The organism is Methylophaga muralis (assembly GCF_001720165.1).
Lineage (GTDB): Bacteria > Pseudomonadota > Gammaproteobacteria > Nitrosococcales > Methylophagaceae > Methylophaga > Methylophaga muralis.
In genome coordinates, this window is the sequence record NZ_MCRI01000006.1 from 1 (window position 1) to 57,671 (window position 57,671).

General features: G+C 46.0%; 55 protein-coding genes and 1 pseudogene (1 of these 56 running past the window's edge). 38 read left to right on the forward strand and 18 right to left on the reverse strand.

The genetic code is table 11. The features are described 5' to 3' along the window. The coding region (locus tag A9E74_RS04285; protein WP_069295419.1) for an SRPBCC family protein at positions 1–445 on the forward strand (445 nt) is incomplete at its 5' end. Between the two features lie 3 nt (positions 446–448). Beyond that, the gene (locus A9E74_RS04290) at positions 449–1,387 is read left to right on the forward strand and encodes a YncE family protein (RefSeq protein WP_245652048.1); all 939 of its coding nucleotides are present in this window, start codon (positions 449–451) and stop codon (positions 1,385–1,387) included. 25 nt (positions 1,388–1,412) lie between these two features. Here A9E74_RS04290 and trmL read toward each other — a convergent pair whose 3' ends face one another. Both trmL and A9E74_RS04300 read right to left on the reverse strand, forming a co-directional pair. After that, complete coding sequence (gene trmL, locus A9E74_RS04295; RefSeq protein ID WP_069295421.1) at positions 1,413–1,877, reverse strand: tRNA (uridine(34)/cytosine(34)/5-carboxymethylaminomethyluridine(34)-2'-O)-methyltransferase TrmL; 465 nt, start codon at positions 1,875–1,877, stop codon at positions 1,413–1,415. A gap of 2 nt (positions 1,878–1,879) precedes the next feature. Next, positions 1,880–3,490 (reverse strand): lytic transglycosylase, encoded by a 1,611-nt coding sequence (locus A9E74_RS04300; RefSeq protein ID WP_069295422.1) that lies wholly within the window; start codon positions 3,488–3,490, stop codon positions 1,880–1,882. 394 nt (positions 3,491–3,884) lie between these two features. Between A9E74_RS04300 and A9E74_RS04305 the strand changes: the two genes are divergently transcribed. Genes A9E74_RS04305 through A9E74_RS04315 form a run of 3 tightly spaced genes read left to right on the forward strand, consistent with a single transcriptional unit; the run spans position 3,885 to position 6,557 of the window. Then, on the forward strand, positions 3,885–4,688 hold the full coding sequence (locus tag A9E74_RS04305; protein ID WP_069295491.1) for a DUF2797 domain-containing protein: 804 nt from the start codon (positions 3,885–3,887) through the stop codon (positions 4,686–4,688). A 5-nt stretch (positions 4,689–4,693) separates the two neighbouring features. Next, positions 4,694–5,713, forward strand: a complete 1,020-nt coding sequence (locus tag A9E74_RS04310; RefSeq protein WP_069295423.1) for a quinone-dependent dihydroorotate dehydrogenase — start codon at positions 4,694–4,696, stop codon at positions 5,711–5,713. Position 5,714: 1 nt separating this feature from the next. Next, positions 5,715–6,557, forward strand: a complete 843-nt coding sequence (locus tag A9E74_RS04315; RefSeq protein WP_069295424.1) for a mechanosensitive ion channel family protein — start codon at positions 5,715–5,717, stop codon at positions 6,555–6,557. Here the strand turns inward: A9E74_RS04315 and gloB are convergent. Continuing rightward, complete coding sequence (gene gloB, locus A9E74_RS04320) at positions 6,554–7,324, reverse strand: hydroxyacylglutathione hydrolase (protein WP_069295425.1); 771 nt, start codon at positions 7,322–7,324, stop codon at positions 6,554–6,556. The genes A9E74_RS04315 and gloB overlap by 4 nt on opposite strands. Before the next feature lie 24 nt (positions 7,325–7,348). On the opposite strand from gloB, the gene A9E74_RS04325 reads away from it, so the two are divergent. The 11 genes from A9E74_RS04325 to A9E74_RS04375 all read left to right on the forward strand — a co-directional run bounded on the left by A9E74_RS04325 (position 7,349) and on the right by A9E74_RS04375 (position 20,528). Further along, a complete protein-coding gene (locus tag A9E74_RS04325) occupies positions 7,349–8,074 on the forward strand; it encodes a class I SAM-dependent methyltransferase (RefSeq protein ID WP_069295426.1) in 726 nt (241 codons plus the stop codon). Continuing rightward, positions 8,074–8,517, forward strand: a complete 444-nt coding sequence (rnhA, locus tag A9E74_RS04330; RefSeq protein ID WP_069295427.1) for a ribonuclease HI — start codon at positions 8,074–8,076, stop codon at positions 8,515–8,517. Before A9E74_RS04325 ends, rnhA begins: the two co-directional genes overlap by 1 nt. A 3-nt stretch (positions 8,518–8,520) precedes the next feature. Then, a complete protein-coding gene (dnaQ, locus tag A9E74_RS04335; protein WP_069295428.1) occupies positions 8,521–9,252 on the forward strand; it encodes a DNA polymerase III subunit epsilon in 732 nt (243 codons plus the stop codon). Positions 9,253–9,348: 96 nt separating this feature from the next. Then, the gene (gene grpE, locus A9E74_RS04340; RefSeq protein WP_069295429.1) at positions 9,349–9,906 is read left to right on the forward strand and encodes a nucleotide exchange factor GrpE; all 558 of its coding nucleotides are present in this window, start codon (positions 9,349–9,351) and stop codon (positions 9,904–9,906) included. A 100-nt stretch (positions 9,907–10,006) separates the two neighbouring features. Then, the gene (gene dnaK, locus A9E74_RS04345) at positions 10,007–11,929 is read left to right on the forward strand and encodes a molecular chaperone DnaK (RefSeq protein ID WP_069295430.1); all 1,923 of its coding nucleotides are present in this window, start codon (positions 10,007–10,009) and stop codon (positions 11,927–11,929) included. 81 nt (positions 11,930–12,010) lie between these two features. Then, positions 12,011–13,123, forward strand: coding sequence for a molecular chaperone DnaJ (dnaJ, locus tag A9E74_RS04350; RefSeq protein ID WP_069295431.1), 1,113 nt, complete (start codon positions 12,011–12,013; stop codon positions 13,121–13,123). Between the two features lie 86 nt (positions 13,124–13,209). Beyond that, entirely contained in the window at positions 13,210–14,019 is an 810-nt protein-coding gene (gene dapB / locus A9E74_RS04355) for a 4-hydroxy-tetrahydrodipicolinate reductase (RefSeq protein WP_084002912.1), read from the forward strand. Positions 14,020–14,093: 74 nt separating this feature from the next. Further along, positions 14,094–14,882, forward strand: a complete 789-nt coding sequence (locus A9E74_RS04360) for an alpha/beta hydrolase (protein WP_245652049.1) — start codon at positions 14,094–14,096, stop codon at positions 14,880–14,882. A gap of 44 nt (positions 14,883–14,926) precedes the next feature. Beyond that, on the forward strand, positions 14,927–16,291 hold the full coding sequence (locus A9E74_RS04365; RefSeq protein WP_069295432.1) for a sensor histidine kinase: 1,365 nt from the start codon (positions 14,927–14,929) through the stop codon (positions 16,289–16,291). After that, positions 16,292–16,978 carry a response regulator transcription factor gene (locus A9E74_RS04370; protein WP_069295433.1) on the forward strand — a complete coding sequence of 229 codons (687 nt, stop codon included), beginning with the start codon at positions 16,292–16,294 and terminating at the stop codon, positions 16,976–16,978. It abuts the gene before it with no gap. A 466-nt stretch (positions 16,979–17,444) separates the two neighbouring features. Next, entirely contained in the window at positions 17,445–20,528 is a 3,084-nt protein-coding gene (locus tag A9E74_RS04375; RefSeq protein ID WP_069295434.1) for an autotransporter domain-containing protein, read from the forward strand. Positions 20,529–20,792: 264 nt separating this feature from the next. Here A9E74_RS04375 and A9E74_RS04380 read toward each other — a convergent pair whose 3' ends face one another. Continuing rightward, positions 20,793–21,365, reverse strand: a complete 573-nt coding sequence (locus A9E74_RS04380; protein ID WP_069295435.1) for a tetratricopeptide repeat protein — start codon at positions 21,363–21,365, stop codon at positions 20,793–20,795. Between the two features lie 8 nt (positions 21,366–21,373). Continuing rightward, positions 21,374–23,710, reverse strand: coding sequence for a penicillin-binding protein 1B (gene mrcB, locus A9E74_RS04385; protein ID WP_069295436.1), 2,337 nt, complete (start codon positions 23,708–23,710; stop codon positions 21,374–21,376). A 333-nt stretch (positions 23,711–24,043) separates the two neighbouring features. Here mrcB and A9E74_RS04390 point away from each other — a divergent pair, with 333 nt between their 5' ends. The 12 genes from A9E74_RS04390 to rluB all read left to right on the forward strand — a co-directional run bounded on the left by A9E74_RS04390 (position 24,044) and on the right by rluB (position 36,585). Next, complete coding sequence (locus tag A9E74_RS04390) at positions 24,044–24,601, forward strand: thioredoxin family protein (protein WP_069295437.1); 558 nt, start codon at positions 24,044–24,046, stop codon at positions 24,599–24,601. A 26-nt stretch (positions 24,602–24,627) separates the two neighbouring features. Beyond that, entirely contained in the window at positions 24,628–26,616 is a 1,989-nt protein-coding gene (gene tkt / locus A9E74_RS04395) for a transketolase (RefSeq protein WP_069295438.1), read from the forward strand. Positions 26,617–26,772: 156 nt separating this feature from the next. Next, entirely contained in the window at positions 26,773–27,771 is a 999-nt protein-coding gene (gene gap, locus A9E74_RS04400; RefSeq protein WP_069295439.1) for a type I glyceraldehyde-3-phosphate dehydrogenase, read from the forward strand. A gap of 123 nt (positions 27,772–27,894) precedes the next feature. After that, entirely contained in the window at positions 27,895–29,079 is a 1,185-nt protein-coding gene (locus A9E74_RS04405) for a phosphoglycerate kinase (RefSeq protein ID WP_069295440.1), read from the forward strand. Positions 29,080–29,095: 16 nt separating this feature from the next. Continuing rightward, positions 29,096–30,562, forward strand: a complete 1,467-nt coding sequence (gene pyk, locus A9E74_RS04410; protein ID WP_069295441.1) for a pyruvate kinase — start codon at positions 29,096–29,098, stop codon at positions 30,560–30,562. A gap of 24 nt (positions 30,563–30,586) precedes the next feature. Next, a complete protein-coding gene (fba, locus tag A9E74_RS04415) occupies positions 30,587–31,657 on the forward strand; it encodes a class II fructose-bisphosphate aldolase (RefSeq protein ID WP_069295442.1) in 1,071 nt (356 codons plus the stop codon). Positions 31,658–31,743: 86 nt separating this feature from the next. After that, positions 31,744–32,118, forward strand: a complete 375-nt coding sequence (crcB, locus tag A9E74_RS04420; RefSeq protein ID WP_084002914.1) for a fluoride efflux transporter CrcB — start codon at positions 31,744–31,746, stop codon at positions 32,116–32,118. Beyond that, the gene (locus tag A9E74_RS04425) at positions 32,115–32,405 is read left to right on the forward strand and encodes a DUF190 domain-containing protein (protein ID WP_069295443.1); all 291 of its coding nucleotides are present in this window, start codon (positions 32,115–32,117) and stop codon (positions 32,403–32,405) included. Before crcB ends, A9E74_RS04425 begins: the two co-directional genes overlap by 4 nt. 1 nt (position 32,406) lies before the next feature. Continuing rightward, entirely contained in the window at positions 32,407–33,681 is a 1,275-nt protein-coding gene (gene serS / locus A9E74_RS04430) for a serine--tRNA ligase (protein WP_069295444.1), read from the forward strand. Beyond that, the gene (locus tag A9E74_RS04435) at positions 33,674–34,354 is read left to right on the forward strand and encodes a site-2 protease family protein (protein WP_069295445.1); all 681 of its coding nucleotides are present in this window, start codon (positions 33,674–33,676) and stop codon (positions 34,352–34,354) included. The genes serS and A9E74_RS04435 overlap by 8 nt, the downstream gene beginning before the upstream one ends. Positions 34,355–34,389: 35 nt before the next feature. Further along, positions 34,390–35,607 (forward strand): tryptophan--tRNA ligase, encoded by a 1,218-nt coding sequence (locus tag A9E74_RS04440; protein ID WP_176718903.1) that lies wholly within the window; start codon positions 34,390–34,392, stop codon positions 35,605–35,607. Positions 35,608–35,637: 30 nt separating this feature from the next. Next, complete coding sequence (rluB, locus tag A9E74_RS04445; RefSeq protein ID WP_069295446.1) at positions 35,638–36,585, forward strand: 23S rRNA pseudouridine(2605) synthase RluB; 948 nt, start codon at positions 35,638–35,640, stop codon at positions 36,583–36,585. Here rluB and A9E74_RS04450 read toward each other — a convergent pair. From A9E74_RS04450 to ispB, 7 genes are all read right to left on the reverse strand, one after another. Beyond that, positions 36,582–37,508: a GGDEF domain-containing protein gene (locus A9E74_RS04450; RefSeq protein WP_069295447.1), complete on the reverse strand. Its 927-nt coding sequence runs from the start codon at positions 37,506–37,508 to the stop codon at positions 36,582–36,584. The two genes, rluB and A9E74_RS04450, sit on opposite strands and share 4 nt — an antisense overlap. A 90-nt stretch (positions 37,509–37,598) precedes the next feature. Beyond that, the gene (locus tag A9E74_RS04455) at positions 37,599–38,360 is read right to left on the reverse strand and encodes an SDR family NAD(P)-dependent oxidoreductase (RefSeq protein ID WP_069295448.1); all 762 of its coding nucleotides are present in this window, start codon (positions 38,358–38,360) and stop codon (positions 37,599–37,601) included. An 8-nt stretch (positions 38,361–38,368) separates the two neighbouring features. Then, the gene (locus A9E74_RS04460) at positions 38,369–38,734 is read right to left on the reverse strand and encodes a hypothetical protein (protein ID WP_069295449.1); all 366 of its coding nucleotides are present in this window, start codon (positions 38,732–38,734) and stop codon (positions 38,369–38,371) included. Positions 38,735–38,807: 73 nt separating this feature from the next. Beyond that, the gene (gene hpnE, locus A9E74_RS04465; RefSeq protein WP_084002916.1) at positions 38,808–40,124 is read right to left on the reverse strand and encodes a hydroxysqualene dehydroxylase HpnE; all 1,317 of its coding nucleotides are present in this window, start codon (positions 40,122–40,124) and stop codon (positions 38,808–38,810) included. Then, a complete protein-coding gene (gene hpnD, locus A9E74_RS04470) occupies positions 40,093–40,950 on the reverse strand; it encodes a presqualene diphosphate synthase HpnD (protein ID WP_069295450.1) in 858 nt (285 codons plus the stop codon). Before hpnD ends, hpnE begins: the two co-directional genes overlap by 32 nt. Then, positions 40,947–41,249 carry a (2Fe-2S) ferredoxin domain-containing protein gene (locus A9E74_RS04475; protein WP_069295451.1) on the reverse strand — a complete coding sequence of 101 codons (303 nt, stop codon included), beginning with the start codon at positions 41,247–41,249 and terminating at the stop codon, positions 40,947–40,949. The genes hpnD and A9E74_RS04475 overlap by 4 nt, the downstream gene beginning before the upstream one ends. A 63-nt stretch (positions 41,250–41,312) precedes the next feature. Next, positions 41,313–42,281, reverse strand: coding sequence for an octaprenyl diphosphate synthase (ispB, locus tag A9E74_RS04480; RefSeq protein ID WP_069295452.1), 969 nt, complete (start codon positions 42,279–42,281; stop codon positions 41,313–41,315). 166 nt (positions 42,282–42,447) lie between these two features. Between ispB and rplU the strand changes: the two genes are divergently transcribed. From rplU to proB, 4 genes are all read left to right on the forward strand, one after another. Further along, positions 42,448–42,759: a 50S ribosomal protein L21 gene (rplU, locus tag A9E74_RS04485; RefSeq protein ID WP_069295453.1), complete on the forward strand. Its 312-nt coding sequence runs from the start codon at positions 42,448–42,450 to the stop codon at positions 42,757–42,759. 28 nt (positions 42,760–42,787) lie between these two features. Next, positions 42,788–43,045: a 50S ribosomal protein L27 gene (gene rpmA / locus A9E74_RS04490; protein WP_014705802.1), complete on the forward strand. Its 258-nt coding sequence runs from the start codon at positions 42,788–42,790 to the stop codon at positions 43,043–43,045. 96 nt (positions 43,046–43,141) lie between these two features. Continuing rightward, positions 43,142–44,191 (forward strand): Obg family GTPase CgtA, encoded by a 1,050-nt coding sequence (gene cgtA / locus A9E74_RS04495; protein WP_069295497.1) that lies wholly within the window; start codon positions 43,142–43,144, stop codon positions 44,189–44,191. A 2-nt stretch (positions 44,192–44,193) separates the two neighbouring features. Continuing rightward, positions 44,194–45,324, forward strand: a complete 1,131-nt coding sequence (gene proB / locus A9E74_RS04500; RefSeq protein WP_069295454.1) for a glutamate 5-kinase — start codon at positions 44,194–44,196, stop codon at positions 45,322–45,324. Between the two features lie 63 nt (positions 45,325–45,387). Here the strand turns inward: proB and rpsT are convergent. Then, positions 45,388–45,649 (reverse strand): annotated as a pseudogene (rpsT, locus tag A9E74_RS04505) (30S ribosomal protein S20). 108 nt (positions 45,650–45,757) lie between these two features. Here rpsT and A9E74_RS04510 point away from each other — a divergent pair. Beyond that, complete coding sequence (locus A9E74_RS04510; RefSeq protein ID WP_069295456.1) at positions 45,758–46,537, forward strand: exodeoxyribonuclease III; 780 nt, start codon at positions 45,758–45,760, stop codon at positions 46,535–46,537. 60 nt (positions 46,538–46,597) lie between these two features. Continuing rightward, complete coding sequence (locus A9E74_RS14205) at positions 46,598–46,765, forward strand: DUF6435 family protein (RefSeq protein WP_136554864.1); 168 nt, start codon at positions 46,598–46,600, stop codon at positions 46,763–46,765. A 605-nt stretch (positions 46,766–47,370) separates the two neighbouring features. On the opposite strand, the gene recQ is transcribed toward A9E74_RS14205, so the two are convergent. Then, a complete protein-coding gene (recQ, locus tag A9E74_RS04515; RefSeq protein ID WP_069295457.1) occupies positions 47,371–49,497 on the reverse strand; it encodes a DNA helicase RecQ in 2,127 nt (708 codons plus the stop codon). A gap of 178 nt (positions 49,498–49,675) precedes the next feature. Between recQ and A9E74_RS04520 the strand changes: the two genes are divergently transcribed. Beyond that, a complete protein-coding gene (locus A9E74_RS04520; protein ID WP_069295458.1) occupies positions 49,676–50,023 on the forward strand; it encodes a cupin domain-containing protein in 348 nt (115 codons plus the stop codon). Between the two features lie 727 nt (positions 50,024–50,750). Here the strand turns inward: A9E74_RS04520 and A9E74_RS04525 are convergent. Beyond that, positions 50,751–51,287 (reverse strand): hypothetical protein, encoded by a 537-nt coding sequence (locus tag A9E74_RS04525; RefSeq protein ID WP_218104286.1) that lies wholly within the window; start codon positions 51,285–51,287, stop codon positions 50,751–50,753. A 22-nt stretch (positions 51,288–51,309) separates the two neighbouring features. Next, entirely contained in the window at positions 51,310–52,413 is a 1,104-nt protein-coding gene (gene dinB / locus A9E74_RS04530; RefSeq protein WP_069295459.1) for a DNA polymerase IV, read from the reverse strand. A 157-nt stretch (positions 52,414–52,570) separates the two neighbouring features. Here dinB and A9E74_RS04535 point away from each other — a divergent pair, with 157 nt between their 5' ends. From A9E74_RS04535 to A9E74_RS04545, 3 genes are all read left to right on the forward strand, one after another. Next, positions 52,571–54,109, forward strand: a complete 1,539-nt coding sequence (locus A9E74_RS04535) for an AmpG family muropeptide MFS transporter (RefSeq protein WP_069295499.1) — start codon at positions 52,571–52,573, stop codon at positions 54,107–54,109. Positions 54,110–54,121: 12 nt separating this feature from the next. Next, positions 54,122–54,712 carry a hypothetical protein gene (locus A9E74_RS04540; protein ID WP_069295460.1) on the forward strand — a complete coding sequence of 197 codons (591 nt, stop codon included), beginning with the start codon at positions 54,122–54,124 and terminating at the stop codon, positions 54,710–54,712. Positions 54,713–54,800: 88 nt separating this feature from the next. Further along, positions 54,801–55,181, forward strand: coding sequence for a nuclear transport factor 2 family protein (locus A9E74_RS04545; RefSeq protein ID WP_069295461.1), 381 nt, complete (start codon positions 54,801–54,803; stop codon positions 55,179–55,181). A gap of 20 nt (positions 55,182–55,201) precedes the next feature. Here the strand turns inward: A9E74_RS04545 and ppnN are convergent, their stop codons facing one another. Both ppnN and atzF read right to left on the reverse strand, forming a co-directional pair. Beyond that, entirely contained in the window at positions 55,202–56,563 is a 1,362-nt protein-coding gene (ppnN, locus tag A9E74_RS04550) for a nucleotide 5'-monophosphate nucleosidase PpnN (RefSeq protein WP_069295462.1), read from the reverse strand. A gap of 160 nt (positions 56,564–56,723) precedes the next feature. Continuing rightward, positions 56,724–57,671 carry the 3' portion of an allophanate hydrolase gene (gene atzF, locus A9E74_RS04555; RefSeq protein ID WP_069295463.1) on the reverse strand. Its footprint extends 846 nt past the window's final position, so 948 of the gene's 1,794 nt are visible here — the last part of the coding sequence; its start codon lies off the right edge, out of view; the stop codon is at positions 56,724–56,726.

Genomic DNA, 57,671 nt, shown 5'->3' on the forward strand with positions numbered 1-57,671 from the left:
TACACCGCAACGCGTTGATGAACAAATAATTATTGATGCGGATGTTGCAACGGTATGGCAGCAAGTTAAAGCCTTTGACCAACTGGATAAATGGCATCCTGCAGTTGAATCAATCGCTATGCAGGATGATACAACTAGAATCGTTACCTTGAAATCTGGTGGTGAGATCACAGAGAGTCTGGATGAGTCAGATGCTGAACGCCATTACATTGGTTACCGATTATTAACTGAAAATATTGAAGCTATGCCAGTCAGTTTCTATACCATCGGAATTGAGATCGAAGCGGCGGATAAAGGTAGTAAAGTCAGCTGGAGTGGTCGTTTCTACCGTGCAGATACTGGTAATTTCCCGCCAGAAAATCTAAACGATGAGGCAGCTGTTAAGGCAATGACGGAGTTTGCAACTTCTGGACTGGAAGGTTTGAAAGCCTCTTTGGAAAAATAAACCGTGAAGTCATTTAAGCCGATTATTTTGTGCCTCACATTGTTGCCAAGCATGGTGATGGCGAGTGATTTTTATATAACCAGCCAAGCAGCTAATCAATTATCGTTATTTGATTCTGATGCCAAAGAAATCAAGAAGACTTTTGAGATATCTGCAGCTCCGGTGATGATTGCCATTGATAAACTGGGCAATGCAATCTATTTGTCTCATCCTGAGCAAGGCAAAATATCCGTCTTCGATCTGACAAGCCATCAGTTAATCAGTGAAATTAGAACTGGCGGACAACCTTTTGCCATGGTTTTAGATAGTCAAAAACCGCAAATGTTTGTTTCAGACTGGTCACGTAATACCGTGCTTGTTATTAATACGACCAGTAAACAATTAGTGGATTTGCTGGCCGTTGGAGAAAGCCCGGCAGGGATTGCGATTGATTCGGTCGGTAGGAAAGTGTTTGTGGCAAACCGTGAAAGTAATTCTTTGATGGTATTAAACGCCGATACACCTGATTTACACGCAACGATTGAAACGGGTGAGCGTCCCTATGCGGTAGCCTTTAATCCACATAATGGTCATGTGTATGTAGCTTGCGTGCATGATGATTCACTGACAGTGATTGATTCAAAAACCTATCAAAAAATTGCGGATCTGAAACCAGGTCGTGCGCCGTATGGGATCACGGTCAGCGACAATGGCGAACAGTTTTACGTAGTAAACCAGAATGACAATACCCTGGTTGAGTTTGATGCTGAAAGTTTAGAAATCACTAAGACGATTCGAACCGATAAAATGCCAGAAAGTGTGGTGCTTTCAAGCAACCAGCAACAGGCTTATGTAACCAACTGGTTTAGCAATTCATTGTCGGTCATTGATTTGCAACAAGCGAAACAAATTCAATCCATACCGCTTAAAGATGGGCCTCGTAGTATCAGTTCAGCCCAGTAAAGTCTGATGCTAGTGGAGCGGTGGTTCACACCGCTCCGTTATATCCCAGTTGTCGCCAGGCCTCATACAAAATAATGGCCGTAGCATTAGAGAGATTCAAGCTTCGACTATTCGCATGCATCGGGATACGAATTTTCTGATTGTCCGGTAATATTTCTAGAACCTGTGCCGGTAACCCCCGAGACTCAGGCCCAAACAATAAAATACTCTCATCTTGAAAACTTGCCTGATGGTGATACTGTTTTGCTTTGGTAGTACAGGCGAACAAAGGGCGATTTTCTTGCCATAGTTTGAATGCTGCAAAATCGCTATGCACTTTGACATCCGCAAATTCGTGATAATCCAAGCCGGCTCTTCTGAGACGTTTGTCATCCAAGACAAAGGCCAGTGGTTCAATCAGATGCAATTGCGCCCCTGTATTAGCACACAGACGGATGATATTACCGGTATTGGGCGGAATTTCCGGCTCATAGAGCGCAATGTGCAACACAACTAGCTTTGACTGATTTTAAGCGTTGGATCAACGTAGAGTGTCAATTTCTGTCCTGGTTGCAATAAGGTGCGATCACTTAAACCATTCCATTCCTTAACCTTATCTACGGTCACATTAAACTTGCGAGAAATGGTCCACAGTGAGTCGCCATTGCGGATGGTGTAATTAATGGCTTTCAGTTTTGAAGCAGTCTGGATCGGCTGCCAGATAACCAGTTGTTGTCCAGAATGCAGAACATCTGAAGGTGTTTTGTTATTCCATTGGGTCAGCTCAAACACATCAACCGTATAGGCTTTGGCTATATTCCACCAGGTATCACCAGCTTTAACCGAATAATTCAGTTGCTTGCCCTGCTGTAAGCGACGATTGTTGATAGCATTAGCTTCGGCTTCATCAGCTTGAGCTGTAGAAATCGGAATTAACAAGTGCGCACCAGCACGGATAAAGTTAGTGGTGATTTTGTTGGCTTTCTTGAGCTCTGGAACAGTAGTTTGATGCTGAGAGGCAATACTGCTTAGGGATTCGCCAGGTTTTACTTCATGACGTTTCCAACGCAGTCGATCTTCTGTTGACAGTCCTGACAATGCGGTTTTAAAAGCACTTGCCTTTTCAGAAGGTAAAACCAGTTTATGTGGCCCTTGCGGTGCAGTTGCCCAGCGATTAAAGCCGGGGTTTAACAAATACAATTCATCAAGCGTGATATCAGCCAAATCAGCAGCTAAAGATAAGTCAATCTGACTGCCTACATTGATTACACTCAGATAGGGCTCATTGGCAATTGGACTCAGTTTCAAATCATATTGAGCTGGTTGCTTAACCAAATGCGCTACAGCTAGTAATTTAGGCACATAGGCAGTGGTTTCAGCAGGTAGCTCTAAAGACCAGAAGTCTGTAGGCAGTCCTGCTTCTGCATTACGTTTAATTGCACGACTGACAGTACCTTCACCGGCATTATATGCTGCTAATGCCAGCTCCCAATCATTAAAATCATTATGCAGTTTTTGCAGATAGTCTAAAGCGGCTTGAGTCGATTTAATAACATCACGACGGCCGTCATACCACCAATTTTGTTCCAGTCCGAAAACACGACCTGTTGCCGGAATAAATTGCCAGATACCGGCTGCTTGCCCGGATGAAAGTGCAAAAGGTTGATAGCCGCTTTCCACAATCGGTAATAAGGCAATTTCCAGCGGCATTTCACGACGTTCTAATTCATCAACGATATGGAACAGATATGGGCGGGCACGCTCGACCACTTTATCGACATATTCCGGGTTATTCACAAACCAAGTCAGTCGGTTTTGTGTTTCCGGGTGCAGACTACGGTATTCAGATAAGCCATAACCATCACGAATCCGTTGCCAGACATCATCAGTTTGCGGACCTACGGTAGAATCATCATCGAGAACAGATAGATTTAAATCCAGTGGACTCAGCTGAGTAAGCTGGTTTTTTTTCCAGTTGGTGTGTTTGGTGAGCGGGCCATAAGATGTGTTTTGAGGTGGATCTGCGCTAACTGTTTCAGTATGTTTTGTGGTGGTGCTACAGCCGGTAAAGAGTACCGAAAGCACTGCAAACAGGGGCCAAAGCCGATTTTTAAATTTTAACATAACGGTTTATCATAATGTCGTAAGCTTATAATTGTGCTCAATATATACCGCAATAGATCGTTTATGACCAGCCTTTAACCCACCTTTACATAAAACCACATCTTCCAACGGAATAAACGGACTTGAGCTGTGGGCAGCATAATTATTTTTATGAAAAAAGCTAAATTGATATTTCATAAGTTTCTTCTGAAATTCTTTTGAGATTAATTCTCCTAACGACAACGCAGCTCTTTCCTGACTGTTTCCAGATTAACGATTATGTCGAGCCAGACATCACCCTCAACAATTAATCCAATACTTTTATAGGTCAGTTTGTCAGGCTACGTTAAACTACCCGTCGTCTTAAACAATTAAGGTTAGCTGCGTGACAGAATTTGCAGGACAGTTTAATAAGATGCAGGCAACCCTGCCGGATCGTGATGCCCCCGTAGATTACAAAATGATTGTGGGTGAGCATCAAGTCCCAATGAATCCGCTTATTGGCGAAAACATACAACTTATATATGCGGGCGAGATTCGATGTCAAAACTGTCAGCGCAAAACCAAAAAAAGTTATAGCGGTGGTTTTTGTTTTCCCTGTTCACAAAAATTGGCGCAATGCGATTTATGTTTCATGAAGCCGGAATTATGTCATTTTGCCCAAGGCACCTGTCGTGAACCCGAGTGGGGCGAACAGGTTTGTATGCAAGACCATATTGTTTATCTCGCCAACAGTTCAGGAATCAAAGTAGGGATCACCCGAATTTCGCAAATACCGACCCGCTGGCTGGATCAGGGTGCTACTCAGGCGTTACCCATTTTTCGCGTCAGCAGCCGTTATCATTCTGGTTTGGTTGAGGTGATGTTTAAAAATCATGTTTCGGATCGTACCGATTGGCGAAAAATGCTGCGAGGTCCAGCCGAGTTCATTGATCTTTTTGAGCAACGTGATCGATTGCAGGCTGAGTGTGCTGACGAAGTGAAGCTGTTACAACAGCAGTTGGGCGAGGGGGCCATCACGCCATTGTCGGACGAAAACGTACTGGAAATAACTTATCCTGTGACACAATACCCCCAAAAAATTAGTTCATTGAATTTTGATAAAACCCCGGAAATTGCTGGAAAATTGCTGGGGATAAAAGGCCAGTATTTGATTCTGGATATTGGCGTTCTAAATATCCGCAAGTTCAATGGCTATCAAATCACCATGAAGGTTTAATCGTTATGTATCCCCTGCTACGAAATCTGATGTTCAAACTGGATGCTGAGACATCCCATCATTTAGGTATGACTAGTTTAAAGTGGTTGGAGATGACAGGACTGCTGGGCTTATTGATGCCCAAAATGCCAACCGTTCCGGTACATGTCATGGGGCTGCGATTTCCCAATCCGGTCGGACTTGCTGCGGGTCTCGATAAAAACGCCGATTATCTTGAAGCGCTGACAGCCTTAGGTTTTGGTTTTATTGAAGTGGGCACGGTGACGCCAAGACCACAGCCCGGTAATGCTAAGCCGCGTCTGTTTCGGATTCCTGAAGCGCAAGCCATCATTAATAGAATGGGCTTTAATAATCTCGGGGTGGATCATTTGCTTGAACAGGTTCAGGCAGCCCAAACAAATGCCATTATCGGTATTAATATCGGCAAAAATGTTGATACACCGGTCGAAAAAGCGCTTGATGATTATCTGATTGGTTTAGAAAAATCCTATCCTCATGCGGATTACATCACTATTAATATCTCATCACCCAATACACCTGGATTGCGTAATCTGCAATTTGGTGAAGCGCTGGATAACTTATTAGATGCATTGAAAAGTCGTCAGACTGAACTTGCTGAACAATGGCAACGTTATGTGCCGATGGCCGTTAAAGTAGCGCCAGATTTATCATTGGAAGAAGTGCAGCAACTGGCAGAATGTTTTAGCCGGTTTAAGATTGATGCCGTCATTGCTACTAATACCACGCTCTCCCGTGATGCTGTTACAGGACTAATGCATGCTGATGAAGCCGGTGGCTTAAGTGGTCAGCCGGTATTTGCCAAATCAACAGAAGTTGTTCGACAATTCCGGCAGGCTTTACCGGCGGAAATGCCGATTATCGCTGCGGGCGGCATTATGAGCGCAGAGGATGCAATGCAAAAGCTTGAGGCTGGGGCGCAGCTGGTACAGATTTATAGTGGCTTGATTTATCAGGGGCCAAAATTAATTCAAGATATTGTCAAAACGATACAAAAGAGGAGATAACATGGAAACCGGAACTGGCAGCGTCATAGGTGACATTCTGCTGAATATTTTCTTTGCCGCCGTGATCGTTATCGTTGGTCGCACGTTGGTTAGCTGGTTGGTCAAACTGTCTCGTAAAGTCATGGTTCGGGCCAATATGGACCCCATCCTGATTAATTTCTGCAGCTCGATCATCAGTGTCTTGCTGCTACTGTTTGTGTTGATCGCAGCGCTGGATCGACTGGGTGTAAATACAACATCGATGATTGCAGTGCTGGGTGCTGCAGGTTTAGCAGTAGGTTTAGCACTGAAGGATTCATTACAGAATTTTGCTGCCGGGGTGATGTTGATTCTGTATCGTCCATTTAAAATTGGTAACTTCGTGGAAGTGTCCGGTGTATTGGGTATTGTTGAGCAAATCACTATATTCAACACCGTGATGCGCACCCCGGATAACCGCGAAATTATTGTGCCAAATGGCAAGATTTACTCCAACACCATCACCAATTTCTCGGCTCGCGATACCCGACGCATCGATATGGTGTTTGGTATCGGTTACGACGATGATTTATTGAAAGCTAAACAAATCATGACCGATATCGTCACCGGACATAAATTGGTATTGAAGGATCCTGCACCGATTATTCGTATCGCTGATCTTGGCGATAGCAGCATTACTTTCAATGTCTGGCCATGGGTAAATTCATCTGATTTGGCGACTGTTAGGGCCGATCTAATTGAAACCATCAAGCTGGCGTTTGATGCAAATGGCATCAGTATTCCATATCCACAAATGGACATACATTTTAATAATGTGGATGCCGCCAATGAATCATCTCGTGACGAAAAAAACCAAGCAGGTTAAAACTCGTCTTTCCAGGCGCGTAATACTTTAAACACATCAAGTGGCGTTTCAAGCGGCTGACCAGCATATGTTTCAGCCGCTTGTTTAATTTCAGCAGCATCACATCGCAAAAAAGGGTTGGTCTGCTTTTCTTCTAGTAATACAGAAGGCACTGTCGCAATATCCTGCTCCCTTAATGCCTCAGTTTTAACAAAGCGTTCCTGCAGAACAGGGTTGTTTGAATCAACTGCCAGAGCATATTTCAGGTTGTTTAAGGTGTATTCATGTGCACAATACAATTTGGTAGCGTCGTCTAATCGTTTGATTTTTTCCAGTGAATCGAATAATTGTTCCGCTGTACCACCAAGCAAGCGGCCACAGCCACCGGCAAATATAGTATCGCCGCAGAACAGGTTATCTTCTATTAAATAGCTGATATGTCCAGGAGTATGACCAGGCGTATCCATTATTTTGAAGTGAGGAAATGAAGCGTGCAGTAATTGATCTGCCTGAGCATACAAAGGCGTATCAACGGTTTTGATATGCTCGCGTTGTGGACCGAAAACCGGTAAATCATATAAATCATCCAACCGACGGATACCGCCGACATGATCTGCATGATGATGTGTGACTAAAATAGCGGCCGGTTGCAGATCATTTTTTTCCACAAATTTGATCACCGGTCCCGCATCACCTGGATCGACGATTAATACATCATGATTCTGGGCTGATTGGATCAACCAGATATAATTATCGCTGAATGCCTTTACGGCATGAATTTGTAACATTATTAACTCCGCCGGAATGGCCTTATGTGTGATTATAAAGAGCATGACCAAGAGATGACACAATGGTGGCAATCTTCTCTTGCCTGCTATTTGCAAAGTCAGGAGCAGCAATGGTTACAGCATCAACAGACCAAGCTGCATGGTTTTTTTCAATTGCAGCTTGGCGGACAAAAAGTCATCTTGCCACCCTCTTTACGTCCTAGTTATCAGGCGTTAATGGGCAGTCACGGGCAGTTTCATGCACAGGTTGAACACTTACCGTTTAAATCAGATAGTGTCGATGTGATGTTACTGCAGCATGTGGTCGAGTTTTCCAGACAGCCACATCAGTTATTACGTGAAGCAGATCGGGTGTTAAATGAAGATGGCACCTTGATATTGCTGTGTTTTAATCCATTTAGTTTTTGGGGCTTACGCCGATTATTCTCCTGGCAGGATCAACTGCCCTGGCGAGGGCAGTTCTTTTCACGACAACGTTTAAAAGATTGGCTGGCCTTACTGGATTTTGATGTTGTTGAAGCTAAATCCATCATCTATTGTCCGCCATTGCAAAAAGAGCGCTGGATCAAACGCAGTGGTTTTTTGGAAAGATGGGGCCGGCGTTTGTGGCCATATTTTGGTGGTGTAACAGCGATTGTTGCCAAAAAACGTACCTTGCTGGTGACCCCGATACGCAGCCGGTGGCAAAATAGAAATTTATTTCCCAGACCTCAGCTGGTGAATTCATCAGCAACAAGAAAAGAGCATTAATGGAACACGTTGAAATTTTTACTGATGGTGCATGTAGTGGTAACCCGGGACCGGGCGGTTGGGGAACCATACTACGTGCCAAGACCAGCGAAAAAGAATTATCTGGCGGCGAAAAAATGACCACCAATAACCGCATGGAAATGATGGCGGTTATCGCTGGTCTGGAAGCTTTGAAAAGACCCTGCCATGTTACGATCACCACCGATTCGCAGTATGTAATGAAGGGTATGACCGAATGGTTAAAAGGTTGGAAAGCCAAAAATTGGAAGACCGCTGCCAGACAACCGGTCAAAAATGCTGATCTCTGGCAGCGTATGGATGCTGCAGCTCAACCACATAAATTAGAGTGGCAATGGGTTCGCGGTCATGATGGGCACCCGGAAAATGAGCGTGCTGATCAATTAGCAGTTGATGCTCGCACTTTAATTGCAAAACAGGATTAACCGATGGCAGAGCAAAGCAGTTCGCGGCAAATTGTTTTAGATACTGAAACCACCGGTTTGAGCACCGCCGATGATCATCGGATTATCGAAATCGGTTGTGTGGAACTGGTTAACCGTCGACTCACTGGTGAAACCTTTCACCAATATATAAATCCTCAACGTGCAATTGATGCCGGAGCGATGGAAGTCCATGGCATCACCAATGAATCACTGGCTGATAAACCGGTTTTTGCGGATATTGCCACAGATTTTCTGCGTTTTATCGAAGGCGCTGAGCTGATTATTCATAATGCTGCGTTTGACGTGGGATTCTTGAATCACGAATTAGCTAAGTTAGGCCAAACTCCGAAGATTGAAGATGTCTGCAGTGTTTTAGACACACTGAAAATGGCCCGCGACAAACATCCAGGACAGAAAAACAATCTGGACGCTTTATGTAAACGCTATGGGGTGGATAATTCCAACCGTGAATTGCACGGCGCTTTATTAGACGCCGAGATCCTGGCCGATGTTTATTTGATGATGACCGGCGGTCAGGTCAGCATGTCGTTGGCACCTGAGCAATTTGAACCGGAAAATGATGCAGACCAAAATGAAATCACCACAGTCGAGCGTCCTCGCACGGCATTAAAAGTGATTGAAGCCAATGCTGCAGAATTAACTGAGCATCAGGCAATGCTTGAAAAACTCCAGGCTAGCAGTGATGGAAACTGCGTCTGGTTAAAACAAAGTTGAATTTGTTTTAACAAAAAGTTCTGTTTCTGGCTTGAAATCAGATTTTTGACCCCCAAATAACCGCTTTGAGTTGAGCAACGCGGAATCTGATTAATCATGAGCAATGAAGAAATCGAAAAATCAACGACTGAAGCTGAATCAGTCGAAGCCTCCCCTGAAATGGCAGATCAACAGTCCGAGTCGACATCTGACACTGATGTCGTAAAACAGCTGGAAGATGCACGCAATAAAGCCGATGAGCATTGGAATGAATTATTGCGAGCCAGAGCTGATTTGGAAAATATGCGCCGCAGACACAGTCGTGATCTGGAAAACGCCCACAAACATGCTTTAGATAAATTCATCGCCGAGCTGCTACCAATCGGTGACAGTCTGGAATTCGGGCTGAATGCAGCAAAAAATGATGATGCCAACCTCGTTACCGTGCGTGAAGGCATGGAGATGACGCTGAAAATGTTTATGAGTTCGATCGGTAAGTTCGGTCTTGAACAATTAGACCCAGAGGGTGAAGCATTTGATCCAGACTTGCACCAAGCTATGGCAATGCAGCCGGCCGAAGGTGTTGAAGCCAATCAGGTATTGAAAGTCATGCAGAAAGGTTATCGCTTTAACGGACGCCTATTGCGTCCAGCCATGGTTGTGGTCTCTCAATAACCGGACGAAATTTAAGGGCTTGAAATCAAAATTTCCTGCCCCATCTATATCACAACGGCTGGAAAAGCCAGACGAACTAAGTACGATGGAGTAAAAAATTATGGGTAGAATTATTGGTATTGATTTGGGTACGACCAATTCATGTGTAGCGGTGATGGAAGACGGCAAAGCCCGTGTCATCGAAAACAGCGAAGGCGATCGCACAACCCCGTCAATTGTTGCATTCAACAAAGACAACGAAGTAATGGTTGGTCAGTCTGCTAAACGTCAGGCGGTGACTAATCCTAAAAACACACTGTATGCGATCAAACGCTTGATCGGTCGTAAATTTAAAGATGATGTTGTACAGCGCGATATCGATATGGTGCCGTATAAAATCGTTGAAGCGGATAACGGCGATGCTTGGGTTGAAGCCAATGGTAAAAAAATGGCGCCACCTGAAATTTCAGCACGTGTTTTGATGAAAATGAAAAAAACCGCTGAAGAATTCCTGGGTGAAGAAGTCACTCAAGCGGTTGTTACTGTTCCTGCTTACTTTAATGACTCACAACGTCAGGCAACGAAAGATGCCGGTAAGATTGCCGGTCTGGAAGTTAAACGTATTATCAACGAACCGACTGCTGCGGCTCTGGCTTACGGCATGGACAAAAAACGTGGTGATTCAACCGTCGTTGTTTACGATTTGGGTGGTGGTACATTTGACGTATCAATCATTGAAATTGCCGACATCGAAGGCGAGCATCAGTTTGAAGTATTGGCTACCAACGGTGACACATTCCTCGGTGGTGAAGACTTTGATCAACGCATCATTGATTTCCTGGTCGCTGAATTCAAAAAAGACCAAAGTGTTGATTTGAGCAAAGATGCCTTGGCGTTACAACGTCTGAAAGATGCTGCGGAAAAAGCAAAAATCGAGCTGTCTTCAAGCTCACAAACAGACATCAATCTGCCGTACATCACGGCTGACGCTTCTGGTCCAAAACATCTGGAAATCCGTCTGACCCGTGCCAAGCTGGAATCATTGGTTGATGACCTGATTACCCGCAGCATGGAACCATGCAAAATGGCGCTTAAAGATGCTGGGCTGAAAATCTCTGACATCAACGATGTTATTTTGGTCGGTGGTCAAACCCGCATGCCGAAAGTGCAAGAAGCGGTTAAAGAAATGTTTGGTAAAGAACCACGCCGTGACGTGAACCCGGATGAAGCGGTTGCTGTTGGTGCTGCGATTCAGGCTGCTGTTCTGGCTGGTGATGTGAAAGACGTATTGTTGTTGGACGTAACACCATTAAGTCTGGGTATCGAAACCATGGGCGGTGTGATGACCAAACTGGTTGAGAAAAACACCACTATCCCAACTAAAGCAAATCAGGTGTTCTCAACAGCAGACGATAATCAACCTGCTGTAACGATCCATGTTTTGCAAGGTGAGCGTGAAATTGCCTCAGCCAATAAATCACTGGGACGTTTTGATTTGGCAGATATTCCGCCAGCTCCACGCGGTACGCCACAAATCGAAGTTACCTTTGACATTGATGCCAACGGTATTCTGAACGTATCAGCCAAAGACAAAGCGACTGGTAAAGAGCAGTCAATTGTGATTAAAGCTTCAAGCGGTCTGTCTGACGAAGAAGTGGAACAAATGGTTAAAGATGCTGAAGCACATGCTGAAGAAGACCGTAAATTCCATGAGTTGGTCACAGCACGCAACCAGGCGGATGGTTTGATTCACGCCACCAACAAATCACTGACCGACTTAGGTGATAAGGTTGAAGCGGATGAAAAAGCCAAAATCGAATCTGCTATTGAAGAGTTGCAACAAGCTCTGAAAGGTGAAGATAAGGCTGACATCGAAGCTAAAACTGCTGCATTGTCAGAAGCGGCTGGTAAATTAGCTGAACGCGCTTATGCAGAAAATGCAGAAGCTGGTGACAGTGCTGCATCAGAAGGTGCTTCAGCGCAAAACGATGATGTGGTTGATGCTGAGTTTGAAGAAGTCGATGACGACAAGAAAAACTCATAATCTTTCACACAATTAACTAAATACAGGCGTAGGCATTGAGCTTACGCCTGTCTTGTTTAAGAGATACAAGAAAAATAAAACATGGCCAAACAAGACTATTACGACCTACTTGGTGTATCGCGCACTGCGACTGAAGCTGAAATTAAAAAAGCCTATCGTCGTATGGCGATGAAATATCATCCTGATCGTAATCCGGATGATGCAACCGCAGAAGCCAAGTTTAAAGAAGCTAAAGAAGCTTACGAAATTCTCTCTGATTCCCGAAAACGTGCTGCATACGATCAATTCGGCCATGCCGGAGTAGATAACAGTGCTGGCGGTGGCGGATTTAGAAGTTCAGGCGGATTTAGCGATATTTTTGGCGATGTATTCAATGACATCTTTGGCGCTGGTGGTGCTGGCGGTCAAAGTTTCCGCGGTGCCGATTTACGCTATCGACTCGATTTGACGCTGGAAGAAGCCGTTGCTGGTACCACAGCTAAAATTCGTATTCCGGTTAATGTCGAATGTAAAACCTGTGATGGTTCCGGAGCCAAGCCCGGCACCCAACCAGTCACCTGTACAACCTGTGGTGGCCATGGTCAGGTTCGTATTCAACAAGGCTTTTTTACCGTTCAACAAGCCTGTCCACATTGTCATGGCACCGGTAAGATGATTCAGGATCCTTGTCATGATTGCCATGGTCAAGGTGTCGTGCAAGAACATAAAACGCTTTCCGTTAAAGTCCCTGCTGGGGTGAACACTGGAGATCGTATTCGACTGGCTGGTGAAGGTGAAGCCGGTTCACGTGGCGCACCTGCCGGTGATTTATATGTTGAAGTGGCGGTGAAACGTCATGATGTATTTACCCGTGATGGCAATAATTTGTTTGCCGATGTACCAATCAGTTTCACTACCGCCTGCCTAGGCGGTGAACTTGAAGTACCGACTTTACAAGGCAAAGCCGTGTTGAAAGTCCCCGAAGGCACGCAGACAGGACAGCAATTCAAACTGCGTGGCAAAGGTGTCAAATCTGTACGAACAGGTGAGGTCGGCGATTTGATGTGCCGGGTCATTATTGAAACACCGGTGAAGTTATCGAAAAAACAAAAAGAGTTATTGCAGGAATTTGCTGAGACGATGGAAGGTTCTGGTGCCACCCATAGTCCAAAACATGAATCCTGGCTGGATGCTGTAAAACGTTTTTTTGAATAACATATTTGCCAACAGGAAGCTGACTGGGCTATTTTTGCCAGCCAGCTTTTTTATTTTCTAAAAAACCGCCATTAAGGATATTCGTCATGGCCATTAATATTGCAATTAACGGTGCCGCGGGCCGCATGGGCCGTTGTCTGATTCAAGCCGTCGCGGAAACCGAAGGCTTGCAGCTATCCGCTGCTATTGATCGGCCAGAGTCTTCTTTGATCGGCGTGGATGCTGGCGAATTGGCGGGAGTCGGTAAACTGGGTGTTATGTTGTCAGCTGATCTGGAGCTGGCGACTCAGCAATCTGATGTGATCATCGACTTCACTATCCCTGAGGCCACCATGGCATTGTTGCCATTATGTGCCAAGAATCAATGCCGTCCGGTGATTGGTACAACGGGTTTTGATGAAACTCAGAAACAAGCAATTCAACAAACCGCCGATCAGATCGCCAGCTTATTAGCCCCGAATATGAGTGTTGGCGTCAACCTTTCCCTGAAACTGCTCGATATGGCCGCCCGTGTTTTAGGCGATAGCGTCGATATCGAGATCATTGAGGCACATCATCGCCATAAAGTAGATGCACCTTCCGGCACCGCTTTACGAATGGGTGAAGTAGTTGCTGAAGCTTTGGGCCGCGATCTGAAAGATTGTGCTATTTATGGTCGTGAAGGCCGTACCGGCGAACGTGATCGCAATACCATTGGTTTTGCGACCGTAAGAGCAGGCGACATTGTCGGTGATCACACCGTATTATTTGCTGCCGAAGGTGAACGGGTGGAAATTACTCATAAAGCCTCCAGCCGCATGACCTTTGCTTATGGTGCGATGCGAGCATCCAAATGGCTGATGGATCAACAAACAGGTTTGTTTGATATGCAGGATGTTTTAGATCTACGCGACTAATCATCCGACCTGCTGAAGTTGGTCTAAGCCCCGTGCAAGTGCATAAACCTTTTTTATCTACCATGATATTTATCATGGTAGTGGTTATGACGGGTTGTGCCGATATTTCGCTGACCAAACGAAATGACATCGCAGATAACCTTGCCTTCCAGCACGGCTGGCAGAAAAGCACACTACAAACGACTTTTTTCTCTCACCGAGCGTATCTTCCAAACTCGACTCAAAGTGATCAGTTAACGGTCTACATCGAAGGCGATGGTCTGGCCTGGATAAGCAGAAATAAACCCTCGTCCGATCCCACTCCATTAAACCCGCTGGCACTGAAACTGGCATTAGCCGACGGCATAAACAACGTGGCCTATCTTGCGAGACCCTGCCAGTACGTAAACTCCAATCAATGCGAGCAGCGTTACTGGACTTCGGCCCGTTTTGCAGAAGAGGTGATTGCCTCAACTGACCAAGCTCTCTCTCAACTGAAAAAACAGACTGGTGCACAGGAATTAACGCTTATCGGTTATTCGGGCGGTGGCGCAGTTGCTGCTTTGGTTGCAGCCAGACGTAATGATGTGGTTAAGCTCATCACCGTGGCAGGCAATCTGGATCACAAAGCCTGGAGTGATATACGCCATATTTCGGCGTTAACGGGCTCACTTAATGCCGCAGATGAATGGCAAAATTTGGCAGATATTTCTCAAATTCACTTTGTTGGTGCTCAAGATAATATCGTGCCGTTGGCCGTAGCTCAGTCTTATCAGCGACGGTTTACCACAGGATATAAACCTGAGGTAAAGGTGATCGAAGCCACCGATCATCACTGTTGCTGGCTTGAGCTGTGGCCAGACTTGCTTGAAAGTAAATACTGATTCCCCTATCTTGATCAATCGATAATGTAAGGTAGGAAAGTTCAGTGGTGTTAGCCGATTTACGCACGCTGGTTTTGCTGTTGGCAGTTACATCATTTGTGTCAGCCATAGCGCTTTATTTGTTTTACCGTTTGTTGCCGGAAGTACCTGGTTTAAAGCAGGCTGCTATCGCAGGTGCCTGCCAATCCATTGCATCAATCTTCCTGGTGAGCCGGGACTTCATCGATCCGATGCTTTCCATCTTGGTATCAAATGCCGCTTATTTCCTTGCCAGCGCATTCTATTATCAGGCTGTACGGCTTTTTTGCGATCTCGCTATGGCGTGGCGTTGGCCAGTGATTATTCTCGGTACACTGTACCCCTTGTTCATATTGTTTCCGGGTAATGAAAATCTGGGTGAACGAATTATTATCAGTTCAATTGGCTTGGCTTGTCTTAGCCTGATGACCAGTTGGGTGTTATGGCAAGACAAAGCGCGTTTGCCAGGAAGGCGTGGTCTGGCGATCACTTTTGGGGTGATCGCATTGATTTGTGGAACCCGAATCTTATCCATACTCATCGAACCCATTGGCAGCATGAGTTTTCTGGACTTTAACAGGAGCTCCATGATCTTCATCTGGGGTATTGTTACCAGCATAGCCGTGACAGTAGGGGTAATCGTGATGACTTCCGAGCGGCTGCGCGAACAGCTGAAAATTCAACTGCGAGAAGTCACGGTCGCTCATGACGTTGCGAACAATGCTTTACGTGAGCAAAAAAACTTTCTGGCCATGCTGTCGCATGAGTTCAAAACACCCCTGAGCATTATCAAAGCCAATGCCGATGCGGTAACGACTATAGACAATCCACCCGCGTCGTTCATAAAAGAAAGCTTGGAGCGAATACAGCAAACATCCATGAGATTGAATGGCTTGGTTGATGGTTGCCTCAATGATCAATGGATTTCTCATACTATCGAAAATAATGAACTGTCCATGAGGAAACTGAACTTGGCTGAAATGCTGAGAGAGCTATGCCATGAGTATGACATCCGCTTTATCAACCATAGCTCAGCTGACACTGCACAGGTAAAAGGCGACCGTAACCTTATCCCCATTCTGTTTTCCAGTTTGTTCGACAATGCCCGCAAATATGCTCATCACCACGACACCATTGAAGTTCGGCTATTGCAAACCGCAGACACGATAACAGTACAAATCTACGACGATGGCCCCGGCATTGCTGAGCAAGAGCACGAACGGATCTTTGATAAATATTACCGGGTACCAGGCGAAACTCGGCAACATGGCTCAGGATTAGGGCTTTTCTTTGTCAAACGGATTGTTGAGCAGCATGGCGGCATGATCAATGTGGAATGTCGACAGGGCACTACTTTTACAGTGATGCTTCCAGCTTTGGGGGACTATTAAATGCCCAAGCTCCGAGTGTTAATCGTTGACGATGAAGAGCAGTTTCGCGCTCCGATTAGGGCCGTATTAGCCAGTCGTGGCCTGGAGGTCATGGAAGCTGGAACCGCAACGCAGATGGATGCCTTACTGAGCCGTTTCGAGATCGACATTTTATTACTGGATGTTAACCTGCCCGGTGAAAGCGGTTTGCAGATCGCTAACCGACTTAAACAAACCAGAAATATCGAGATCATCATGCTGTCCGCTTTTGGCGAGGTCGAACATCGGGTGAACGGCCTGATCTCCGGTGCCGACTACTATCTGCCGAAGCCGGTTGATATCAGGGAACTGCTTGCGGTCATAGAATGCTGCAAACGACAAACCTATGATGACATTGCCGCACCAGCGTCATGGCAGTTTGATGCTGCAAAATGGCTGCTGATTACCCCGGACGGTGTGGAACATTCACTTTCCAAATCCGAACTGAATATAGTGAATGCCTTAATCTCTATGGCTGGTAAAACGGTCACACGCGAACAACTCTATGCCGCCATGGGCATCCCAGATTACCCTCCCGAAAGCAGAAGTCTGGATGTCCATATCACTCGGATCCGCCGCCGCTTTACCACAGACAGCTACGCCATCCCGATTATAACGGTGCGCAACGTGGGCTATCTTTTCAACGACGCGGTAAAAATCCACCGTTAGGGGGCATTGCCTCAATCATAGGTTCACGCGAGATCGAGTAGCCATGAGCAGGGAAAGGTGACTGCTCGGCAGCTTTAATGAGCGATCACATCACTTTCATAAAAATCCGCTGATGCAACTTTCTGTTCAACATACCAACGGTGATGCCTTCCAGTTGAATCCAATTACCTTGATTCTCCCCATACTGGCTTTGTCACTTCAAACCACGACGGGCTAGAGCTAGCCCTCGTATCAAGATATATAGACCTTATTCAGGTTACCTCGGGAAAAGCCAAGGAAAATCGATCTAAAACCCGTCATCGAACACCTCTGTTGGTTGCTAACAAACTGAATAAAATGATGTTTACCAGTCATGTTACATACTGAAACATTGTTTTTTTGTGCGCTGTGCTACCTTGAAAAATTGTAAAAAACCCATCAAAAGAACGGGTCAATTCGCACCACACATAAGGAATAGTTCGCCGCCATGAATCAAATCTACAAAGTAATCTGGAATGTCAGTCGCCAAGTTTGGATGGCGGTTGGAGAACTCACCAACTCACGCGGCAAAAGTAAAAGTGCAGCATCGCTACCCCCTTTTACAGGCTCGAGTAGTCTGTCTTTGATTCGCAGTATGGTATCTACATTACTTTTGCTGGCCTTAAGCGCAGGCCCTGTATGGGCAGAGGTGGCAACAACTGGGAATGTAAATCCAATACAGGACCCTAATCCAAGTGCATCATGGAACCTTGGCGGAAATAATCTATTCGTTGGTGATACAGGAGTCGGCTCACTATTTATTGATGGTGGCAGTACGGTGAGTAATAATTTTGGCTACATTGGCAGATACGATGGTGACAACGGCAGCGTCACCGTCGATGGCAGCGGCTCTTCCTGGACGAATACTTCAATGTTATTTGTGGGCTTAGCTGGTGATGGCAGTCTCGCCATCAACAATGGTGGTACCGTTAGTAATACTCTCGGCTACATTGGCAGTAGTGCTAGTAGCTCCGGCTGGGTAACCGTAGATGGTGCGAATTCCAGTTGGATCAATAGTGAAGAATTAACTGTGGGTCGTTCTGGCACCGGTAGTCTTACCATTAGCAATGGTGGTGCGGTCAGTAATACATTGGGCAGCATTGGTGGGAATTCTGCTGGCAATGGTAGCGTCACGGTAGATGGAGCGAACTCCAGTTGGACCAATAGTTCAAGTATATATGTGGGCGAATACGGTACTGGTAGCCTTGATATCAGCAATGGTGGGGCAGTTAGTAATACTATTGGCGTCATTGGCCGTTGGTCTGGCAGTAACGGCAGTGTGACCGTGGACGGTACAGATTCCAGCTGGATAAATAGTACAGACTTAACTGTGGGCCGTGCCGGCACTGGTAGCCTTAGCATCAGCAATGGCGCAGTGGTCGAGACGAATTCTGGCGCTGGCACCCTAACGATAGCGAATCAGGCTAGTGCCACCGGCACCGTCAATATCGGTGCAGCAGCGGGTGAAACGGCTGTTGCGGCCGGCACCTTGAGTGCGGCGAATGTGGCCTTCGGCGCAGGTACGGGTAAGTTAGTGTTTAACCACACCGAGGCAGCGTATGAGTTTGCTCCAACTATATCTGGAGCGGGAAGCGTCGAACTACACTCTGGAAAAACCATTTTTACTGGAGCGAATACCTACAGCGGTGGTACCAGTATCAACGCAGGTACACTGCAAGTCGGCAATGGCGGTACCAGCGGCAGTGTCATTGGAGATATCAGTAATAATGGCTCGTTGGTGTTTAATCGCTCCGATTCCGTTACGTATGCAGATGTGATCAGCGGCACTGGCAGTTTGACCCAGAGTGGCGCTGGGTCTTTAACCTTAACTGGCAATAATACCTACAGCGGGGTTACCAGCATTAACGCGGGTACGCTGCAGATCGGCAATGGTGGTACTAGCGGCAGCATCAGTGGAGATATCAGTAATAACGGCTCGTTGGTGTTTAATCGTACGGATAGCCAAACTTTTGCTGGTGATATATCAGGAGCGGGCTCGATTAATCTTGCATCTGGTAGTACTCGATTTACTGGCAACTTAAGTTCTTATACTGGTACTTTTAGCAACGATGCGACCTTATCGGTGGCTGATGGCGAGACCTTAACGTTAGGCGGCAACTACAACCAAACGGTTGACGGTCTCTTCAACATGGGTGCCTCTTCTAGCAGCAGTTTCGGTAAATTGTCCATCGACGGCACCGGCACCTTTGCCGCGGACTCCAAGATTAATGTGGATGTGACTAGCGAAAAAAACCTTGCCAATGGTGCCACATTATCCGGGGTGATTAGTGCTGGCACACTGACTGCCAGCACCTTCAACGTGACCGACAACTCTGCCCTGTTTAATTTTAGTGCGGCAATCAACGGCAATCAGGTGGATTTAAAGGTATCGGCAGCATCGAGCAGCGGCGTCACCAAAAGCGTGACAGCCACCGGCTTTAATCCCGGTCTTGGTGCGGCTCGCGTGTTGGATGGCTTTGTTTCTGGCGGCACCACCGGAACCGATATGGATAACGTCGTTACTGCATTCGGAAATCTTTCTACCGACCAACAAATCAGTGATGCGGTTGCCGAAACACTGCCGCTTTTAGTCAGCGGCACCACACAAGTTGCGACCGGCACATTACGCAGCACCAACCGCGTGATTCAAGCCAGACAATCGGGCTTTAGCGGCCTGTCTTCTGGTGACGGTTTTTTCACCGACAAAAATGTATGGGTCAAACCGGTGGGCAGCTGGACCACCCAGGATGAACGAAACGGCGTCTCCGGTTACCGTGCAGAAAGTTACGGTCTGGTCGGCGGTATGGATGGAGAGCTCAATGCACAAACCCGTTTAGGTTTTGCCCTCTCTTACATGAGTAGCGATGTCAAAGGTCGCGACAGCGCCTCCGGCAACAAAGTTGATATTGACGCCTATCAAGCGATTTTCTATGGCAGTCGTAGCTTACAAAACCATCCTGATATCGAACTCAACTGGCAAGCCAGCCTTGGCATGAACAAAAATGAAGGTAAACGTACGATGCGTTTTATCGGCCGCACCGCCAAAGCCGACTATGACAGCTACACTGCCCAGATTGGCGTAGGTGCCGGCAAACGGTTTGAGCTAAATGACACAACGACAGTCATACCCGGTATCCGGTTAGATTATGCCTACATCAAAGATGAAAGCTATACCGAGAAAGGTGCTGATGCCTTAAACATGAAGGTAAACAGCCTCCATGTAGACGAGCTGATTGTCATGGCGCAAAGCCACTTAAGTCACCAACTGAACGACACCACCAGCCTCACCGCCAATGCGGGACTCGGTTATGACTTTATCAACGACACCACCAGCCTCACGGCCAGTTACAGCGGCGGCGGTGCCGCGTTTACCACCAAAGGCATTGACCCAAGCCCTTGGCTGGGCAGAGCCGGTGTTGGCATGAACTTCATCACCAGTGATACCAGTGAAGTCACCGCCAGTTATGAGCTTGAAGGCAGAGAAGATTTCCTCAATCAGACCGCATCGGTCAAGTTTCGCTGGATGTTTTGATCGTAGTTCCCCACGTGATTCGTGGGGATAAGCAGAGCTTTACCTATTATCCCGATACCTGTTGCAGGGTATCGGGATTTTAGTTATCTACACCCGATAAGGGATCGAAGAGGGTGGGTTTTAATTGTAAAGCGCCGACGAAGGATCTCTAAACCCCGCTCGCGCGCGCTCATGCGTGGAAACAGTTATGCGTCAGAAATGAGATTAAGTAAGATCCCCACGCAGGGCCATGGGAATCAGCAGATCATAGCTGCGAAGTTAATCTTAGTAGCGCGAGGCCTGTTCTCGCGCTGCTGTTGCACCCGCTCCATCTCCCGCTTTGAGGCGAATATCGACTAACAATAACCAAAAGCGTTTCTGCTCGGCATAATTACCTTGGGCGTAGGAAACGCCTTTTAAAGCGACTTGTTCCGCGAGTCGATAATCTTCCAATTCATAATGTGTTTGGGCTAACTGGTAATACACTTTTGGGTCTCGCGGCGCAATGCGTTGTGCGCGTTGTAAACGGGACTGGGCTGCTGCCATATTGCCTTGTTGCTGATATTTTTCAGCGTCACTCAATAATGCCAATACTGCTGGGTTACTTGGTGTGGGAGCAGGTTGAGTTGCAGGCAGATCGGTCGATGTAGATCCGGGAGGTGGTACTGGCAATGCCTGCGGTGTGGCTGCTTGTGCTGGTTCAGGTCTGGTTTGCGCTGTCTCAGGTGTTTGTGAGCGAGAAGGTATCTCTCTACTTTCCACCGGTGGTTTGTAACTGACGGGCGCGGTCGAACAGGCGGATAAAAACATGACCATCAGGGTCATGATAAAAAAGGGTTTTGTTACGTTTTTTAACATTTTGAAGCCTATCTGAATATGTCTTTAACCCAATCTATCGAGCGTTTAATCGGGTTTTCGGTAAATGTTTCTTCCGGCATGGCGCAGGCGGCTGTTTCGGTTGGTTGGGTGCCCGCGATAAAGGGTATTTGAGTTGCATTCTCGCACAAACCATCGGCAAGTTTTCCGCTTAACGGGTCAATCCAAAACATCACAACACCTTCAGGAGTTGCCGGTTCAAACGATTGTAATGGTTCTTGGGCAATATATTTTGTCCAGGCACGTAATGCACCCGATGAGCCGGTAATCGGCATTGGGCTGTTATCATCCAACCCCAGCCAGACAACGGCAAGACGATTGCCGGTAAACCCAGCAAACCAGCTATCACGCTGTTGATCCGAGGTTCCGGTTTTACCCGCAGAGTTAATATTCATCGGTAATTGTTGATAAATGCTACGTGCGGTTCCACTACGAGTGACTTGCTGCAAATTGTATTGCAGCAAATACATTGGTTTTTCATCAATACTTTGCTGCAACTGAAACGGATAACTGGAAAGTGCTTCGCCAGCACTGTCTGTTACTGTTCGAATGGTGCGCGGTGGAATTTGAAATCCAGACGCAGCAATAGTCTGATACATTGCTGCGACTTCTAGTGTCGACAGGCTTTGAGCACCTAACAACAAGGACGGATAAGCATCCATTTGGCGTTCAACACCAAGTCTTTTTAAGGTATGAATGACTTTATCTACCCCCAGCTCCATGCCTAACTGTGCTGTCGATAAATTATAGGAATGGGTTAACGCAGCATGCAACGGCACCCGGCCATAGGATTTACCATCAAAGTTTTTGGGCGTCCAGGGTTGTTGGTTTGGCAGAGTCAGGCTAAAAGGGGAGTCATCCAATTCACTGATTAAGGTATATCCCTGTTCCAATGCAGTGAGATACACAGCGGGTTTCACCAAAGAACCAATCGGACGACTGGCATCTAATGCGCGATTAAAACCTTGAAAACGGGTGTTTCGATCACCGATTAATGCCAGCACTTCACCGGTTTGTGGATCGGTAACCACCATACTGCCCTGCAGTTTGGACAGTCTTTCACCATGGGTTTTACTCAGATCATCAATGGTACTGATAAGCGACGTTTCGGCTTTGTGCTGACTAATAGGGTCCAGGCTGGTAAATATCTGCAAACCTTCTGAACCCAGATCTTCATCTTTATATTCACGGCGTAACTGACGTTTAACCAAATCAATATAGGCTGGATAAGCCTCTTTCATGGAGCTTCCAGCTGCTACAACTTCCAACTCGGCTGTCGAAGCCAACATATACTCTTCATCGGAAATAGAGCCTTGCTGATGTAAAACACTCAGTACCAGATTGCGGCGTTGCTTGGCGCGCTCCGGATTACGACGCGGATCATAGTAGGAGGGGCCCCTGACCAGACCGGCCAGTAATGCCAATTGATGTAATTTGAGTTCTTGTATCGGCTGAGCAAAATAATGTGCCGCGCCCAAGCCAAAACCGTGGATGGCACGGTTACCGGATTGGCCGAGGTACACTTCATTTAAATAGGCTTCGAGAATTTCCTCTTTGCTGTAATGCCACTCCAGGATCATCGCCATCGGCACTTCAAGCATCTTGCGCATTAACTTGCGATCCGCGGTGAGATAAAAATTCTTTATTAATTGTTGAGTTAAAGTGCTGCCACCTTGTACGAATGCGCCCGCTCGAATATTGGCTAATGTGGCACGAGCAATACCTTTGGGTGAGATGCCAAAATGATCGTAAAAATCACGATCTTCAATCGCGATCAGTGCATCAATAAAAGCTTGTGGCGCATCTTGCAGCTGGATCAAGTCCCGATCTTCGTTATTCAACGGATAAATTCCGCCAATCAGTGCGGGCTCTAAACGAATTAATGTCAGGGCTTGCTGATCGGCTGAACGGATCTGACTTAAGCTTTCGCCGCTGAATTCTAAAACAAGCTGTCGAGCCTGTTCATGCTCATCGGGAAAAAGAAAACCTCGTGTTGACAGCGTTGCGCTGGAGGCAGAAAAAGCGACTTGTCCCGGTAGGTTAACCTTATCGACAAATTGATAACCCAAGGCTCTTAATTCAATCTTCAGATCGTTGATAGATAAAGGCGCGCCAATATAAAGTTCGAGTGGTCTGGCATATACTTTAGCGGGTAATGCCCAGCGTTTCCCCTCAAATTCACTGCGTACTCGAAAGTCTAATGTGGCGATGGAGACAGCCGCCGCGACAGTAATCAGCAACAACAAAGTAATAATGACTTTTGCGCTTATCAAGCGGCGAAAAACAGATTTTGATTTTTTGGTTTTGGACGATTTATGTTTGGTCACAATGGGTTCTTAAAGTATTAAGTTTATATAAATAGTATGTAGCTTAGGTCTGCAAAGCTTAATGTAAGTTCGTCACGGTTTTGGTTAATGTGTTCTTGCCATTCTATTTTTGGTTTAAGGCAAATAAGACTTGCTGACAAACTTTGCTGGCAACATATTGTAAACTGATTCGACATTGTCGCCATCTGCTACTAAGTTCTGGTTTCTGCTGAGATTCCTAATTTAGCGTTGTTAAATTTTTTCTGGTACGATCCCGAGTCGCAATTTATTTCCATAACGGTCATTTTCGGCTGAATGTGCGTCGAAAATCTTAAAAAAATCTAACGGAAGCCTATGGTTAGTACAGAAACACCAATATGTGAATTTGGCCAGCCAGCCATCGACTTTTCTTTGCCAGGCACTGATGGCAAGATTTGGACGTTAGACAACTGTCGTGGCGAAAATGGCCTATTGGTTATGTTTATCTGTAATCACTGCCCGTATGTTAAAGCCATCATGGACAGACTGGTTCGTGATACCAACGAACTCAAACAACTTGGCATCAATTCTGTGGCGATTTCTGCCAATGATGTCGCTGATTATCCTGAAGACTCATTCGACAATATGAAACTGGTTGCCGAACAAAACGGGTTTTCTTTCCCTTATCTGTATGACGAAACCCAAGAGGTTGCTCAAGCCTATGGCGCGGTATGCACACCGGATTTTTTTGGATATAACCAAGATCTGACGTTGCAGTATCGTGGCCGCCTTGATGCCAGCCGCAAAGAAGCCGCTCCAGCGGACGTACGCCGTGATCTATTTGAAGCGATGCAGCATGTTGCTAAAACAGGTCATGGTCCAGAACAACAGATACCAAGTATGGGCTGTTCCATCAAATGGCGGGCAGCTTAATTTTTTTTAATAGGAGAACGTAGATAATGGCTACACGTAGACATTTAGCAAATGCAATCCGTGCATTAAGTATGGATGCAGTGCAAAAAGCGAATTCCGGCCATCCAGGTGCCCCAATGGGTATGGCGGATATCGCTGAAGTATTGTGGAATGACCACATGAAACATAACCCGAACAACCCGAAATGGGCTGATCGTGATCGTTTCATCTTGTCTAACGGCCACGGCTCTATGCTGATTTACTCATTGTTGCATTTGAGTGGCTATGATTTGCCGATGGAATCCATCAGCACATTCCGTCAGTTGCATTCACAATGTGCGGGTCACCCTGAATACGGTTATGCACCAGGCGTAGAAACCACTACTGGTCCATTAGGTCAAGGTATCACCAACGGTGTTGGTTTTGCGATGGCTGAAAAATTAATGGCTGACCAGTTCAACAAACCAGGCCATGACATCGTTAACCATCACACCTATGTATTCATGGGCGATGGCTGCTTGATGGAAGGTGTTTCTCATGAAGCATGTGCTTTGGCTGGTACTTGGGGCCTGGGCAACCTGATCGCATTCTGGGATGACAACAATATCTCTATCGATGGTCACATTGATGGCTGGTACACCGATGACACCGTAAAACGTTTTGAAGCTTACGGCTGGCACGTTCAATCTGTTGATGGTCACGATGCTGATGCAATCAACAAAGCCATTGCAGAAGCTAAAAAAGTCACTGACAAACCATCTTTAATTTGCTGTAAAACCATTATCGGTTACGGTTCACCTAACAAATGTGCAAGCCATGATTGCCACGGCGCTGCATTAGGTGAAGAAGAAGTTGCACTGACTCGTAAACAATTGGGTTGGGAATACGAGCCATTTGTTATTCCAGAAGATGTTTATGCTGGTTGGAATGCAAAAGATAAAGGCGATGCTGCAGAAGCTGCATGGAATGAAAAATTTGCAGCGTATGAAAAAGAGTATCCAGAATTAGCTGCAGAATTCAAACGCCGTATGGCGGGTGAATTACCTGCTAACTGGAAGCAAGCCACTGATGCATTCATTGCTGAAACCAATGAAAAAGCGGAAAACCTGGCTTCACGTCAAGCTTCTCAAAAAGCAATTGCTGCTTTGGCGCCGATTTTGCCTGAATTCCTGGGTGGTTCAGCTGACTTGACAGGTTCTAACCTGACAAGCTGCTCAAGCTTCAAACATGTTTCTGGTAAAGAGCCAGGCAACTACATTTCATACGGTGTTCGTGAATTTGGTATGTACGCGATCATGAACGGTATGGCGTTGCACGGTGGTTTGCTGCCATTCGGTGGTACTTTCCACATGTTCTCTGACTATGCGAAATCAGCTCTGCGTATGGCTGCGTTGATGAAACAACGTACTATCGCTGTGTTAACACATGACTCAATCGGTCAGGGTGAAGACGGTCCTACTCACCAACCAATCGAAAACACTGCTGGTCTGCGTTACATTCCGAATATGGATGTATGGCGTCCTGCGGATTCTGTTGAAGTTGCGGTTGCGTGGACATGTGCCGTTGAGCGAATGGATGGCCCGACTAGCTTGGTACTGAGCCGTCAAGGCATTCCAGGTCGTAAACATGAAGCGTCTGACTTTGATGCTATCCGCAAGGGTGCATACGTTCTGTCTGAAGCGAAAGGCGGTAAAGCTGATGTGATCCTGATTGCAACTGGTTCAGAAGTGGATCTGGCTGCTAAAGCTCAGGAAGCATTAGCAGAAGAAGGCATCAACGCTCGCGTTGTATCTATGCCTTCAACCAACGTCTTTGATCGTCAAGATCAAGCATACAAAGACAGCGTTCTGACACCAGGTGTAAAACGTGTTTCTGTTGAAGCCGGTGTAACTGACTTCTGGCGTAAATACGTTGGTCTGGAAGGCGGCACTGTTGGTATCGATACCTTCGGTGAATCTGCTCCAGGCGGTGTTTTGATGAAACATTTCGGCTTTACTGTCGAAAACGTTGTAAAAACAGTTAAATCAGTTCTGTAATAAAGAGCTGTTCTTAGCGAAGTAAAAGGAAATGGCCAGTAGATTCATATCTACTGGCCATTTTTATATACAGACCCTAGTCTGTCTGATAACTGTGGTTTTTATTAAGATTGTAGTTATGAGACAGAATAATAAAACTGATTCAGAGGAAATAAGATGACTATCAAAGTGGGTATTAATGGTTTTGGTCGTATTGGCCGTATGGCATTTCGAGCTGCAGCAAAAGATTTTCCTGAGATAGAGATTGTGGCAATCAACGATTTGCTGGATCCGGAATATCTGGCTTATATGCTCAAATATGATTCCGTTCATGGCCGCTTTGATGGCGATGTCGACGTTAAGGATGGCCATCTGGTTGTTAACGGCAAGACCATTCGTGTTACGGCTGAACGTAATCCTGCTGATTTGAAATGGGATGAAGTCGGCGCCGATTTGATTATTGAATGTACCGGCTTTTTCCTGACTGAAGAATCCTGCCAGGCGCATATCGATGCTGGCGCTAAGAAAGTGGTGCAATCAGCGCCTTCTAAAGATCACACACCGATGTTTGTCTATGGTGTGAACCATGAGTCTTATGCGGGCGAAGCCATTGTTTCAGCCGCTTCCTGTACCACCAACGCATTGGCACCCGTTGCCAAAGTGTTGCATGACAGTTTTGGTATCAAACGTGGCTTAATGACTACCGTACACGCTGCAACAGCGACCCAAAAAACCGTTGATGGGCCGTCAATGAAAGATTGGCGCGGTGGTCGCGGTATTCTGGAAAATATCATTCCTTCCTCTACTGGCGCTGCTAAAGCAGTTGGTAAGGTGCTGCCGGAATTAAATGGCAAATTAACGGGTATGGCGTTTCGTGTTCCCACATCGGATGTTTCAGTGGTCGACTTAACTGTTGAGTTAAACAGTGACGCCAGCTATGAAGCGATTTGCGCGGCAATGAAAACCGCTGCCGAAGGCGAACTGAAAGGCGTATTAGGTTATACCGACGAAAATGTTGTATCAACCGATTTCCGTGGGCATACCGCTCCATCAAACTTTGATGCAGGCGCTGGTATTGCGTTGGATAGCACGTTTGTCAAAGTAGTTGCATGGTATGACAACGAATATGGCTATACCTGCAATATGATGCGTTTGGTTGAACATGTAGCTGGATAAAACAACGAGCGTCTTTTCGACCACTATTTCAAGGCTTCCTGTAAAGGAAGCCTTTTTTTATGTAACGTGAAGGCTATAATCAGAACTAGTTCACAAAAATTACCTACTAGAGGGCAACACTTTATGTCAGTAATCAAGATGGCCGATTTGGATTTGGCAGGAAAACGCGTGCTAATACGCCAGGATTTGAATGTACCGCTCAAGTCTGGCGTTGTGGCAGATGGCACTCGCATCCTTGCCTCCTTGCCGACCATTAAACTGGCATTGGAGAAAGGTGCAAAAGTGATGATCATGTCGCACCTTGGGCGGCCGATCGAAGGTGAATATGAGCATAAATATTCTTTGGCGCCTGTTGCCAATTTTCTTTCAGCCCTACTGGAAATGCCAGTTCGCCTGGAACAAAACTGGCTAGAACCCGAATTTATTCCGGTTGAAGCGGGTGAAGTCGTGCTTTGTGAAAACGTGCGTTTTAATATTGGTGAAAAAGCCAATGATGATGCGCTGGCAAAACGTATGGCCAAAATGTGTGACGTATTTGTAATGGATGCCTTTGGTACCGCGCATCGTGCCCATGCTTCTACCCATGGTATTGCCAAATATGCTGGTATTGCCTGTGCAGGCCCGTTATTGTCGGCTGAATTGGAGGCGCTATCAAAAGCACTGGATAATCCTGCCAGACCGATGGTTGCTATTGTCGGTGGTTCCAAAGTTTCCACCAAACTTACCGTTCTCGAAACCTTATCGAAAAAAGTGGATCAATTGATTGTGGGTGGTGGTATTGCCAATACCTTTATTGCCGCGGCCGGTCATAATGTGGGTAAGTCACTCTACGAACCTGATTTAATTGATACCTGTAAAAGATTATCTGCAGACGCTATCAGTCGAGGCGGTAATATTCCGGTGCCGAAAGACGTGGTCTGCGGCAAATTTTTTGCTGAAAATGCCGAAGCAGAACTAAAACCTGTTGATCAGGTGACTGATGAGGATATGATTTTTGATATCGGTCCTAAATCCGCAGCTGAACTGGTTGAAATTATTAAAAACGCTGGTACGGTAGTATGGAATGGCCCGCTGGGTGTGTTCGAATTTAGTCAGTTCAGCGAAGGCACCAAAGAAATTGCGATGGCGATCGCTGAATCCAAGGCTTTTTCTATCGCTGGCGGTGGAGACACTTTAGCCGCAGTGTCGAAATACAAAGTTTGTGATGATGTTTCTTATATTTCAACTGGTGGTGGCGCCTTCCTGGAATTCCTTGAGGGTAACAAATTGCCGGCAGTGGAAATTCTGGAGCAACGTGCCCGCGAGTAATCAATGAGTATTTAATATGTCTGCCCGTCGAAGAACGAAAATTGTTGCAACCTTAGGCCCCGCGACAAAAGATCCTGCTGTTCTTGACGCGATGATATCGGCGGGTATGGATGTGGTTCGCCTAAATTTTTCTCATGGCTCTGCTCAATCACATATTGAGATGGCTGAACGGGTACGTAATCGTGCCAGAGCCTTCGGTCGACAAGTGGGTGTTTTGGTTGATTTACAAGGTCCAAAGATTCGCATTGCTCGCTTTAAGCATGCTGGGGTAAAACTGATTGAGAATGAGATGTTTATCCTCAATGCGGCGCTGGCGGATGATGTAGGTGACAACACTCAGGTCGGGGTTGACTATAAAGCGCTACCCCAAGATGTAAAACGTGGTGATACGCTACTGCTTGATGATGGTCGCATTGTGTTATGGGTGGACTCGGTCATTGACCAGCAGATCCATTGCCGTGTAACAGTTGGCGGTATGCTGACGGATAACAAAGGTATCAACCGTTTAGGTGGAGGTTTGTCTGCCGCAGCTCTGACTCCGAAAGATATGACTGATATGCAAACTGCTGCCGATATGCAGGCAGATTACGTGGCGATATCTTTTCCTCGTTGTGCCGATGATATTCATTTAGCGCGTCGTTTATTGCGTGAGGCCGGTGGTTATGGTGGCATTATTGCCAAAATTGAACGGGCCGAAGCACTTGATGATATTGATGCCATTATTGAAGCATCAGAAGGCATTATGGTTGCTCGCGGTGATTTGGGTGTTGAAATGGGTGATGCGGCATTACCACCTATTCAAAAACAAATAATTGCCAAAGCAAGGCGAATGAATAAGCTGACCATTACGGCGACCCAGATGATGGAGTCGATGATACTCAGTCCAATTCCCACCCGCGCAGAAGTGTTTGATGTTGCCAATGCAGTACTGGACGGTACCGATGCGGTTATGTTGTCGGGAGAAACAGCAGTGGGTCATTTCCCGGTCAAAGTCATCGAAGCCATGGATCGCATTTGCCTGCAGGCCGAACAGCAGCGTGAAATACGTGTTTCACGCCACCGGATGGATTCACAATTTGAACGCATAGATGAAGCCATCGCTATGGCAGCCATGTACACCGCTAATCATCTGGACGTTAAAGCGATTGCCGCATTAACAGAATCCGGCTCTTCAACGTTATGGATGTCACGAGTCAGCTCGGGCATTCCTATTTTTGCATTAACGCCGCACGTCGCAACAAGGCGTAGAGTGACCTTATATCGTGGCGTCTATCCGGTAAGCTTTGTTGTTGAACATACCGATCATGCGACATTAAACAAAGAAGTCATTGAAGAATTGCAACGTCGTGGCGTAGTGAACGATGGTGATATAGTCATCATCACCAAAGGTGATCTTGAAGTGCAAGGCAGTACCAATGCCATAAAAATTGTACGTGTTGGGGAACTGGTAGAACCAAGATCCAAAGCAAATCAAACTGAATAATCAGCTTCAATCGGAGAGCAGCAAATGGCATTAGTTTCAATGAGACAACTATTGGATTATGCAGCAGAGCACCAATTCGCCATACCTGCATTCAATGTAAGCAATATGGAACAGGTTCATGCCATCATGCAGGCGGCTGATGCAGTTGATAGCCCGGTGATTATGCAGGGCAGTGCCGGGGCCCGCGACTATGCCGGCGAACCATTTCTTCGCCATCTTATTCTGGCGGCAATCGAGGCTTATCCGCATATTCCCTTAGTCATGCATCAAGATCATGGTGCGAATCCGGCTATCTGCGCGCGATCCATTCAATCGGGTTTCAGTTCGGTGATGATGGATGGCTCATTGATGGAAGACATGAAAACGCCTTCAGATTTTGACTATAACGTGAACGTCACTCGCAAAGTCAGCGAAATGGCGCATGCCTGTGGCGTCTCAGTAGAAGGTGAACTCGGTTGTCTGGGATCCTTGGAAACCGGCATGATGGGTGAAGAAGATGGTCATGGTGCGGAAGGTAAATTGGATCACAGTCAGTTATTGACTGATCCAGATGAAGCGGTGGAGTTTGTCAAACTCACCCAGGTGGATGCCTTGGCAGTTGCTATTGGAACCAGCCATGGTGCTTATAAGTTTACCCAACCGCCTACCGGCGATGTTCTGGCCATCAGCCATTTAAAAACCTTGCAACAACGTTTGCCGACTACCCATTTTGTGATGCATGGCTCCAGCTCCGTGCCGCAGGACTGGTTGGAAATCATTAATACCCATGGTGGGGATATCGGGCAAACCTATGGTGTGCCAGTCGAAGAAATTGTCGAAGGCATTAAATACGGTGTGCGTAAGGTGAATATTGATACCGATTTACGAATGGCTTCTACCGGCTCTATCCGCAAGTTTTTAACCGATGAAAAAAATGCTGCGGTGTTTGATCCGCGTAAGTTTTACAAAGAAGCGACCAAAGCAATGCAGGCGATTTGTCAGGCACGTTACGAGGCATTTGGCAGTGCTGGACATGCCAGTAAGATCAAACCAATCTCACTACAAAACATGGTCGAACGTTATCGCAGCGGAGAGTTGGCACCCAAGTTAAATTAAGGTTGATTTGCTTGGGATACATTCGCTGCCAGTCTTTATCACGATTCAGGTAAAATACCTCACTTAGTCTTTTCAGGGCTTGTACCGTGTTACAAATTTTCGCTATCGCTGTTGGCGGCGCTGCTGGTGCTCTATTGCGTTTTGTTATGTCCAACGGTGTTTATAAAATGCTCGGCCGTGATTTTCCTTATGGGACATTGGCGGTTAATGTTTTAGGCTCTCTGCTTATCGGAGTACTGTTTATTCTGTTGATTGAAAAATTGGCGGTTGCAGCAGAGTGGCGGGCAGGTTTGATGGTTGGATTGCTTGGCGCATTTACCACCTTTTCCACCTTTTCTCTGGAAACCTTTAGCCTGTTAGAAGATGGTGCATTTCTCAAAGCGGGATTAAATGTGTTTTTAAGCGTGGTGTTGTGCCTTGCCGCTACCTGGGTAGGCATAAGCCTGGGAAGACAGTTATGAACTTGATATTGGTTAGAATTTATTTATCTGATGGACGTAATGAAGTAAGACAAGTCCTTAAATGGCTGGAACAGAATAAAATCCGTTTTACCGTATTCCGGGGAATAGCCGGCTTAGGTTCTGACGGTCTGGTGCATAAAGCATCGTTATTAGATCTGTCATCAGATTTGCCAATGGTTATCGAGTTTTTTGATAAACCAGAACAAATAAACGATATCATCAACACAATAAAAACTATGGTGGAAGCTGATCATATTGTCAGCTGGCCAGTACAAAGCGGAATTTAACATGTTAGACCTCAAATTATTACGAACTGAACCGCAGTTAGTGGCGTCAGGTTTGGCTCGCCGCGGCTTTCAACTGGATGTCAGTTTGTTGGAAACGCTGGAAGCTGAACGCCGTCAGGCGCAGCTGGATGCGCAGACATTACAGACCGAACGTAATGCGCGTTCCAAAATGATTGGTAAAGCCAAAGCTTCCGGTGAAGATATTGCCCCATTGCTTGCCGAAATTGATGATTTAGGTGATCAGCATAAAGCCGCTGAACTTAGACTTGCCAAAGTATTGGAACAGCTGAACGATTTGGCGATGGGTATTCCCAATATCCCACAGGACGATGTGCCAGCGGGTAAAGATGAACATGACAATGTCGAAGTCTCACGTTGGGGCACGCCAAGACAATTTGATTTTGCACCGAAAGATCATGTGGATCTGGGCGCAGGTTTGCAGCAGATGGATTTTGAAACGGCCGCTAAGATAACCGGGGCGCGTTTTGTCACCTTAACCGGACAACTTGCAAGACTGCAACGAGCGTTAATTCAGCTAATGCTCGATACTCATATAACCGATCATGGTTATACCGAGACTTATGTTCCTTATCTGGTCAATGCCGACTCTTTACGCGGAACCGGACAGCTGCCCAAGTTTGCCGAAGATTTATTTGCTGTGGATGATGGCCAGCTCTATCTGATCCCTACCGCTGAAGTTCCGGTAACCAATATAGTGCGTGACAGTATTGTTGATGCTGCACAGATGCCATTGAAATTTGTTGCACATACGCCATGTTTTCGTAGTGAAGCCGGATCACATGGCCGTGATGTCCGTGGTTTGATTCGTCAGCATCAATTTGAAAAGGTCGAGCTGGTACAGATTGTTGCGCCAGAAAACTCTGCTGAAGCGCATGAACAATTGACCGGCCAAGCCGAAAAAATCCTGCAAATGCTCGACTTGCCTTATCGTAAGATGCTGCTCTGCACTGGTGATATGGGCTTTGCATCCAGCAAAACCTATGATTTGGAAGTCTGGTTACCGAGTCAGTATACCTATCGTGAAATATCTTCATGCAGTAACTTCGGGGATTTTCAGGCGCGTCGTATGCAGGCGCGCTGGCGTAATCCTGAAACCGGTAAACCGGAACTGGTTCATACGTTAAATGGATCAGGACTGGCCGTTGGCCGGACCTTATTGGCTATTCTGGAAAACCATCAGCAAGCTGATGGCAGCGTGATGATTCCTGAGCCACTTCGTGCTTATATGGGCGGTGTGGATAAACTTCATGGGTGATGAGTTTACACTGATCCAGAAGATCATCATCTGGACATTACCAGTGTTGTTTGCCATTACCGTACATGAAGTTGCTCACGGTTGGGCCGCGTTGAAACTGGGCGATAAAACCGCGCAGATGATGGGCCGTCTGACACTGAATCCAATCAAACATATCGATCCTCTGGGCACAATTCTGGTACCCGGATTGTTGCTTATGTTTACCGGTTTTATGTTTGGCTGGGCCAAACCGGTTCCTGTTACTTTCCAAAACCTGCGAAATCCAAAAAGAGATATGGCTTGGGTGGCTTTGGCTGGTCCAGGAGCCAATTTAGTGATGGGATTTTTCTGGGCCATGATTGCCAAGATTGGTTTATTGTTGGCAGTGAATGATGTGCTGATTTCCGGACCGATGATTTATATGGGCGTGGCCGGTGTATTGGTCAACGGCATGTTGATGTTATTGAATCTACTGCCATTGCCACCACTTGATGGTGGCAGAGTATTGGTCAGTATTCTGCCGCCGCATTTGGCCTGGCGGGTTGAAAAAATAGAACCTTACGGCTTTTTTATCTTATTGGCGTTACTCTATTTTGGCATCGTTATGATGATTTTATGGCCTATGATGCAGGCGTATATGGGATTGCTGGCATTTATCTTTGATATGCCGATGCAAGTATTTTTTATTCTGTAAAACACTGAATTGAGCAAGCTCATCAGGAGATTATTTTGGACACGGTAGCGTATCAGTCACGTCGCATTGTTTCAGGCATGCGCCCTACAGGGCAGCTGCATTTGGGGCATTATCATGGTGTACTGAAAAATTGGATTAAACTACAACACGAATTTGATTGCTTCTTTTTCGTTGCTGACTGGCATGCCTTAACCACGCACTATGAAGATAGTCGGGTGATTGAAGACAGTGTCTGGGAAATGGTGATTGATTGGCTGGCGGCGGGTATTGAGCCTTCATCAGCTTCATTGTTTCTGCAATCTCGGGTGCCTGAACATGCCGAATTGCATTTATTATTATCCATGATCACGCCTTTATCCTGGCTGGAACGCGTACCAACCTACAAAGATCAGCAGGAAAAACTCAAAGAAAAAGATCTGTCGACTTATGGCTTTTTGGGTTATCCCTTACTGCAAAGTGCTGATATTTTGATTTATCGTGCGGGCCAGGTGCCGGTCGGTGAAGATCAGGTGGTGCATGTTGAGTTAACTCGTGAAGTAGCGCGCCGGTTTAATCATATCTATGGCCGTGAAAAAGACTTTGAAGAGAAAGCTGAAGCGGCAGTCTTAAAGATGGGTAAGAAAAACGCCAAGTTGTATAACACTTTGCGTAAAGCCTATCAGGAGCAAGGCGATGCAGAAGCTTTACAAACTGCTCGTGAGTTATTGAAAAACCAGCAAAATCTGGCACTTGGCGATATGGAAAGGCTGTTTGGTTTTCTGGAAGGTGGCGGTAAAGTTATTTTGCCTGAACCCAAAGCGCTCCTAACACCTGCTTCGAAAATGCCAGGACTGGACGGACAGAAAATGTCCAAATCATATGGCAACACGATTTCGTTACGTGAATCAGATCAGTCTGTTGCTGAAAAAATCAAACGTATGCCAACTGATCCTAACCGTGTGCGTCGCACCGATCCGGGTGAGCCGGATAAATGTCCAGTGTGGCAATTACATGAAGTTTATTCTGATGAAGATCAGAAGCAATGGGTTCAACAAGGCTGCCGTACTGCTGGGATCGGTTGCCTGGATTGTAAAGGTCCGCTTATTGATTCGGTTATTGCCGAACTTAAACCTATCCGCGAACGGGCGGATGATTTCAGCCGGCATCCAGAAGATGTACGACGTATTATTGATGATGGCAGTGCTGCAGCAAGAGAAGTAGCTCAGGAAACATTGAGTGAAGTGCGTGCAGCAATGGGTCTGGCTTATAAATAGCCCAAATAAATAGCCTAAGGAAAAATTATCATGGCTGAAAGAATACAAAAAGTACTGGCGCGAGCCGGTTATGGTTCACGTCGATTAATCGAGAGCTGGATCAAAGATGGCAAATTACTCGTTAATGGCGTGGCTGCAACGCTAGGCGATCAAATTTCTGAAAAAGATAGAGTAACGCTTGAGGGCAGGCCTTTATCATCCAAGCGGATCTGGCAACAAAGCATGCCGCAGGTTTTGCTTTATCACAAGCCGGTAGGTGAAGTATGTACCCGCAGTGATCCCGAAGGTCGCAGAACGATCTACCAATCTTTGCCAGTACCGGAAGAAGGTCGCTGGGTGAGCGTTGGCCGACTTGATTTAAATACCAGTGGCTTAATTATCCTGACAACGGATGGGGAACTGGCGAATCAGTTAATGCATCCATCCAACGAAATGGATCGTGAATATGCGGTTCGTGTTCTCGGTGAAGTCACGTCGGAAATGATGCAGACGTTGCGCGATGGGGTCGAGTTGGAAGATGGTAAAGCGCATTTTTCTGATATTCAGCCCGGTGGGGGAGAAGGTGCTAATACCTGGTTTCATGTGGTGATTCAGGAAGGTCGTAACCGTGAAGTAAGACGCTTATGGGAAAGCCAGGGTGTACAGGTGAGTCGCTTGGTTCGTTTGCGTTACGGGCCTGTAATTATGCCTAATAAGCTTAAGCCTGGCCGCTGGATGATGCTGGAAGGTAAAGAGCTGGAATATTTGTATGAAGAGGCGGGATTAAAAGCTAAAGCCACTAAACGCGGAGCTCCAGCAGAAAAGATTTCGGGTAAAAAGGAAGCGCCAGCGCCCGTCGAAAAAGAAAAAGCAGCAAAATCTACAAAGTGGCCGGATAAATCCGCAAAAGCGGCAAAAAAGACTGCTCCAAGATCTGCTGGCAGCGACACATCACCAAGCAAAAGAGGTCCGCGTATTCGTGGACGTAGTGATCGCTAAGCTGTCACTCGGGATGTAACAACCTGATTGCGACCGGCAAATTTTGCCTGATATAACGCTTCATCGGCTTTTAGAAACAAACTATCTGCTGATTCGCCTACGCACAACTCTGCCAGACCAATACTGATTGAAATGGGAAACTTTTGATCGGTATTGGATTGGTTCAATTCGTAAATAGCTGTCCGAAGCCGTTCTGCAGCAAGCAGAGCCGCTTCATGATGGCTGTGGCTTAGCACTATCGCGAATTCTTCACCACCGATACGAAACAGCGCATCGCTACGTCTTAAGCTGGCGAGTAAAGTATCTGCAACACGGCATAAAGTTTCGTCACCGACCTGATGACCGAAACTGTCGTTGATATTTTTAAAGTAATCAATGTCCAGCACTAATAATGACAATGGCAATCGCAAACGATGGGCCAGGTCAATTTCACGTTCAATAGTATTTTTATAGGCTTGGCGATTAGGAAGTTGCGTTAAGGTATCAGTTAATGCCGCATCCAATGCTCGGGCATATTGCAGGCTGTTGCGCAGTGGATAGATAAGTTTGCAAAGCAAATCTTCTAACAGCCGGATCTCATTATCAGAAAAGCGATAAGCACGACTAAAGGTTAATTGCCCAAGATACTCTTGGTCTATCTCGAGCTGATAGTTGCATTTATGGTGGCGGTTGTTTCCCAGTCTGAATTCAAACTTGTTATCAGGGTGGGTAAATTGCAAACCATTGTGGGCGAGTAAGGGTTTTATTTGTTCATCAAACAATCTGAGTAACTGTCTGGTATCGAGCGATGTCTGCAAAATCAATGGCAGTTTGGCTAAAGCATCATCGCGTTCAGCTGAAATCGGACCTGCTTGTATGACGGAAACAGTGTTTTGCTCTAAACGTCGCAGATTTGTTGTGTCTGAATGCAGTAAATGAACCATATAACACGCTCGTAAATAAGAAAATTTACAATAACCATGCTAAAAATATGCCATGGTGTAAATTGTCAATAAATACAGTGTGTTAGATTGTTACGCCAAAACCTTGACGGGTAATTCCATCTGTGCATTCAAGCATTGGCCATGTAAATGGCCGCTTTGGTCGCTGGCAAGGTAAAGATATGCCGGTATTACAGCAGTCGGTTCTGGTAAATGTTGAGGGTCTGCAGCAGGGTAAACTCTAGCATGCAATTTGGTTTTAACCTGGCCGGGGTCGATACAATTGACTCTGACTTTTCCAGCGGCTTCCATTTCGAGAGATAACTGATGACAGAAACATTCTAAAGCTGCTTTGCTAAGACCATAGGCACCACGGTAGGCCTTATCATGTTGGCTGTCAGTGGTGAAAATGATAAAACTTTGTTGCTCGGTGGATTGTAATAAGTTTAGACAAGCATGCGTCAGCAAATAAGTGGCAGTTAAATTTACCTGCAGTGTCTCGGTCCACTGTCTGATATCTTGGTTGGCAATTGGAGCTAACTGACCCACATCTGCAGCACAATGAACTAATCCATCTAATTGTCCAAAGGTATTTTTGATTGTTTGAGCCAGCTGCTGGTAATCGTCGGCATTTGCGCCTTTGAAGTCCACAGGAAAGATAGCAGGTTCAATACCGGTTTCCTGCAGGATAACGTCGTACAGCTTTTCTAGCTGAGCAATATTTTTATCGAGCAGAATGATGGTTGCACCATGTCTGGCGTAGGCCAAAGCAACTTCGCTACCGATGCCGCCAAGGGCACCGGTAACCAAGACAACCTTATTACTGAGTATGGATTGCTCAGCTTGGGACAACATCACAGACTTTATTCAGATTTAGGAACAATACGACCGTAAGTTACTTTGCCATCTAATAATTGGGCAATGATCAAAGCATCATCATTGTGCCATTCCAGTGTTTCCATATTCATTTGATCTAATGTTCTTTCTTGAGCAATATCAGGTTCGCCGTAAGCTGAGATAAGTTCATCTCTTGTCATACCCGCTTGGATGGCATTTGCACTTTCGTCACCAGTTGCTTCGGTAGCTTCAGGCGCTGATTCAACAGCTGCAGGAGCAGTAGTTTCTGTTTCACTGCTATCGGTAACAGCGTTATCGCTTTCGTTACTGCAGGCAATCAGTGCCATGCTCAGAAAAAGACCGGTAAAAATTAAACGCATACGATTTAACATGACATCCCCTCTTTAGGTTTAAATAGACTAATTGGCGAGTATAACAAGCAATTACAAGTATATCGACAGGTTGTTAGGGTAAATTTCCCACTAAAATATTTTCTGCTGCACGATAACCATTCATCACAGCACTTTCCAAAGTGGCTGGATAAGGATTCTCAGCATAGTCTCCAGCGATCCATAGCCCCTGAATGGCTGTTTTGCAGCTGGGTCGCTGGCTGTTTTCAACCACCCCACAACTAAAAGTTGCTCGTTTTTCCCGAATCAAATGAGCTGCCAGATAAGTATCAGGTAGATAAGGTAAAACTTTTTTTAAATCGACAATCACCTCATCAATCAGCTGTTGTTTAGTGAAAGATTCATGAGCGCCGGGACCACTTATCACTATCGCGATCAAGCCGGGGGATTGTTCAGAGCGATCAAATATCCATTGTGACAGCCTGTTACTCAACCCAATAATTGGATGATGAAGTCTTACCTGTGACGGATATTGTAAATACAACGTCGTAATAGGGTATTCCGTTACCTTGGATAAATTAAGCTGCTCAGCTAAAAGTTTATGCAGTGCATTTGGTGCTAAGGCAACAATTATATTTTCTGTGGCAATAAAGTCATCGTCAGCAGTCACAATGCCTGTCACTTTGCCCGCATCGATTACAATCTTCTCAATTCTGGTTTGGATTTTTATGTCGCCGCCATGCTTGAGAATAAATTCCTTACAGGGTTCTGGTAATACATCACCCAAAGGCTTTTTGGGGATAAGCAAGTCGGCAGAATGACGTTTTGAAAGCAGGCTATCACTTAAGGTGGCTGCAAACACATTGGCAGATGCCTGATTTATAGGCGTGTTCATAATCGCCAGACATAATGGTGTCCACAATTGTGAAATAAGCCGTGAGGATTGTCCTGTTGCGTTGCACCATTGAGACACTGTCAAATTATGCGTTTTATCGGGTGAATTCAGTTGCCGAACCAGGGACCAGAAGTTCAACAAGTCCCGCCAGCCAAGACTGGAATACAGTTTAGGTAACATGGCCAATGGCCAGGCTAATAAAGCATGAGCTTTCAAATGTAATGGCTGAAAATGCGGATCGAGGATTTGCAGATCTAATGACTTGCGTTGGAATACTTGGTTTTCTTCTATGCCAACCCGATGCAGCAGATCCAACATTTGTTGATAAGCGCCTATCATCAGATGCTGGCCATTATCAATCTCAATATTTTGCCATTTGACTGTTCGGGCTCGGCCGCCAAGTTGTTTGGCTGCTTCAAACAGTATGGGGTTTTTTCCCGCTTCAGCTAAACGTACTGCTGCCGCAAGCCCACTCCAGCCACCACCGATAATGATGGGTGACATATTACGGGTGACTTTTGGCGAGCTTTTTTTCACGTCGCAAAGTACGCCAGGCTAGCCATAATTTACGGATGGGGGTGAGTGAAATACGCTGCTTCATCACCTGAAAATTATCGCGGGAAATTTCCTGCAAAGTAGTACGGTAGATTTCAGCCATTATCAACGCAGTGCATTGATGATGTCTGTCTTGTGGCGGCAATAGCTGCATAGCCTCCTGATAATACTGCTCCGCACGTTTTGCCTGGAACTGCAGTAATGCGGTTAATTCATCAGTTTGCTGCAAAGCCAGAATGCTTTGTTCGCTAACCCCAAATTGTTGCATTTCATCTAAAGGCAAATATATACGACCACGTTCAGCGTCTTCCCGTACATCGCGGATAATATTGGTGAGTTGAAAAGCGAGACCCAGTTTCTCGGCAAATTTTAAAGTTTGCCGATCTGAGAAACCGAAGATCTGTGCTGAAAGCAGGCCGACAACACTGGCAACACGGTGACAATATAAGGCTAGGTTTTTATAGGCTGGATAACGATGTTGGGTTAAATCCATTTCCATGCCGTCAATGATCTCGTGGAAATATTCTTCATGCAGATCAAAATCTTGCAAGGCATCAGCTAAAGCTTTACCAACCGGATGTGTGGCTTGTCCGTTAAACGTATTGGAGATTTCCTGACGCCACCAAGCCAGAGTTTGTGCTGCAACCAATGGATCACTGATTTCATCGACAGCATCATCTACTTCGCGGCAAAAAGCATATAACGCCATAATGGCGTCACGTTTTTTGGTGGGTAAAAAAAGAAAACTATAGTAGAAACTGGAGCCGCTTTTCGCCGCTTTATCCCGGCAATACTGCTGAGGTGTCATTTTAACAAGCGCTCAACAATTTTACCGTTCACTAAATGGGTGTCGATGATTTCGTCAATATCGGCTTTATCCTGATATTGATACCAAACTCCTTCGGGATAAATCACCATAATCGGGCCTAGTTTGCAGCGATTAAGGCAACCGGAATTATTGACGCGGACTTTTTTTAATTTGAGATCTTTGACCCGTTGCTTGGCGTAGTCGCGCAGCGATTGCGCGCCATGTTCTTCGCAATAATCAGTGCCATCATCACGTTGATGAGTGCAGATGAACATGTGATATTTATATATTTCAGCCATAGTTATTAGCCTAACCAAGCTGGTTCAAATAGACAAAACGGATAAACAATCATAATTCAGCAACTAAAATTGACGTGACACAGCAAAATCGGCCAAACCTACTAAAGCCGCTTTGTACTGTGAATCTGCAACGATATTGAGATTGGCTTTAGCCTGTTCGGCTTCTTTACGTGCCGCTGCCGCTGTGTAATCAATTGCGCCAGTACTGTGGATGATTTCGATAATGTCATTGATTTTATCGCGTTGGCCTTGTTCAATTGCTTCACGAATAATAGCTGACTGATCAGCGGAGCCATGTTGCATCGCATAGATAAGTGGCATGGTCGGTTTACCTTCGGCCAGGTCATCGCCAATGTTTTTACCAATGGTTTCACTAGATGCACTGTAATCGAGTAAGTCATCAACCAGCTGAAATGCACTGCCAAGATGCATCGCATATTGAGCTAAAGCCATTTCGATTTCATCAGATGCATTACTGATTAATGCGCCTAACTGACCCGCAGCTTCAAATAATTTGGCGGTTTTGTGGTGTATCACTTGCAGATAACGTTCTTCAGTGGTGTCGGCATCATGCACATTCAATAACTGTAAAACTTCACCCTCAGCGATGACATTGGTAGTGTGCGACAGGATTTTCATTAAACGCATCGAATCCAATTCCACCATCATTTCGAATGCGCGGGTATAGAGAAAGTCTCCTACTAATACACTGGCTTCATTTCCCCAAACGCTGTTGGCCGTTTCCTGACCTCTGCGCATCGTTGAGTTGTCGACTACATCATCGTGCAGCAAAGTCGCGGTGTGAATGAATTCGATAATGGTAGCAAGATTAATATGCGCAGATGCCTGATGATTACATGCTCTAGCACTTAATAAAGCGATAGCCGGGCGCAAGCGTTTACCACCACTATTAATGATGTAATGTCCGAGCTGATTAATAAGTACAACATCAGATTGCAGCCGATGTTGTATCATTGCATCAACTGCTTCCATATCCTGCTGGATAAGTGCGTAAATGGATTGTATATCCACGGGGCGTTTGTCTGCCTGTCTAGATTAATTAAACGCGTACTTTCTCATGGGTCACGGTGATTCGCAAATAATTCAATTTGCATTTGATCTGTATGTAGAAAGCGGTTAAAATTCCCGGTCTTTTGTTGGGTTACCCACAATAACATTTATTTTTTTGGAGAAAGCGATGTACGCTATTGTCGCGACTGGTGGTAAGCAGTACCGTGTTAAAGAGGGCGAAAAGCTCCGTGTTGAAAAATTGCCAGGTGAAGTGGGTGATACCATTGAACTGGGCGAAGTTTTATTGATCGGTGAAGGCGAAGACATTAAAGTTGGCGCACCCTTCTTAGACGGCGCTAAAGTCACAGCAACAGTGGCCTCAGTTGGTCGTGCGGACAAAGTCAAAATCATCAAATTCCGTCGCCGGAAGCACCATCGGAAACAGATGGGACATCGCCAATCTTATACAGAAATCGAAATCACTGGCATCACTGCCTAAGATTTGACAAATTTAAAGAGGATTTAACATGGCTCATAAGAAAGCTGGTGGTAGTACCCGCAACGGTCGTGACTCCGAGTCGAAACGCCTTGGTGTTAAACGTTTTGGCGGTGAAGCAGTATTAGGCGGCAACATTCTGGTTCGTCAACGCGGCACTCGTTACCATGCAGGTCGTAACGTTGGTATCGGTAGAGACCACACATTGTTTGCGACAGCCAATGGTAAAGTTGTATTCGAAACCAAAGGTGCGAACAATCGCATGTTTGTCAGCGTTATCGCTGAATAAAGAATTTGTTAGCCCGTTGGGGCAAACAGCTGAAAGCCCCGCTGATGCGGGGTTTTTTGTTTGTGGCAATTATTAAAAAATTATCTGGTCGGCAGTATGAAATTTGTTGATGAAGCGAAAATAAAAATCAGCGCGGGTGCCGGCGGTAATGGTTGCCTGAGCTTTCGTCGTGAAAAATATATCCCCTTCGGTGGTCCGGACGGCGGTGATGGTGGCGACGGGGGCGATGTGTATTTGCTGGCAGATACACAAGTAAACACCCTGATTGATTTCCGCTATAAACGTAACTTCAAAGCGCAACGTGGCGAACATGGCCGCGGTAAACTTTGTAGCGGTGCCCGTGGCGAAGATTTGATTATTAAAGTTCCTGTAGGAACCGAAGCTTGGGATGAAGACACCAACGAACTGATTGGTGATCTAGCCAAACACGGTGACAAACTGATGGTGGCTAAAGGTGGCTGGCATGGTTTAGGTAATGCCCGTTACAAATCCAGTATTAATCGCGCGCCTCGCCAAACCTCAGACGGAACCCCAGGCGAAGAGCGTACTTTGCGTCTGGAAATGAAACTATTGGCCGATGTTGGTTTATTGGGTTTACCTAATGCCGGAAAATCGACATTTATCAGTCAAGTTTCTGCCGCGCAGCCCAAAGTAGCCGATTATCCTTTTACAACTTTGCATCCTAATCTTGGTGTAGTAACACTTAAAGATGTGCGCAGCTTTGTTATTGCCGATATTCCTGGGCTGGTTGAAGGAGCGGCAGAAGGTGCTGGTTTAGGTATCCAATTTCTTAAGCATTTAACCCGCACTCGATTGCTTTTGCATCTTGTTGATATGGCACCAGTCGATGTCAAACAGGATCCGGTTGAAAGCGTTAATATCATTAACCGCGAATTACTCCATTACAGCGAAGCGCTAGGTAAACAGCCGCAATGGTTGATTCTAAACAAAATGGATTTGGTCCCGGATGATATCCGCGACGAACTCACACAAGAAGTGTTGACCCGGCTTAATTGGCAAGGTCCTGTCTACAAAATCAGTGGTCAGACTGGTGAAGGTTGCGCGAAGTTGTGTGAAGATATCATGCAATATCTTGATGATTTACGTCAGAGTGAGCAGCCTCCCGCTAACCCCATTGAGGAATAATTGTGGAACATCCGCATCAGCAACTTTTATCAACCAAGCGTTGGGTGATTAAAATTGGTAGTGCTTTATTAACCAAGCCGGGAGAAGGCTTGGATGTGGATCGTATTCGCTGGTTAAGTGGTGAAATTGCCGAGCTGAGAAGTCAGGGCAAAGAAATCGTTCTAGTCACCTCTGGCTCGGTCGCCGCAGGTATGCAAAGACTGGGCTGGCGTCGACGCCCACATGCTTTGCATCAATTACAAGCTGCAGCCAGTGTGGGTCAGATGGGACTTATTCATGCTTATGCCACTGCTTGTGAGCAACATGGCATTCATACCGCCCAAATTCTACTGACCCATTCTGACTTGGCTGATCGTGGTCGCCATTTGAACGCTCGCAGCGCATTACATACTTTGCTTGAGATGGGCATTCTGCCTGTCGTTAATGAAAACGATACCATCGCCACTGACGAAATCCGTTTCGGTGACAATGACACGTTAGCCGCAATGACCGCCAATCTTGTTGAAGCAGATGTATTGGTTATCTTGACCGATCAGGATGGCTTGTTTGATAGTGATCCGAGATTGAATCCTGATGCCAGAATGTTGGCAGCTTCTGCAGCCAATAATCCAAATCTGGATGGTATGGCCGGTGATAGTAAAGGCGAGTTAGGTCGCGGTGGTATGGCAACTAAATTAGCAGCGGCCAGACGTGCTGCAAGATCCGGTGCGACTACGGTGATTCTATCTGGTAAACATCCATTGAATTTACGTCATCTGGCGGCTGGTCAGGGCGTGGGCACGTTATTATGGCCGGATATCAAACCGATTAAAGCCCGTCAGCAGTGGCTTGCCGGACATTTAATTCCTAAAGGTCGATTGATGTTGGATGACGGTGCTGTGTCGGTGATCAAGGAGCATGGTCGCAGTATTTTACCGGTCGGTGTGCGTCAGGTGGATGGTCAATTCACTCGTGGTGAACTGGTTTTATGTACTGATCTGCAGGGTCGGGAAGTTGCTCGTGGTCTGGTAAATTACAGTGCAGATGAAGCAGTACGAATCATGGGGCAGCCCAGTCAGGCGATTCAAAGCTTATTGGGATATGTAGATGAACCGGAATTAATCCATCGGGATAATTTGGTGGTGACTGGATAAATGTCAGACATAAAAAAACCGGCGAGAGCCGGTTTTTTTTAGCTGATTCTATAGAACAGTCAATTACATTGCGCGGACAGCGTTATTTAAACGACTTTTGCCACGAGCAGCTGTGTTTTTGTGAATGATGCCTTTACGAGCCATACGATCCAGAACGGGTACAGCCGCTTTAAATGCAGCTACAGCTTGTTCTTTATCACCAGCAATAATTGCTTTTCTAATTGCTTTTACTTTTGTACGCATCGCAGAACGCTGACTAGCGTTTAACTGACGGCTAACTTCTGCCTGACGGGCGCGTTTTTTTTGCTTGTGCTGAGTTTGCCAAAGTATTTCTCCTAAGAATCAGCTATTTGTATATGAACCGGGCATTATCCTGATTTTGCTACCATTTGTAAATGGTATGATGCCTTCTTTTTTCAAGCACGAGTGAATGATGCGAATTATAACAGCGAATTTGAATGGGATCCGAGCCGCTGCACGAAAAGGTTTTTTTGTCTGGTTAGCCAAACAAGACGCGGATGTAGTGTGTATTCAAGAGACTAAAGCGCAAGTACATCAACTGGAAGATAAAATTTTTACTCCCGAAGGCTATCATTGTTATTACCACGACGCGGTCAAAAAAGGTTACAGCGGTGTGGCAATATACAGCCGTCAACAGCCCGATGAAGTTATTACTGGCATGGGCAATGCCGAGTTTGATATCGAAGGTCGTTATATTGAAGCCAGATTTGGCAATTTGAGCGTAATTTCCTTATATCTGCCATCAGGTACTTCTGGCGATGAGCGGCAACAGGTCAAATATCGCTGTATGGCTTATTTTGAAACCAAGATGCAGGAAATGAAAGATTCAGGCCGTGATTTAATCATCTGCGGTGACTGGAATATCGCCCATAAAAACGAAGATATCCGTAACTGGAAAGGCAATCAGAAAAACTCCGGTTTTTTACCAGAAGAACGCGCCTGGCTGGATAAATTATTTTATGAGATGAATTTTGTCGATGCGTTCCGTGAACTGCCGCAAGCTGAACATGAATACACCTGGTGGTCTAATCGCGGGCAGGCCTGGGCTAATAACACCGGGTGGCGCATTGATTATCATATTCTGAGCCCAAGCCTAAAAGGCAAAGTTAAAGCCACCGATATTTATCGTGATGAACGTTTTTCTGATCATGCGCCAATGACCGTGGATTATGATTATTCGATTTCAAAATAATATATGAACTTTAGCGACGTGATTGCCTCTGAATAGCACATCTATCCAGAGGCAACGTTCATGTTTTCATTTTTAAAATCAGATCCGGTCAAAAAACTAAAAAAGCAACTTGCTGAAAAACAAGAGCAGGCGATGTTGGCGCAGCGTAATGGTGATATGCGAAAGTTTGCTGTGCTTACTGAGGAATCTCAGGAGTTGGTGGATAAAATTAAACGGCTTGAATCCTAATCCAGGGTAGGTTGGGTTGAGGAACGAAACCCAACAATCTGATTGATATTTTTGACCTTGTCGCTGCCGCTGGGCGTTCATTTATTTTGCTTGCCCAAAATAAACGAACCAAACAAAAGGGCAGCCCATGCTCGCCCTGCGGGTCCCCTGCGCTTCTCGATCTGGTCGGGCATGACGGAAACTCCCTACGGTCAAACAGCCGTCATGCTGATCCGACCAGCTCTGCGATGCTCGGCTTCGCATAAGGGCGTTAGGGAGAACCGTTGAGGTTGGCGATAAAATCCCCTTTTGTGCTGCCGGTAAAAATGGTTAACTCAGGATAAGAAATCGGAATGTTTGAGCGCAGCGAGTTTTTTCGATTTCCCTGAGATAACCATTTTTATCGGGGAGCCGCAGGCCAGCACAAGGGGTGCCTTTTCTTTGGTTCGTTTTCTTTGGTGCAAACAAAGAAAATGAACTCGCCTCATAGGGCGAAACCTTCAAAGCCAAACATCTTCAATTGTTAGGCTTCATTGAATTCAATCCAACCTACGGAAAATGTTGATATCGCCGAGTGGTGGCGTATGTGAAAAGTCAGAAGCCAAACAACTTTACCATTAAAAAATTTAATAAATCGAAGCCCTAACACAACGAATCACTCCATAGTCATAGGCTTCATCCAATGCTTCAAAAACGTTTTTTAAGCTGTCAGCTTCATCGCCCAGCGATTCAATGGTTGAGATGATTTCATTAAATTCATTATCAGCCAGATCCAGCACTTTTTTAACATCCAGCAAACCAGCTTCAATGCCATCTGACAAGTGACTGTATACCGTGCTCACTTTCAATTCGCGCTGTTTGGCAATCTGCTCAGGATTCAAACCTTGTTCATGTAGCATCAACGTTTGATTCACCGTGTCGCGTAAGCCGTTATTTAATAATTCTGATAATGGATGTTGCTGAATGACGGATAAAAACCGCTGACCATAATTTTCCAGTTTTTGTGCGCCAACACCTGAAATACGTGCCATGGCTTGCATATCTTTAGGGCGGGTCTGACACATTTCCTGCAAGGTTGAATCATGAAAGATCACAAAAGGCGGCACGCCATTTTGCTGGGCGATCTCGGTTCGTAGTTGGCGTAAAGCCTCCCATAGTTCTTGATCCTGCGGTCGTACGCTCGCCTGTTTTTTATCTTTTTTGCTGAGAGTCTGTTTCGCTTGCTGTTTACGCAACAGCAATTTTTGTTCGCCGCGTAAAATCGCCCGGCATTTTTCTGTAAGGCGCAACGCACCATAGCGATTGATATCAATATCCAGATATCCGGTGGCAATAAGTTGTCGGAAGATACCGCGCCACTGTGTGGCGGTCAGATCTGAGCCAATGCCGAATGTACTGAGCTGATCATGCTGGTTTGTCTTGATGCGTTCATCGTCACTGCCTACCAACACATCAATTAAGTAATTCACCCCAAAGCGCTGGTCGGTGCGATAGACACACGACAAGGCTTTCTGGGCAACTTCGGTGGCATCAAAATGCTCTGGCGGATTCTGACAGTTATCACACTGGCCACAGGTTTCTGGTGACGTTTCATCAAAATAGGCGAGCAGGGCATGCCGCCGGCAACTGATGGATTCGCATAAGCCCAACATCGCATCGAGTTTGTGATGTTCAACACGTTTGATGATCTCCGGTGCATCAGAGTTCTGCATAAACTGACGCAGGGTGATGACATCCTGCAGCCCATAAGCCATCCAGGCATTGGCCGGTAATCCATCACGCCCGGCGCGACCGGTTTCCTGATAATAGGCTTCGATATTTTTCGGCAGATTTAAATGCGCGACAAAGCGTACATCGGGTTTATCAATACCCATACCAAACGCGATGGTGGCGACAATAATCACCCCTTCTTCGCGTAAAAAACGCTGCTGATGATGCGCCCGCATTTGTGAGGTTAAACCTGCGTGATAAGGCAAAGCGACTCGGCCCTGATCGGTCAGCCACTCAGCAATTGCCTCGACCTTTTTACGCGACAGGCAATAAACAATCCCGGCATCGTTGGCATGCTGAGTTTCAATAAACTGCCAAAGCTGTTGTTTGGCCTGATTGGCCTCCGCAATGGCATAAAAAATATTGCTGCGGTCAAAACTGTTCAGATACACATTGGCATCATGCAGATTGAGCTGTTCGATGATCTCAACACGAGTACGTTTATCGGCGGTGGCGGTCAGCGCAATACGCGGGATATCCGGAAAGCGTTCATGCAACATACGCAGCTGCTGATATTCCGGGCGGAAATCATGGCCCCATTGCGACACACAATGTGCTTCATCAATGGCAAACAATGAAACCTGAATGCGAGATAGCATTGCCAGGGTGCGTTCATTTAATAAACGCTCGGGTGCCACATACAGCAAATCTATCTGGCCGGCTTCAAGCTGTGTCTCAACAGCATGGGCTTCAGCAGCCGATAAACTGGAATTCAAAAAAGCCGCGTTTACGCCCAGTTGTTGCAACGCCATCACCTGATCCTGCATCAAGGCAATTAATGGTGAAACTACAACTCCGGTTCCCGCACGAATTAAAGCCGGAATTTGATAACACAAAGATTTACCACCGCCAGTCGGCATCAACACCAGCGCATCACCACCGGCAATCACATGATCGACGATGGTTTGCTGGTTATGACGAAAAGCATTGAATCCAAAAACGCTTTGTAAAACATTAAGCGCTGTCTGTCCGGTAGTTTCCATGAGAAATTCAGTTAACAAATAAAAGCCATCATTATGGCAAATTGCCCTTGGTCAAACATTGAATGTGGTCGATAAATTCGGTTTATCGATAAAAGGTAGGCAAAATAGGGCGAGCAAAAACGATCTTTCATCTCAGAACCTTCTGATTTGGGAGGTAAATCTAACTTTAGGAATGAAAATGAAAGAAATTACAGTTGATAGCAACCCGAGTGAAGCAGTGTTAAAAAAATTGGGCGTTGCTCACTGGCCAACATGGGAAAAAGGCGTATCGGTTTTCCCGTGGGCGTTTGTCACGACAGAAATCGCTTATATCATTGAAGGTGAGTGTGAAATGACACCTGCCGATGGTGGCCCATCAACAACATTTAAAGCTGGTGATTTAGTGGTGTTCCCGAATGGTTATAAAGGCACTTGGGAAGTTAAAAAAGCTTTGAAGAAGCAATTTAAGCACAAGGATGGCAATTTTGTGAAATGTGCTCTTAGCCGTTTTAAAATTTTGAAAAATAAATTTAAATCAAAAGCTTAATATGTAGTGTATTGCCTGTTTATTTGGGCTAAATGCAATGAAGCTCAACAGAATCTGTCATTTCCGATCAGTCGGAGTTTGGTGGCATATGTAGGTTGGGTTGAGGTACGAAACCCAACAAATCAAAATTTTTTTGGCACAAGGTTTCGCCCTATGGGGCGAGTTCATTTTCTTTGTTTGCACCAAAGAAAACGAACAGAAAAGGCACCCCATGTGTTGGCCTGCGGCTTCACTGCGTTGCGTTTTTTGTCAGGGAGACTCACCAAACTCGCTGCGCTCAAACAGGTAAGTCTCTAATCCTGACAAAAAGCCGCTACTCGCCAACACAAAAGGGGAATTTGGGAATGGCTGTAGGTTGGGCTGAATGAAATGAAACCCAACAATCATTACATAAATCTTCATTGTTGGGCTTCGCAAGCTCAGCACCAACCTACAAAAAGTGCTGATAACGCCCTTATGCGAAGCCGAGCATCGCAGATCAGTTTGGATCAAACATGACGAGTGTTTGAGCGCAGCGAGTTTTCGTCATGTTCCAAACTGATTGAGAAGCACAGGGAACCCGCAGGGCAAGCATGGGCTGTCTTTTTGTTTGGTTCGTTTATTTTGGACAAGCAAAATAAATGAACGCCCAGCGGCAGCGACAAGGTCGAAAATATCAATCAGATTGTTGGGTTTCGTACCTCAACCCAACCTACGGGCTTAACTCACCCTACGCGTTGAACTAAGCCTATTTGGTGGGTTGCTTATATTTGTTGAGCATCTCTGGCTGATGTTGGGCCAAATTGAATAATCGTTTAAAGATACCGTCTTTCAAAAAGTGAAGAAGTTCTACGAACTTCCAGACATCGGCTTCGGAAAGATGCAGGCCCTCGTCAAATTGGAAATGCGCCATCTTTGCATCAAAATCCGAAATATCAAATGTATGGCTCCGGAAGTGCATTTCCTCTTCATCTGAATGGGCAACGATTGTTTTTCTAATATAAATAAGCTTATCTCTAAGTTCTTTCTGTTTCTTGCTTAGTTGAATACCTAACGAATTTAGCCCAAGAGTTGTTTTACCGCGTGAAGTTACAAACGGTCTTGCAAAAGATATGATTGCCGTTGCTTCGAAGCACTTAAATCGTCGAAGCTCTACTCGTGAATATTTCTCTTTGTATTCGCACTCTTCTAGTAGAAAAGTCAGTGCAGAGAGCGCTTGTTGAAAGTCCCACAATGAGTAAATAACACGGTCTAATTGAGCTTCGGTGAGATTGATTTGATTCATAACAAAGCCTTTTTAGAACTTATTATCTTTTCATTAAGTTATTGTCACTTAAAACCAAATCTAACTGCGGATGTATCTTCTCATCAACCACCGGCAAATCAAACCCACTCAAACTCAACCCCACCAACCTAACCGGTTTAAGCCCAGCTTCAGTCCGAGCCAACAACTTCGGAATCCATTCCAGCAAATCAGCAAAGCCAATACTTTGATCCATCGTTTGTGCTCTGGTGACTTGCTGAAAGTCAGAGTATTTCACTTTGACGGTGACCGTTCTACCTTGCATATTGTGTTTGTTGAGGCTGTCGAGCACTTGTTCTGAGAGGTCGAGCAGGATGTTGGTTAGCTCGGGGACGGAGAGAATATCTTCGGCAAAAGTTGTTTCTTTGCCCAGTGATTTACGGATACGTTGACTGCGGACGGGCCGTTCGTCGATGGCTCGGGCGATGTTGTAATAATACTGACCGGATTTGCCGAAGCGTTCGGTAAGTTCGGTTAAGAATTTCTGCCGTAAGTCATTGCCGGTATGGATGCCGAGGTTTTTCATTTTGGTTTCGGTGGCGGGGCCGATGCCGTGAAATTTGCCGATGGGTAGTTTGTTTACAAATTCCTGACCTTGTTCTGGGCGGATCAGATAAAGGCCATCGGGTTTGTCCATATCGGAGGCAATTTTGGCGAGAAATTTATTGTAGGAGACGCCGGCTGAAGCGGTAAGGCCTGTCTCGGCGAGGATTTCAGCTTTGATGGCTTTGGCAATTAACGTGGCAGAGCCATTAAACGATTCAGTGTAAGTGACATCCAGATAGGCTTCATCTAGAGAAAGCGGTTCGACTTCTGAGGCATAACGCCAGAATATTTCGCGGATCTGGTTGGATACTTCTTTATAGGCGTCAAAACGGGGACGGACAAAAATGGCTTCTGGGCATAAGCGATAGGCCCGCGATGAGGCCATTGCAGAATGAATACCAAATTTGCGCGCTTCATAGCTGCAGGCGGCAACGACGCCACGGCTGTCAGGTTGACCACCAACGATCAACGGTTTGCCTTTCAGCTCAGGAAAGTCGCGTTGTTCAACCGAGGCATAAAACGCGTCCATATCCACGTGAATGATTTTTCGTTGTTTAGCCATTAAAAATTCGTGTGTATGAGTTCTCGGTATTTTCTCATAATCCATATGCGGATGTGCCAATAGATATTGCTATCTTGATCCGACAGTCATTTCAGAGTGGATTGCAGGCAGCGTCAATGTTACTTTAGCGAATTAAACCTCATCAGTGAGCTTACGTTTGATTGCAAGTATCCGTTCCTGGCAGGAAAGTCTGCGGGCTTTTTTTACCCCCCAAGTTGTCACCATGCTGTTTCTCGGTATTGCAGCGGGGTTGCCGTTATTACTGATTTTTTCCTCCCTCAGCCTATGGTTACGTGAAGCGGGCGTTGATCGCAGCGCAGTTACCTATTTCAGTTGGGCGGCGCTGGGTTATTCCTTCAAATTTGTCTGGGCTCCACTGCTGGATATCTTGCCGTTACCGATTTTGCATCGGCTGTTAGGTCGGCGACGTAGTTGGTTATTTCTGTCACAGCTGATGATTATTGCCTCGATAATAATGATGGCAATGGTCGATCCGGCAACGCACTCGCTGACCTTAATGGCTGTTGCGGCCGTGTTACTGGGCTTTTCAGCCGCGACGCAGGATGTGGTGATTGATGCCTATCGTATCGAGTCTGCGGATACTCGTTTGCAGGCATTAATGTCTGCCAGTTATATCGCGGGATATCGAATCGGCATGCTGATGGCCGGTGCCGGTGCGTTGATGTTAGCCAGTTATTTTGGCTCGGAAATGGGTGAATATGATTATCTGGCGTGGCGTCAAAGCTATTTAATTATGGCCGCGTTGATGTTGATTGGTGTGGCCACCACCTTGTTAAGCCCAGAGCCGGAAGTAAATAAAAAGGTTCATGAAGATCGCAAGCGTGATTATCTTGGGTTGATGCTGACATTTGCATTGTCGATAAGCGGGTTTATCGGTTGTTTTTATCTCACCGGTGACTGGGCGGTTCAGGCAAGATTGCAATTACTTTCGGTGTTGAATAATGGACCTTTGGCGGCGGTAGCGGTTGAGATGGTGCGTTTGGTGCTGGCAACCATTGTGGCAGTGATTATCGCCAGAATGCTGATATTAATGGGCTGGGTTCAGCAGAGTATTGTGCATCGCAGCTATGTGGAGCCAGTGCAGGATTTCTTTAAACGTTACGGCATGTCGATGGCGTTGTTATTGCTGTTGCTGATTGGCTTGTATCGTATATCCGATATTGTGCTAGGCGTTGTGGCGAATATTTTTTATCAGGATATGGGCTTTACCAAACCGGAAATTGCTACGGTGGTGAAAACCTTTGGTTTGTTTATGACCATTGTTGGTGGTTTTCTCGGCGGTATTCTGGCCTTACGTTTTGGGGTGATGCGCATTCTGTTTATCGGAGCCGTGTTATCTGCACTGACCAATCTGTTGTTTATGTTACTGGCCCAAATGGGTAATGACATTGTGATGCTGTATATCGTTATATCTGCTGACAATCTGTCCGGCGGTATGGCCAGTGCCGCGTTTATTGCATTTTTATCCAGCCTGACCAATATCTCTTTCACGGCAGTGCAATATGCCATTTTCAGTTCGCTGATGACCTTGTTGCCGAAAATACTCGGCGGCTATTCCGGCACGATGGTGGAGAGTATTGGCTATGAACAGTTCTTTTTGCTGACCGCATTAATGGGAATACCGGTGTTGCTGTTGGTTTTCCTGGCTGCCAGGCGTTTTCGAATTGATGGTTAGCTAGGCATCGTTATGTGGCGCTGGCTATTAATTATCGTAGTGATTTTTTTCGGCTGGCGTCATTGTTCAACGGCTGAGATCAGCTATGCCGCTCCTGACAAAGTCATTGATCAAGCCCCTCAGCAATCTGAGGTGTCAGGTTTGCAGCCAATTTCTTTTGATAAGTATGCGATTCAGCCTGTAGCGGAATTTGCTCTGGAGGCCAGAGTCTTGGCTCGGGAAGACTATTGGTTGGGGCGTGAAGCCGATTTATCTCCCACCGATTTGGTATTGGGCTGGGGAGAAATGGCGGATCCCCAAGTTGTTAAACAGATCAATATTCGCCAGTCCGGTCGTTGGTATTTCTGGCAGGTTGATTCATTTCCGATTCCGCGCCGGAGTATTGAAACGCAAAGTGCCAATATGCATTTGATCCCGGCTAATGATGAGGTCGCCAGAACGCTTAAGCAGATTAGTCCCGGACAATTGATTACCCTGCAGGGCTATTTGGTAAATGTGAATGCTGATGATGGTTGGCGTTGGCGCAGTTCGCTTAGCCGCGAAGATATCGGTGCCAATGCCTGTGAGTTGATTTACGTAAAGCAGTTGAAAATCATTTCCTGACAACCGTTTTAAGTGAGCTTGTAGCGGGAAATATCCCCGAAAAGTTTATGTTATGTTGGACAGATTCCTAACCAACAAGGAGATTTCCATGTCCAATACCGCTACTTCAATCAGTGATTACGAAGCTATCACCAAAGTCATACAGCACTACATAGATGGTGCCGTTTCAGGCCGGGGTGAGCTTATGAAACCGGCCTTTCATCAGGATGCCACCATTTACGGTTATGTTGGTCCGGATTTATTTGCTGGTCCCATTCAGGGCTTATATGACTGGAATGATGAAAATGGTCCAGCCAAAGATATGCAGTCGAAGATTACTCATATCGATGTGGTTGGCACCGCGGCCAGCGTCAGGCTCGAATCAGATAATTGGACCGGTCATCGCTTTACCGATTTTTTCAATTTATTGAAAATTGATGGCAAATGGCAGGTGATGAATAAAGTATTTCACCTGCATGACGAGGCCTAAATAGCCCCTAAGCTGCTGGTTTAATCCAGCAGCTTGTAACAGGGTTTGTAGGCATTTTCGTCTTGTCCCAGTTTCATGCGTTTTTCGCGGACAAAGATACGTAACAAGTCATCAATGGCTCGCATTAAATCCGGATCGCCGTTGATGATGTAAGGCCCGTGTTTCGCCACTTCGCGAATACCAAATGCTTTAACATTACCGGCAACAATCCCGGAAAATGCTGAACGTAAGTTGCTGGCCAGTTCATGACGCGGCATATCCGGATATAACCTTAAAGATGCCATATTTTCATGAGTGGGAATAAACGGCTGTTGCAACATCGGATCAATATGCAACTGCCAGTTAAAGTAATAGGCATCCTGTGATTCCCGACGCGCTTGATGCACGCTATCCACAGCTTCGCGAATGATATGTCCAACAGTTGCCGGTTCGCCGATAACAATTTGATACAGCTCAGCAATTTCATCGCCCAGACAACGACGCAGGAATTTATCCAGCGTATCGAAATACTCGCGACAGGATTCCGGACCGGCAAATACCAGTGGAATACCTTGTTTGTTTTCCGGATGCAGCAAAATGCTCAGTAAATAGAATATTTCCTCGACTGTGCCGACGCCACCTGGAAACACAATAAAACTGTGACCCAGACGGACAAATGCTTCGAGGCGCTTTTCAATATCCGGCATGATCACCAGTTCATTGACGATGGCATTAGGTGATTCGGAAGCAATAATACCCGGTTCACTGATGCCGATATAACGGCCGGTTTTTACCTGTTGTTTGGCATGACCTACCGCCGCACCTTTCATCGGGCCTTTCATAGCACCGATGCCACAGCCGGTAATGATATCGAGATTTCTTAAACCCAGTTCATATCCCACATGTTTAGCGTAATCATATTCTTCACGAGGAATTGAATGACCACCCCAACAGACCACTAGATTCGGGGTGGTATTGGGTTTGATGGCATCTGCATTTCGCAGAATCATAAACACACTATCGGTTATCTGTTCTGAGGTTGGTGAGGTTTGCCCGGCAAGGATTTTGAAATCTGTATAAACAATGTCACGCAACGCCGATGATAAATGCTCCTGAATACCACGAATAATCTTATCGTCAACAAACGATTGGGCCGGTGCATTCTTGATTTCCAGTACAACGCCACGTGATTGCGGCACCAATTTGATATCAAAATCGGCATAGGTATGCAGAATTTGCTCGGCATCATCCTGATAACTGTCAGTATTTAAAATTGCCAGAGCACAATCGCGAAATAAACGATGCAAATCTTCGCTGCTATTGCTGATGCGTTGAATTTCTTCCTGGGACAGCAGATTTAAGGTTCTTAATGGGCGAATCGTGGTGTATTCAATTTTGTTCATAGACTTCTATTGATAAAAAAGGCGAGTCAACATACTCCCACTGTTGCGAGTGGGAATCAATGGAAGAGTCGATGCCCGTAAAAATAGCGGCCAGTTTTTTTGCTGCAGGAAAGCCAAGCCGGATTGATTCCGGCTAGGTTTGTTTTAAAAATGAAGCTGTTTATTGCTGCTGAACGTAAGTCCGCCAGCCTTTAAGATGACTGATATCGGTGGCATTGGTGATGGCATATGGTTCACAGATAAAGCCCGTGTACCATTGCTGATCGGCCAGTTGCACTTTGCCAATACCTAACGGGGCAGGGATGCCAGCGACAAACGAACCAAAGTTAGCGGTGGGTAATTCCCATAACTCAACTTCAATTGCTTGACCTTGGTGTTCATCTCTGACCAAGCCTGGTCGGGCGGGTGGTCCGCCGGGTAAGGCATAAAGCCGATAATCCTGGCTGGTTTGTGTGGCGCGTATTAATTTGCCGCCACGCTCCCGTAATTGCCAGTTAAGCGGCTGTCCCTCTAAATGCGCTCCACAGACAACGACCTTTATCCGATCCGTCACTCCGGAGTTTATTGCGCGTGAATCAGGTAATGGCAACGCGGTCGCACCCAACGGTAATTTCAATGTTTGTTGCAGTTGATTGGCATAAGACAATAAGCGGGTATCACTGAAGGCTCTGGAAAACAGTGTCACGCCAAACGGTAATCCGTTTGAGTTAAAGCCTGCCGGAACGGCAACTGCACTGCAGTCGAGCAGATTCATAAAGTTGGTGTAATAACCCAGTTGGCTATTGAGTTTGATGGGTTCCGCCAGAACCTCTTTGATTTTGTAAATCGTGCCGGCGGTAGGAGTCAGAATAAAATCGAAGTTTTCCAACAACGGCGTAACCTGCTGTTTGCAGTGTTGCAATTGATACTCGGCGCTGAACAGATCTTCGGCTGAAGCGGTGTTATTACTATCGAGAATTTGTTGCAACACCGGCAGCATAGCTTCACGTTTAACGTTGGCAGTGGCAATCCGCCGTTCTGCCACCCAAGGGCCTTCGTATAACAATCTGGCAGCGGTCAGAAAGGGCTCAAAATCTATTTCATGACAGATGCCGCCAAGATTTTTCAG

What these genes read in the sequence shown, in the direction of transcription:
- A9E74_RS04300 (WP_069295422.1), bottom strand. Translation starts at nt 3,490, where the DNA reads ATGTTAAAATTTAAAAATCGGCTTTGGCCCCTGTTTGCAGTGCTTTCG.
- A9E74_RS04305 (WP_069295491.1), top strand. Translation starts at nt 3,885, where the DNA reads ATGCAGGCAACCCTGCCGGATCGTGATGCCCCCGTAGATTACAAAATG.
- A9E74_RS04310 (WP_069295423.1), top strand. Translation starts at nt 4,694, where the DNA reads ATGTATCCCCTGCTACGAAATCTGATGTTCAAACTGGATGCTGAGACA.
- A9E74_RS04315 (WP_069295424.1), top strand. Translation starts at nt 5,715, where the DNA reads ATGGAAACCGGAACTGGCAGCGTCATAGGTGACATTCTGCTGAATATT.
- gloB (WP_069295425.1), bottom strand. Translation starts at nt 7,324, where the DNA reads ATGTTACAAATTCATGCCGTAAAGGCATTCAGCGATAATTATATCTGG.
- A9E74_RS04325 (WP_069295426.1), top strand. Translation starts at nt 7,349, where the DNA reads ATGTGTGATTATAAAGAGCATGACCAAGAGATGACACAATGGTGGCAA.
- rnhA (WP_069295427.1), top strand. Translation starts at nt 8,074, where the DNA reads ATGGAACACGTTGAAATTTTTACTGATGGTGCATGTAGTGGTAACCCG.
- dnaQ (WP_069295428.1), top strand. Translation starts at nt 8,521, where the DNA reads ATGGCAGAGCAAAGCAGTTCGCGGCAAATTGTTTTAGATACTGAAACC.
- grpE (WP_069295429.1), top strand. Translation starts at nt 9,349, where the DNA reads ATGAGCAATGAAGAAATCGAAAAATCAACGACTGAAGCTGAATCAGTC.
- dnaK (WP_069295430.1), top strand. Translation starts at nt 10,007, where the DNA reads ATGGGTAGAATTATTGGTATTGATTTGGGTACGACCAATTCATGTGTA.
- dnaJ (WP_069295431.1), top strand. Translation starts at nt 12,011, where the DNA reads ATGGCCAAACAAGACTATTACGACCTACTTGGTGTATCGCGCACTGCG.
- dapB (WP_084002912.1), top strand. Translation starts at nt 13,210, where the DNA reads ATGGCCATTAATATTGCAATTAACGGTGCCGCGGGCCGCATGGGCCGT.
- A9E74_RS04360 (WP_245652049.1), top strand. Translation starts at nt 14,094, where the DNA reads ATGGTAGTGGTTATGACGGGTTGTGCCGATATTTCGCTGACCAAACGA.
- A9E74_RS04370 (WP_069295433.1), top strand. Translation starts at nt 16,292, where the DNA reads ATGCCCAAGCTCCGAGTGTTAATCGTTGACGATGAAGAGCAGTTTCGC.
- A9E74_RS04375 (WP_069295434.1), top strand. Translation starts at nt 17,445, where the DNA reads ATGAATCAAATCTACAAAGTAATCTGGAATGTCAGTCGCCAAGTTTGG.
- A9E74_RS04380 (WP_069295435.1), bottom strand. Translation starts at nt 21,365, where the DNA reads ATGTTAAAAAACGTAACAAAACCCTTTTTTATCATGACCCTGATGGTC.
- A9E74_RS04390 (WP_069295437.1), top strand. Translation starts at nt 24,044, where the DNA reads ATGGTTAGTACAGAAACACCAATATGTGAATTTGGCCAGCCAGCCATC.
- tkt (WP_069295438.1), top strand. Translation starts at nt 24,628, where the DNA reads ATGGCTACACGTAGACATTTAGCAAATGCAATCCGTGCATTAAGTATG.
- gap (WP_069295439.1), top strand. Translation starts at nt 26,773, where the DNA reads ATGACTATCAAAGTGGGTATTAATGGTTTTGGTCGTATTGGCCGTATG.
- A9E74_RS04405 (WP_069295440.1), top strand. Translation starts at nt 27,895, where the DNA reads ATGTCAGTAATCAAGATGGCCGATTTGGATTTGGCAGGAAAACGCGTG.
- pyk (WP_069295441.1), top strand. Translation starts at nt 29,096, where the DNA reads ATGTCTGCCCGTCGAAGAACGAAAATTGTTGCAACCTTAGGCCCCGCG.
- fba (WP_069295442.1), top strand. Translation starts at nt 30,587, where the DNA reads ATGGCATTAGTTTCAATGAGACAACTATTGGATTATGCAGCAGAGCAC.
- A9E74_RS04425 (WP_069295443.1), top strand. Translation starts at nt 32,115, where the DNA reads ATGAACTTGATATTGGTTAGAATTTATTTATCTGATGGACGTAATGAA.
- serS (WP_069295444.1), top strand. Translation starts at nt 32,407, where the DNA reads ATGTTAGACCTCAAATTATTACGAACTGAACCGCAGTTAGTGGCGTCA.
- A9E74_RS04435 (WP_069295445.1), top strand. Translation starts at nt 33,674, where the DNA reads ATGGGTGATGAGTTTACACTGATCCAGAAGATCATCATCTGGACATTA.
- rluB (WP_069295446.1), top strand. Translation starts at nt 35,638, where the DNA reads ATGGCTGAAAGAATACAAAAAGTACTGGCGCGAGCCGGTTATGGTTCA.
- A9E74_RS04450 (WP_069295447.1), bottom strand. Translation starts at nt 37,508, where the DNA reads ATGGTTCATTTACTGCATTCAGACACAACAAATCTGCGACGTTTAGAG.
- A9E74_RS04455 (WP_069295448.1), bottom strand. Translation starts at nt 38,360, where the DNA reads ATGTTGTCCCAAGCTGAGCAATCCATACTCAGTAATAAGGTTGTCTTG.
- A9E74_RS04460 (WP_069295449.1), bottom strand. Translation starts at nt 38,734, where the DNA reads ATGTTAAATCGTATGCGTTTAATTTTTACCGGTCTTTTTCTGAGCATG.
- hpnD (WP_069295450.1), bottom strand. Translation starts at nt 40,950, where the DNA reads ATGACACCTCAGCAGTATTGCCGGGATAAAGCGGCGAAAAGCGGCTCC.
- A9E74_RS04475 (WP_069295451.1), bottom strand. Translation starts at nt 41,249, where the DNA reads ATGGCTGAAATATATAAATATCACATGTTCATCTGCACTCATCAACGT.
- rplU (WP_069295453.1), top strand. Translation starts at nt 42,448, where the DNA reads ATGTACGCTATTGTCGCGACTGGTGGTAAGCAGTACCGTGTTAAAGAG.
- rpmA (WP_014705802.1), top strand. Translation starts at nt 42,788, where the DNA reads ATGGCTCATAAGAAAGCTGGTGGTAGTACCCGCAACGGTCGTGACTCC.
- cgtA (WP_069295497.1), top strand. Translation starts at nt 43,142, where the DNA reads ATGAAATTTGTTGATGAAGCGAAAATAAAAATCAGCGCGGGTGCCGGC.
- A9E74_RS04510 (WP_069295456.1), top strand. Translation starts at nt 45,758, where the DNA reads ATGCGAATTATAACAGCGAATTTGAATGGGATCCGAGCCGCTGCACGA.
- A9E74_RS14205 (WP_136554864.1), top strand. Translation starts at nt 46,598, where the DNA reads ATGTTTTCATTTTTAAAATCAGATCCGGTCAAAAAACTAAAAAAGCAA.
- recQ (WP_069295457.1), bottom strand. Translation starts at nt 49,497, where the DNA reads ATGGAAACTACCGGACAGACAGCGCTTAATGTTTTACAAAGCGTTTTT.
- A9E74_RS04520 (WP_069295458.1), top strand. Translation starts at nt 49,676, where the DNA reads ATGAAAGAAATTACAGTTGATAGCAACCCGAGTGAAGCAGTGTTAAAA.
- A9E74_RS04525 (WP_218104286.1), bottom strand. Translation starts at nt 51,287, where the DNA reads ATGAATCAAATCAATCTCACCGAAGCTCAATTAGACCGTGTTATTTAC.
- dinB (WP_069295459.1), bottom strand. Translation starts at nt 52,413, where the DNA reads ATGGCTAAACAACGAAAAATCATTCACGTGGATATGGACGCGTTTTAT.
- A9E74_RS04540 (WP_069295460.1), top strand. Translation starts at nt 54,122, where the DNA reads ATGTGGCGCTGGCTATTAATTATCGTAGTGATTTTTTTCGGCTGGCGT.
- A9E74_RS04545 (WP_069295461.1), top strand. Translation starts at nt 54,801, where the DNA reads ATGTCCAATACCGCTACTTCAATCAGTGATTACGAAGCTATCACCAAA.
- ppnN (WP_069295462.1), bottom strand. Translation starts at nt 56,563, where the DNA reads ATGAACAAAATTGAATACACCACGATTCGCCCATTAAGAACCTTAAAT.